The sequence below is a fragment of the Janthinobacterium sp. GW822-FHT07H10 genome, assembly GCF_058798675.1.
On sequence record NZ_JBXAKS010000002.1, the window covers coordinates 1 to 55832 of the forward strand.

55 protein-coding genes (1 of these 55 running past the window's edge) are annotated in these 55832 nt (G+C 65.7%); 30 read left to right on the top strand and 25 right to left on the bottom strand.

Features of this window, described 5'->3' with window-relative positions:
• From AC1RDJ_RS04090 to AC1RDJ_RS04105, 4 genes are all read left to right on the top strand, one after another.
• A partial coding sequence (locus tag AC1RDJ_RS04090) for a thioesterase domain-containing protein (protein ID WP_493026565.1) occupies window positions 1-1037 on the top strand: 1037 nt, incomplete at its 5' end.
• Window positions 1034-1306, top strand: coding sequence for a hypothetical protein (locus AC1RDJ_RS04095; protein WP_493026566.1), 273 nt, complete (start codon window positions 1034-1036; stop codon window positions 1304-1306). The genes AC1RDJ_RS04090 and AC1RDJ_RS04095, both read left to right, overlap by 4 nt.
• A 5-nt stretch (window positions 1307-1311) precedes the next feature.
• Window positions 1312-2874 carry a PepSY-associated TM helix domain-containing protein gene (locus AC1RDJ_RS04100; protein ID WP_493026567.1) on the top strand — a complete coding sequence of 521 codons (1563 nt, stop codon included), beginning with the start codon at window positions 1312-1314 and terminating at the stop codon, window positions 2872-2874.
• Window positions 2867-3178: a DUF3325 domain-containing protein gene (locus tag AC1RDJ_RS04105; RefSeq protein WP_493026568.1), complete on the top strand. Its 312-nt coding sequence runs from the start codon at window positions 2867-2869 to the stop codon at window positions 3176-3178. Before AC1RDJ_RS04100 ends, AC1RDJ_RS04105 begins: the two co-directional genes overlap by 8 nt.
• 15 nt (window positions 3179-3193) lie before the next feature.
• Here AC1RDJ_RS04105 and AC1RDJ_RS04110 read toward each other — a convergent pair whose 3' ends face one another.
• The 17 genes from AC1RDJ_RS04110 to AC1RDJ_RS04190 form a co-directional block, all read right to left on the bottom strand.
• Window positions 3194-4117, bottom strand: coding sequence for a diguanylate cyclase domain-containing protein (locus tag AC1RDJ_RS04110; RefSeq protein WP_289886148.1), 924 nt, complete (start codon window positions 4115-4117; stop codon window positions 3194-3196).
• Window positions 4114-8652 (bottom strand): PAS domain-containing protein, encoded by a 4539-nt coding sequence (locus tag AC1RDJ_RS04115; RefSeq protein WP_493026569.1) that lies wholly within the window; start codon window positions 8650-8652, stop codon window positions 4114-4116. The genes AC1RDJ_RS04110 and AC1RDJ_RS04115 overlap by 4 nt, the downstream gene beginning before the upstream one ends.
• A gap of 216 nt (window positions 8653-8868) precedes the next feature.
• A complete protein-coding gene (locus tag AC1RDJ_RS04120) occupies window positions 8869-9234 on the bottom strand; it encodes a YgiW/YdeI family stress tolerance OB fold protein (protein WP_071323169.1) in 366 nt (121 codons plus the stop codon).
• 93 nt (window positions 9235-9327) lie between these two features.
• A complete protein-coding gene (locus AC1RDJ_RS04125) occupies window positions 9328-9900 on the bottom strand; it encodes a prepilin-type N-terminal cleavage/methylation domain-containing protein (protein WP_289886150.1) in 573 nt (190 codons plus the stop codon).
• Between the two features lie 104 nt (window positions 9901-10004).
• Window positions 10005-10739, bottom strand: coding sequence for a hypothetical protein (locus AC1RDJ_RS04130; RefSeq protein ID WP_493026570.1), 735 nt, complete (start codon window positions 10737-10739; stop codon window positions 10005-10007).
• Window positions 10739-11512, bottom strand: a complete 774-nt coding sequence (locus tag AC1RDJ_RS04135; protein ID WP_493026571.1) for an ABC transporter permease subunit — start codon at window positions 11510-11512, stop codon at window positions 10739-10741. The genes AC1RDJ_RS04130 and AC1RDJ_RS04135 overlap by 1 nt, the downstream gene beginning before the upstream one ends.
• Entirely contained in the window at window positions 11512-12225 is a 714-nt protein-coding gene (locus AC1RDJ_RS04140; RefSeq protein WP_493026572.1) for a type II secretion system protein, read from the bottom strand. The genes AC1RDJ_RS04135 and AC1RDJ_RS04140 overlap by 1 nt, the downstream gene beginning before the upstream one ends.
• Complete coding sequence (locus AC1RDJ_RS04145) at window positions 12222-12947, bottom strand: hypothetical protein (RefSeq protein ID WP_493026573.1); 726 nt, start codon at window positions 12945-12947, stop codon at window positions 12222-12224. The genes AC1RDJ_RS04140 and AC1RDJ_RS04145 overlap by 4 nt, the downstream gene beginning before the upstream one ends.
• Complete coding sequence (locus tag AC1RDJ_RS04150) at window positions 12944-13366, bottom strand: hypothetical protein (protein ID WP_493026574.1); 423 nt, start codon at window positions 13364-13366, stop codon at window positions 12944-12946. Before AC1RDJ_RS04150 ends, AC1RDJ_RS04145 begins: the two co-directional genes overlap by 4 nt.
• Entirely contained in the window at window positions 13363-14046 is a 684-nt protein-coding gene (locus tag AC1RDJ_RS04155; protein WP_493026575.1) for a hypothetical protein, read from the bottom strand. The genes AC1RDJ_RS04150 and AC1RDJ_RS04155 overlap by 4 nt, the downstream gene beginning before the upstream one ends.
• A complete protein-coding gene (locus tag AC1RDJ_RS04160) occupies window positions 14043-15611 on the bottom strand; it encodes a hypothetical protein (RefSeq protein ID WP_493026576.1) in 1569 nt (522 codons plus the stop codon). Before AC1RDJ_RS04160 ends, AC1RDJ_RS04155 begins: the two co-directional genes overlap by 4 nt.
• A 7-nt stretch (window positions 15612-15618) precedes the next feature.
• A complete protein-coding gene (locus AC1RDJ_RS04165) occupies window positions 15619-16824 on the bottom strand; it encodes a type II secretion system F family protein (protein WP_071323177.1) in 1206 nt (401 codons plus the stop codon).
• Window positions 16824-18527, bottom strand: coding sequence for a GspE/PulE family protein (locus AC1RDJ_RS04170; RefSeq protein WP_493026577.1), 1704 nt, complete (start codon window positions 18525-18527; stop codon window positions 16824-16826). Before AC1RDJ_RS04170 ends, AC1RDJ_RS04165 begins: the two co-directional genes overlap by 1 nt.
• Before the next feature lie 7 nt (window positions 18528-18534).
• Window positions 18535-20007, bottom strand: coding sequence for a tetratricopeptide repeat protein (locus tag AC1RDJ_RS04175; RefSeq protein WP_493026578.1), 1473 nt, complete (start codon window positions 20005-20007; stop codon window positions 18535-18537).
• The gene (locus tag AC1RDJ_RS04180) at window positions 20004-21971 is read right to left on the bottom strand and encodes a type II secretion system protein GspD (protein ID WP_493026579.1); all 1968 of its coding nucleotides are present in this window, start codon (window positions 21969-21971) and stop codon (window positions 20004-20006) included. Before AC1RDJ_RS04180 ends, AC1RDJ_RS04175 begins: the two co-directional genes overlap by 4 nt.
• A 122-nt stretch (window positions 21972-22093) precedes the next feature.
• On the bottom strand, window positions 22094-24013 hold the full coding sequence (locus tag AC1RDJ_RS04185; protein WP_493026580.1) for an ExeA family protein: 1920 nt from the start codon (window positions 24011-24013) through the stop codon (window positions 22094-22096).
• Window positions 24010-24738: an ABC transporter ATP-binding protein gene (locus AC1RDJ_RS04190; RefSeq protein ID WP_071323180.1), complete on the bottom strand. Its 729-nt coding sequence runs from the start codon at window positions 24736-24738 to the stop codon at window positions 24010-24012. The genes AC1RDJ_RS04185 and AC1RDJ_RS04190 overlap by 4 nt, the downstream gene beginning before the upstream one ends.
• 205 nt (window positions 24739-24943) lie before the next feature.
• Between AC1RDJ_RS04190 and AC1RDJ_RS04195 the strand changes: the two genes are divergently transcribed.
• The 16 genes from AC1RDJ_RS04195 (at window position 24944) to AC1RDJ_RS04270 (ending at window position 39083) form a co-directional block, all read left to right on the top strand.
• Window positions 24944-26647: a GspE/PulE family protein gene (locus tag AC1RDJ_RS04195; protein WP_071323181.1), complete on the top strand. Its 1704-nt coding sequence runs from the start codon at window positions 24944-24946 to the stop codon at window positions 26645-26647.
• A 1-nt stretch (window position 26648) separates the two neighbouring features.
• A complete protein-coding gene (locus tag AC1RDJ_RS04200; protein WP_071323182.1) occupies window positions 26649-27884 on the top strand; it encodes a type II secretion system F family protein in 1236 nt (411 codons plus the stop codon).
• Window positions 27884-28390 carry a type II secretion system protein gene (locus AC1RDJ_RS04205; RefSeq protein ID WP_493026581.1) on the top strand — a complete coding sequence of 169 codons (507 nt, stop codon included), beginning with the start codon at window positions 27884-27886 and terminating at the stop codon, window positions 28388-28390. The genes AC1RDJ_RS04200 and AC1RDJ_RS04205 overlap by 1 nt, the downstream gene beginning before the upstream one ends.
• A gap of 63 nt (window positions 28391-28453) precedes the next feature.
• The gene (locus tag AC1RDJ_RS04210; protein WP_493026582.1) at window positions 28454-28927 is read left to right on the top strand and encodes a prepilin-type N-terminal cleavage/methylation domain-containing protein; all 474 of its coding nucleotides are present in this window, start codon (window positions 28454-28456) and stop codon (window positions 28925-28927) included.
• 105 nt (window positions 28928-29032) lie between these two features.
• Entirely contained in the window at window positions 29033-29629 is a 597-nt protein-coding gene (locus AC1RDJ_RS04215; RefSeq protein WP_493026583.1) for a pilus assembly FimT family protein, read from the top strand.
• Window positions 29619-30182 (top strand): type II secretion system protein, encoded by a 564-nt coding sequence (locus AC1RDJ_RS04220; protein ID WP_071323185.1) that lies wholly within the window; start codon window positions 29619-29621, stop codon window positions 30180-30182. The genes AC1RDJ_RS04215 and AC1RDJ_RS04220 overlap by 11 nt, the downstream gene beginning before the upstream one ends.
• Complete coding sequence (locus AC1RDJ_RS04225; protein ID WP_493026584.1) at window positions 30179-31075, top strand: prepilin-type N-terminal cleavage/methylation domain-containing protein; 897 nt, start codon at window positions 30179-30181, stop codon at window positions 31073-31075. The genes AC1RDJ_RS04220 and AC1RDJ_RS04225 overlap by 4 nt, the downstream gene beginning before the upstream one ends.
• Window positions 31072-31536 (top strand): agglutinin biogenesis protein MshP, encoded by a 465-nt coding sequence (locus AC1RDJ_RS04230; protein WP_493026585.1) that lies wholly within the window; start codon window positions 31072-31074, stop codon window positions 31534-31536. Before AC1RDJ_RS04225 ends, AC1RDJ_RS04230 begins: the two co-directional genes overlap by 4 nt.
• Window positions 31537-31666: 130 nt before the next feature.
• Window positions 31667-32614 (top strand): agglutinin biogenesis protein MshI, encoded by a 948-nt coding sequence (locus tag AC1RDJ_RS04235; RefSeq protein WP_493026586.1) that lies wholly within the window; start codon window positions 31667-31669, stop codon window positions 32612-32614.
• Window positions 32611-33285 carry a PilN domain-containing protein gene (locus AC1RDJ_RS04240; protein ID WP_493026587.1) on the top strand — a complete coding sequence of 225 codons (675 nt, stop codon included), beginning with the start codon at window positions 32611-32613 and terminating at the stop codon, window positions 33283-33285. Before AC1RDJ_RS04235 ends, AC1RDJ_RS04240 begins: the two co-directional genes overlap by 4 nt.
• The gene (locus AC1RDJ_RS04245) at window positions 33285-33977 is read left to right on the top strand and encodes a type II secretion system protein M (RefSeq protein WP_071323190.1); all 693 of its coding nucleotides are present in this window, start codon (window positions 33285-33287) and stop codon (window positions 33975-33977) included. The genes AC1RDJ_RS04240 and AC1RDJ_RS04245 overlap by 1 nt, the downstream gene beginning before the upstream one ends.
• On the top strand, window positions 33962-34360 hold the full coding sequence (locus AC1RDJ_RS04250; RefSeq protein ID WP_071323191.1) for a hypothetical protein: 399 nt from the start codon (window positions 33962-33964) through the stop codon (window positions 34358-34360). Before AC1RDJ_RS04245 ends, AC1RDJ_RS04250 begins: the two co-directional genes overlap by 16 nt.
• 38 nt (window positions 34361-34398) lie before the next feature.
• The gene (gene mshL / locus AC1RDJ_RS04255) at window positions 34399-36162 is read left to right on the top strand and encodes a pilus (MSHA type) biogenesis protein MshL (protein ID WP_289886172.1); all 1764 of its coding nucleotides are present in this window, start codon (window positions 34399-34401) and stop codon (window positions 36160-36162) included.
• Window positions 36163-37065: an ExeA family protein gene (locus AC1RDJ_RS04260; protein ID WP_071323192.1), complete on the top strand. Its 903-nt coding sequence runs from the start codon at window positions 36163-36165 to the stop codon at window positions 37063-37065.
• A gap of 17 nt (window positions 37066-37082) precedes the next feature.
• Window positions 37083-38132, top strand: coding sequence for a tetratricopeptide repeat protein (locus tag AC1RDJ_RS04265; RefSeq protein ID WP_493026588.1), 1050 nt, complete (start codon window positions 37083-37085; stop codon window positions 38130-38132).
• Between the two features lie 48 nt (window positions 38133-38180).
• Window positions 38181-39083, top strand: a complete 903-nt coding sequence (locus AC1RDJ_RS04270) for an alpha/beta hydrolase (RefSeq protein WP_232251224.1) — start codon at window positions 38181-38183, stop codon at window positions 39081-39083.
• Between the two features lie 7 nt (window positions 39084-39090).
• On the opposite strand, the gene AC1RDJ_RS04275 is transcribed toward AC1RDJ_RS04270, so the two are convergent.
• Together AC1RDJ_RS04275 and AC1RDJ_RS04280 are read right to left on the bottom strand one after the other, a co-directional pair.
• Window positions 39091-40125, bottom strand: a complete 1035-nt coding sequence (locus AC1RDJ_RS04275) for a serine hydrolase domain-containing protein (protein WP_493026589.1) — start codon at window positions 40123-40125, stop codon at window positions 39091-39093.
• Between the two features lie 30 nt (window positions 40126-40155).
• Window positions 40156-41007, bottom strand: coding sequence for a helix-turn-helix transcriptional regulator (locus AC1RDJ_RS04280; protein WP_493026590.1), 852 nt, complete (start codon window positions 41005-41007; stop codon window positions 40156-40158).
• Window positions 41008-41327: 320 nt separating this feature from the next.
• Between AC1RDJ_RS04280 and AC1RDJ_RS04285 the strand changes: the two genes are divergently transcribed.
• Both AC1RDJ_RS04285 and AC1RDJ_RS04290 read left to right on the top strand, forming a co-directional pair.
• Window positions 41328-41990, top strand: a complete 663-nt coding sequence (locus AC1RDJ_RS04285; RefSeq protein ID WP_493026591.1) for a DUF2625 family protein — start codon at window positions 41328-41330, stop codon at window positions 41988-41990.
• A 255-nt stretch (window positions 41991-42245) separates the two neighbouring features.
• Window positions 42246-42704, top strand: coding sequence for a nuclear transport factor 2 family protein (locus AC1RDJ_RS04290; protein WP_493026592.1), 459 nt, complete (start codon window positions 42246-42248; stop codon window positions 42702-42704).
• Between the two features lie 57 nt (window positions 42705-42761).
• Here the strand turns inward: AC1RDJ_RS04290 and AC1RDJ_RS04295 are convergent, their stop codons facing one another.
• From AC1RDJ_RS04295 to AC1RDJ_RS04305, 3 genes are all read right to left on the bottom strand, one after another.
• A complete protein-coding gene (locus tag AC1RDJ_RS04295) occupies window positions 42762-43865 on the bottom strand; it encodes an HD-GYP domain-containing protein (RefSeq protein WP_071323197.1) in 1104 nt (367 codons plus the stop codon).
• A gap of 44 nt (window positions 43866-43909) precedes the next feature.
• On the bottom strand, window positions 43910-45088 hold the full coding sequence (locus AC1RDJ_RS04300; protein WP_493026593.1) for a pyridoxal phosphate-dependent aminotransferase: 1179 nt from the start codon (window positions 45086-45088) through the stop codon (window positions 43910-43912).
• An 83-nt stretch (window positions 45089-45171) separates the two neighbouring features.
• Window positions 45172-45606, bottom strand: coding sequence for a putative toxin-antitoxin system toxin component, PIN family (locus tag AC1RDJ_RS04305; protein ID WP_071323199.1), 435 nt, complete (start codon window positions 45604-45606; stop codon window positions 45172-45174).
• 30 nt (window positions 45607-45636) lie between these two features.
• Between AC1RDJ_RS04305 and yaaA the strand changes: the two genes are divergently transcribed.
• Window positions 45637-46407, top strand: coding sequence for a peroxide stress protein YaaA (yaaA, locus tag AC1RDJ_RS04310; protein WP_493026594.1), 771 nt, complete (start codon window positions 45637-45639; stop codon window positions 46405-46407).
• Between the two features lie 41 nt (window positions 46408-46448).
• Here the strand turns inward: yaaA and AC1RDJ_RS04315 are convergent, their stop codons facing one another.
• Window positions 46449-47252: an outer membrane protein assembly factor BamD gene (locus tag AC1RDJ_RS04315; protein WP_071323201.1), complete on the bottom strand. Its 804-nt coding sequence runs from the start codon at window positions 47250-47252 to the stop codon at window positions 46449-46451.
• An 89-nt stretch (window positions 47253-47341) separates the two neighbouring features.
• On the opposite strand from AC1RDJ_RS04315, the gene AC1RDJ_RS04320 reads away from it, so the two are divergent.
• Together AC1RDJ_RS04320 and pgeF are read left to right on the top strand one after the other, a co-directional pair.
• A complete protein-coding gene (locus AC1RDJ_RS04320; protein ID WP_071323202.1) occupies window positions 47342-48367 on the top strand; it encodes an RluA family pseudouridine synthase in 1026 nt (341 codons plus the stop codon).
• Window positions 48367-49152: a peptidoglycan editing factor PgeF gene (gene pgeF / locus AC1RDJ_RS04325; protein WP_493026595.1), complete on the top strand. Its 786-nt coding sequence runs from the start codon at window positions 48367-48369 to the stop codon at window positions 49150-49152. Before AC1RDJ_RS04320 ends, pgeF begins: the two co-directional genes overlap by 1 nt.
• Window positions 49153-49168: 16 nt before the next feature.
• Here pgeF and AC1RDJ_RS04330 read toward each other — a convergent pair whose 3' ends face one another.
• Entirely contained in the window at window positions 49169-49402 is a 234-nt protein-coding gene (locus tag AC1RDJ_RS04330) for a hypothetical protein (protein ID WP_335589265.1), read from the bottom strand.
• Window positions 49403-49640: 238 nt separating this feature from the next.
• On the opposite strand from AC1RDJ_RS04330, the gene phaC reads away from it, so the two are divergent.
• From phaC to AC1RDJ_RS04350, 4 genes are all read left to right on the top strand, one after another.
• Window positions 49641-51365 (top strand): class I poly(R)-hydroxyalkanoic acid synthase, encoded by a 1725-nt coding sequence (phaC, locus tag AC1RDJ_RS04335; protein ID WP_083411738.1) that lies wholly within the window; start codon window positions 49641-49643, stop codon window positions 51363-51365.
• A gap of 225 nt (window positions 51366-51590) precedes the next feature.
• The gene (phaR, locus tag AC1RDJ_RS04340; RefSeq protein WP_071323205.1) at window positions 51591-52154 is read left to right on the top strand and encodes a polyhydroxyalkanoate synthesis repressor PhaR; all 564 of its coding nucleotides are present in this window, start codon (window positions 51591-51593) and stop codon (window positions 52152-52154) included.
• A 216-nt stretch (window positions 52155-52370) separates the two neighbouring features.
• Window positions 52371-53726, top strand: coding sequence for a 30S ribosomal protein S12 methylthiotransferase RimO (gene rimO / locus AC1RDJ_RS04345; protein WP_493027139.1), 1356 nt, complete (start codon window positions 52371-52373; stop codon window positions 53724-53726).
• A 107-nt stretch (window positions 53727-53833) separates the two neighbouring features.
• Entirely contained in the window at window positions 53834-55000 is a 1167-nt protein-coding gene (locus AC1RDJ_RS04350) for a cystathionine beta-lyase (protein ID WP_493026596.1), read from the top strand.
• A 39-nt stretch (window positions 55001-55039) separates the two neighbouring features.
• On the opposite strand, the gene AC1RDJ_RS04355 is transcribed toward AC1RDJ_RS04350, so the two are convergent.
• On the bottom strand, window positions 55040-55402 hold the full coding sequence (locus tag AC1RDJ_RS04355) for a DUF4870 family protein (RefSeq protein WP_493026597.1): 363 nt from the start codon (window positions 55400-55402) through the stop codon (window positions 55040-55042).
• 89 nt (window positions 55403-55491) lie between these two features.
• Here AC1RDJ_RS04355 and AC1RDJ_RS04360 point away from each other — a divergent pair, with 89 nt between their 5' ends.
• On the top strand, window positions 55492-55832 hold the 5' end (the start) of the coding sequence (locus tag AC1RDJ_RS04360; protein ID WP_493026598.1) for a serine hydrolase domain-containing protein. The gene runs 1549 nt beyond the window's last position; only the first 341 of its 1890 coding nucleotides appear in the window; its start codon is at window positions 55492-55494; its stop codon lies beyond the right edge, outside the window.

The window sequence follows — 55832 nt, forward strand, 5'->3', positions numbered from 1 at the left end:
GGAGCGCGCTGCTGGGCGTGCCGCGCGTGGGGCGCGACGACAACTTCTTTGCGCTGGGCGGGCATTCGCTGCTGGCCGTGCGCTGCGTAACGCAGGTCAACCAGATGCTGCGCAGCCTGTACACGCAGGACGCCCATGCGCTGTCGCTGGCCGACCTGTTCGGCAGCCCGACCCTGGCCGCCTTGGCCGCCCGCTTCGGCGCCAGCGCGGCCGGTGCGAAGGTGGGCGAGACCTGGCACAGCCTGCGCGCGGCGGGCGACTTCCCCCCGTTGTTCTGCTGTCCCGGCCTGCTGGTGAACGCCTTCGAATTCCAGGGACTGGCGCAGGCGCTGGGGCCGCGCCAGCCCGTGCACGGCTTCGTCAGCCATGCGCTGGGGCGCGAGCGCTGGGCCGACATCAGCGTGACGGAACTGGCTTGCCGCTATGCGGACATCATCGTGGCCAACAGTCCGGGCGGCGAGTGCTCGCTGGCCGGCTGGTCGCTGGGCGCGGTGCTGGCGCAGGAGACGGCGCGCCAGTTGCAGGGCCGCGTCGCCGTGCGCCTCGTTGGCATGATCGATCCCGTGCTGGGCCAGTTCGATGATGCCGGGGCCGTGGCGCCGGCGCTGGATCCGCTGCGGGAGCGGGCGCTGCGCGAGCAGTGGCTGTCCCGTTCCGGCATGCGCGAGCGCTGGGAGCAGCTGTTCGAGCGCATGAGCGCAGACGAGTGGGCGTGGTTCGTGCACCTGCAGGGGCGCGACATCGGGGCGCTGCCGCTCGATGGCGACGCCGTGCATTGCAAGGAGTACCTGGCCTGGAGCATCGCCAGCCATGCGCTGATGCTGCGCCGCCACCGGCCGCTGCCCACCGCAGCCAGCGCCCGCGTCTGGGTCGCGGAACAGACGCGGGCCGCCGGCGTGGCGCTGTTCGACAGCCGGGCGCACTTCGCGCAGGTGCTGGGCGAGGAAGACGTGGCGGGCGCGGGCCACCTCGACATCATCCACGCGCCGGCGCTGTGGCAGGGCTTGCGCGCCAGCTTGCCGAAAGGCCCGGCATGAGCCGGCATGCGGCGTCGCGCGTCGCGCTGGGCGTGGCGGGCGCGTATCTGTTCGCCTGGAGCGTTGCCGGCGCCGGCGCGGTGCTGCTGTTCAAGCTGGGCGTGGTGCGCAGCGAGGCCGTGCTGATCGCCTCGATGGCGGCCTTCCCCGTCTATCTGGGCGCCGCCCTGTGGGCGTTCGTGGCGCGCCGCCTGTGGCCGGTGGCGCTGTTGCTGATCGGTGCCTGGCTGCTGTACTGCGGCGCCGGCTATTTTTTCGAGTGGAGTTGAGCCGCATGGCCTTACGTGAATTGCGGCAGTCGATGCTGCTTGTGCATACCTGGACCGGGGTGGTGACGGCCAGCGTGCTGATCGTCGTATTCTGGATGGGCAGCCTGTCCGTGTTTGACCGCGAAATCGACCGCTGGATGATGCCGGACACGCGCATCGCCGCCGCACCCGGTCCCGTCTCGGTGGAGCGGCAAATCTTGCCGGCCCTGGCGGCGCTGGCGCACGGCAAGGCGCTGGCCGAATGGTCGGTCTTCCTGCAGGGGCCGCGCAGCCCGGTGGCGCGGCTGCAGGTCGAGGTGCTCGATGGCGAGGAACTGTCGCGCCATGTCGATCCGCGCAGCGCCACCTTGCTGCCCGTGGCCGGCTCCTATGGCGCCACGTCCTTCTTCTTTCCCATGCATTACCGCCTGCACCTGTCGTTTGCCGGCATCGGCTACTGGGTCGTGGGCCTGGCCAGCATGGCGATGCTGGCGGCGCTGGTGTCGGGCGTGATCATCCACGCGCGCATTTTCAAGGATTTTTTCGTCTTTCGCCCGCGCAAGGCCTTGCAGCGCAGCGCGCTCGACCTGCATAACGTCAGCGGCGTGCTGGCCTTGCCCTTTCATTTCATGATCGTGCTGTCGGGACTGGTGATCCTGTTTTCGATTTACTTTCCGGCGGGCATGCACGCGCTGTATCCGGGCGACCGGCAGGGTTTCCTCAACGAAGCCTTGTCGCTATACGAACGCGAGCGCTCGCCCGAGCCCGGCGCCGTGGCCATGGCGCCCATCGACGCCATGCTCGACACGGCGCGCCGGGCCTGGGGCGAGGGCGAGCCCAGCTATGTGCGCGTGCGCCATCCGGGCAACCGCAACAGCTATGTGGAGGTGAGCCGGGCCACCGCCGACCGGGTCAGCCTGGACGAACAAACCATGTATTTCGACGGCGCCAGCGGGCGAGTGCTGAAATACGTGCCGCTCAAGCCGGCCGCGGCGCTGCAGCGCTACCTGTCGGGCATGCACTTCGCCCTGTTCGAGCACTGGCCCCTGCGCTGGCTGTATTGCGCGGCCGGACTGGCCGGCTGCGTCATGCTGGCCTCCGGATTGATACTCTGGAGCGGCAAGCGCGCGGCCCGCCATGCCAAGGCGGGCCAGCGCGGCGCGCGGCTGGTGCTGGCCGTGGCCTGCTTCAGCACGACGGGACTGCTGGCCGCGACCCTGGCCATGCTGGTGGCCAACCGCCTGCTGCCGGCCGCCATGCCGGACAAGGCGCTGTGCGAGGTGCTGCTGTTCCTGCTGGCGTGGCTCGCCAGCGGCATCTGGGCCGGCATCGCCCTGTTCCGGCGCCGGCGGCCCGATGCGCCGTGGCTGCCGCAAGCGTGCTGCATCGCCGTGCTGGCCTTTGCCGCGCCGCCGCTCAACTGGCTGGGCACGGGCGACTTCCCCTGGCACGCCGTGTCGCGCGGCCAGCCTGCGGTGGCCGTGTTCGACCTGGCCCTGTGGCTGACGGCGGCGCTGGCGGCATGGGCGGCGCTGCGCTTGCGCCAGCATCAGCGGCATGCGCGCCGACGCGAGGTGTCGCATGCCTGAGTTGCTCGCCTGGCTACTGTTGTTTGCCGGCAGCCATGCCTGTTTCGTCCTGCTGGCGCTGTCGCAGGAGCGGCATTGGCAGGCAGTTAGCTGTGCCGTCATGCCCGGCCATGCCGCCAGCCGTGGCCGCCTGTGCGGCTATGCGGGCCTGGCCCTGCTGTATGGCGTGGCCGTGGCGCGCGAGGGCGCCGGTTTCGGCAGCATCGCCTGGTGCATGCTGCTGTTTTTCGGCGCCATGACGGTGGCGCTGACCCTGAGCTGGGCGCCGCGGCGCCTGCGCTGGGCCGCGTGGCTGCTGCGCTAGCCACGCGCTGCCCACTTACTCCGCGTCGGAGGCGCAGTAGCGGTCGCGGCCCGTGTGCTTGGCGCGGTACAGCAGGGCGTCGGCGGCGCGGATCAGGGCGCTGGCGTCCATGCCATCCGTGGGCATGACGCTGGCCATGCCCAGGCTGACGGTGACGTGCGGGCCGACGCTGGACCTGGCGTGCGGGATTTGCAGCGCGCGCACTTCGTCGAGGATGCGCTGTGCCACCACTTCGGCGCCGCCGCGCGTTTCCTGCGGCAGCAGCACGATGAATTCCTCGCCGCCGTAGCGGGCCAGCAGGTCGGGCGGGCGCACGGCGCAGCGGCGCATGGCGGCGCTCACCTGCTGCAGGCACAGGTCGCCGGCCTGGTGGCCATAGGTATCGTTGTAATCCTTGAAGTGGTCGATGTCGGCCATGATCAGGGCCATGGCCACGCCGTCGCGGGCGCAGCGCCGCCATTCGCTTTCCATGGTGTCGTTGAAGCTGCGCCGGTTGGCCACGCCCGTCAGCGAATCCGTCAGCGACAGCTCGCGCATGGCGTCGGCCTGGCGCTTGATGGTCAGCTGGGTGCGCACGCGGGCACGCACGACGGCCGCGTTGAACGGTTTCGTGATGAAATCGACGGCGCCCGCTTCCAGCGCCCGCGTCTCGTCCTCGGGCTGGTTCAGGGCCGTGACGAAGATGACGGGAATGGCGCTGAGGATGGCCGATTCGCGCAGCGCGTTGCACACGGCATAGCCATCCATGCCGGGCATGACGGCGTCGAGCAGGATCAGGTCGGGTAGTTGTTTATGCGCAATCTCCAGCGCTTTTTCGCCGCTCAGGGCGAACAGCACGTCGTGCTCCTCGCGCAGCAACTGGTGCAGGATTTGGATATTTTCCATGGCGTCATCGACGATGAGGATGCGCCCATTCATGGCAAGGTTGGTCCAGCTCACTTGTTTTCCTCTCGTTTCAGCTGATCGAGCACGAGCTTTTCCGCATCGGAAAAATTCAGCGTCTCGATCGCATTTGCCATCGCCAGAGCGGCTTCTCGGTCTGACTGTTGTATGGCGGGGTGCAGGGCGTGGAAGCGGGCCAGCGCCTTCAGGTTGTTGTTGCGGATCAATACGAGCAGTTCGGCCAGGCCGGCGCGCAGGTCGACCTGCGCCACGCCGGCCAGGTCAGCCGCCGGCTGGCTGCGCGGCAGGGGCAGGGTGCGCGCCGCTTCGATGACTTCGGCCATCGCCTGTTCCAGCCGGGCCAGCGCAGTGGCCGTGGCGTGCGCATTGCCTGTCTTCAGCGCCTGTTCCGCTTCGGCGGCGAGGCGCGCGATGTCCGCCGCGCCTAGGTTGGCCGCCACGCCGCACACGCGGTGCAGCAGCTGCGCCGCCTGCCGGCTCTGCCCATCGGCCAGCAGGCGCCGCGTTTCCTCGACGGCGTCGCCTTGCGAATTCTCGAAGCGCTTGAGCAGGGCCAGGAAGGCGCCATAGTCGCCGCCGAAGCGGTGCAGCGCCGCTTCGAGGTCGATGCCGGGCACCGTGGCCGGCACTTCCAGCGCACCCGTGGCCGCGTCGTCCAGGGCAGCGCCAGCGCCGCCGGCGCTGCCTTGGCGGGCCGGCACGAGGCGCGTCAGGGTCTGGATCATCTCGTCGACATCGATGGGCTTGGCCACGTGCGCATTCATGCCGCTGGCGATGGCGCGCAAACGGTCCTCGTCCATGGCGTTGGCCGTCATGGCGACGATGGGCAGGTCCGGCAAACCGAGCGCGCGGATGGCCAGCGTCGCTTCATAGCCGTTCATGACGGGCATCTGCAAATCCATCAGCACCACGTCGAAGGCGTGCGGCGTGCGCGCGAGCACGTCGACGGCCAGCTGGCCGTTGGCGGCCACGGCCACGCGCGCGCCCGAGTGCAGCAGGATGTATTGCGCCACTTCCTGGTTGATTTCATTGTCTTCCACCAGCAGCACGCGCATGCCCGCCAGCAAGCCCGACAGGGGAGTGGAAACGGGCAGCACGGCCGGCGCGTTGCGGCCATTGCGCCCCTCGCGCACGGCCGCCACGGCCGCCAGCAGGCGCGCCGGCGTGGCCGGCTTGGCGACGATGCCGGCGAGCATCAGGCTGTCGGCCAGGCGTTCGAGGTTTTCGCTATCCTGGTCGGCCACCAGCATGATCACGGGCGGCAGCGCCAGCGCGCCGTCGCCGCGCGCCTCGGTCAGCATGGAAATGCCATCCATGCCGGGCATGGCCGCGTCGAGCAGCACGATGTCCGCCGCCGGCAGGCCGCCCGTGCCGCTGGCGTGGGCGCGCAGCAGGGCCAGGCCGGCGGCGCCGCTATCGGCGCTGCGGCTGTGCCAGCCCTGCGCCGCGCACCACGCTTCCAGCATGGCGCGCACGCTGGCATTGTCGTCGATGATCAGCAGCGACAGCGGCCTGGCGGCAGCCTTGCCCGGCGCCTCGGCCACGGCGGCCATGGCGGCGACGCGCTCGAAGCGGCAGCTGAAGCGGAAGTCCGAACCTTCGCCCAGCGTGCTCCTGACGCTGATCTGGCCGCCCATCAAGTCCACCATGCGCCGGCAGATGGCCAGTCCCAGCCCCGTGCCGCCATACTTGCGGCTGGTGCTGGTGTCGCCCTGCGAAAAGGCGTCGAAGATATGCTCCTGCTCGGCCGCGCCGATGCCGATGCCCGTGTCGCGCACGGAAAACTCGAGCGTGACGCTGGCCGCATCCTCGGCCACGGCGCGGATGGAGAGCACCACTTCGCCCTGCTTGGTGAACTTGACGGCGTTGCCGACGAGGTTGATGAGGATCTGTTCCACGCGCAAGGCGTCGCCGACCAGCTCGGCCGGCACGCCCGGGTCGAGCACGAACACGGGTTCCACGCCGCGCGCCCAGGCGCTGCTGGCCAGCAGCACGCCGACGCTGCCCAGCATGCGCTCGAGCTGGAAGCGGCGCTGCTCGAGCACCATCTGGCCCGCCTCGATCTTGGAAAAATCGAGCACGTCGTTGACGATATTGAGCAGCGACTGCGTGGCCATCTGGATCTTGCTGACGTAGCTGCGCTCGCGCCGTTCCAGCGGCGACTCTTCCAGCAGGCGCGCCAGGCCGATGATGGCGTTCATCGGCGTGCGGATTTCATGGCTCATGTTGGCGACGAACTCGCTCTTCGCGATGCTGGCCGCCTCGGCCTTGTCGCGCGCGCGCACCATCTGTTCGTTCAATTCGTGCAGGCGCAGTTCCGTGCGCTTGAGCTCGGACACGTCCGAAGCCAGCACGAAGAAGCCCCGCACGCCGCCGCTGTCGTCGAAATCGGGAATGTAATTGGTCCAGGTATGGCGCACCTGGCCCGTGGGGTCGAGCAGGTCGCGCTCGAAGCTTTGCGGCCGGCCCGCCAGCACGCCTTCCACGTGGGGCGCATACACGTCGAACAGCTCCTGTCCCAGCAGCTCGCTCATGTGGATGCCGGCCAGCTCGGCGCTGCTGCGGCCAAACCACTCGTTGTAGAACTTGTTGGCAAAGCGGCAGCGCAAGTCGTGGCCCCAGTACGACACCATGCCGGGCAGGTTGTCGGTGACGGTGCGGATGAAGCGCTCGCTCTGTTCCAGGCGCCAGGTGGTGGCGTGCAGCACTTCGCTGGCGCGCTTGCGCTCCGTGACATCGATGGACACGCCCAGCACGTGGCTGGCGCGCCCCGCGTCGTCGCGCAGCACCACCTTGCGCGTGGTGAAATGGCGCGTCGTGCCGTCGGCCGTGTTGATCGCTTCCTGTTCGATTTCCACCATCTGCCCCGTCGCCAGCAGCTTGCGGTCGGCGCTGATGAACGCGGCCGCCTGCTGCGGCGGGAAGAAATCGTGGTCGGACTTGCCCAGCAATTGCTCGCGCGAGCGGCCCAGGGTCAGTTCCGTATGGCGGTTCACCATTTCAAAGCTCAGCTTGTCGGCGCGCTTGACGAAGACCATGGCCGGGATGTTTTCGATGATGGTACCGAACAGGTGCTTGGAACGGCGGAATTCCGCTTCGCTGCGCTTGCGTTCGGTAATGTCGAGCCACAGGCCGGACACGCCCAGCAATTGCTGTTCCTGGCTGAAGATCGGATGGTAGGAAACGATCCAGTGGCTGGCCTGCTCGCGTTGCTGTCCGCTATGGCCTTTCAGTTCGACATCGACGATGGCTTGCCCCGTTTCCAGCACCTGGCGCAGGCAGCGCTCGACTTCGACGCGCACGACGGGGTCGAACAGCATGGCGCCCACGGGACGGCCGATGTGCTGCGCCACGCTGGCCGCGTTGATGGCGGCCAGGTACTGGTTGATCATGACGATGTGCAGTTCGCGGTCGACAAACAGCATGCCGATGGGCGCCGTCGCATACACGGTCTCGAGCAGGCGCGTGGATTTCTCGAGCGCCAGCGTGCGTTCGGCCACCAGGCTTTCCAGTTGCGTGCGGTGGCGCCGCAAGTCGCGTTCGAGCGCGCCCAGGGCGCCCGCCATGTCGACTGATTCGCGGTCCGTATGTTTGCCCAGTAGCAAAGGTTTGCCTTGCGCCAGCGTCTGTATCTGCTGCGTCAGTTCCTGCAAGGTGCGCGCCAGGCGTCCGCCCATGCGCCACGCCAGGGCGAAGGCGGCGCCCAGCAGCAAGGCCAGGATCGCCGAACCCGTGACCACCGAGCGCAGCAGGGCTTCGGCCACCGTGCTGGTGCGCATGGTGACGGCCACCGTCCAGGCGTCGTCGCGCGCGCGGCGGAAGCCGGAATAGACATCGATGCCATCGAGCGTGACATGGCGCAGCACGCCTTCGCGCGCCTGGCGTATCTGCTCGAGCAACGGTGCCGCGCTGCGCTGGCCCACATAGCGTTGCGGCGCCAGCGTGCGGGCCACGTTGATGCCGTCGGCGTTGATGATGGCCGCGCCCAGGTAGGCCGGCAAGTTCAGTTCGCGCAGCAGCATGGGCAGGTAGTCGGCCGGGTACAGCGCCGTGAGCACGTAGGCGCCGCCGCGCGCGCGCGGCAGCGGCAGGTTCAGGGCCAGTTGCGGCACGGCGCCGGGAGCGTCGAGCAAGCTGGTCAGGCGTGGCTTGCCGTAATCGCGCGCGCGCTGCATGCTGGCGGTCCATTTTGGCGGCAAGGGCGGCGGCGTTTGCGCGGCCGGCAGCGCGGTATTGACCAGCGGGCGTCCCGCCGCGTCGGAAATGATGAAGGTACTGACGGCCACGCCCGGCTGCAGCAGGCTGGCCGCCAGCGCGCGCAGGGCGCCGGTGTCACCGTCCTGCAGGGCGGACGAGCTGGCCAGGATGCGCGCGGCCATCTGCGCGCCGCCCAGGTCGCGTTCGACGGCGGCGGCCACGGCGCGCGCCGCCTGCGCCGTCTCGCTGACCACATGGTCGCGTTCGCGCGTATAGCTTTGCGCCACAAGCAGGATAAATACCAGGGCCGTCGGCATGCCCCAGGCGAGCACCAGCCATGAAATTCTTGAGCGTATCGAAGGCAAATCTTGCACCCGGAAGGCTCCCAGAATGGATGAGTCGACAGGCCGGCTCACGCTGGCGCTGGCTGACGTAGAATGAAAAGATGCTAGACGAAATTGATTGTTCTGACAAGCCTAGTTTCTGGCAGTAAAAAAAGGTTGCGCGGGGCACACAGAAGCGGGGGCGGGCGGAGGAGGCGATGGCGGGGAAAGCGTCCCGCCGCAGGAGCGGCGGGAGGATAAACTGGCTTATTGCACGACGGTCAGCACGTCGACGTCGATTTCCGGGCTTTCCAGGAAGTCCTTTTCCACTTCGCCGCGGATTTCCACCTGGGTCTTGGCGTCGATCTTGCGGTTCATGAAGACCTTGTCATCGATTTCCACGCGGATTTCCGCCGTGCCGTCGGAGAAGCTGTATTTCTCATTGCCGACCTTGCGCAGCAGGTAGCCGCGCAGTACGACGGCCTGGTCGTCGACGGGATTTTTCAGGATGGCGGCCACGTTCTTCGGCGCTTCGGGACCGCTCGACGGACCCACGTATTGCGCTTGCGCGCCGCCGGCCAGCAAGGCAGCGGCGGCGGCCAGGGAAATGATCAAGGTGCGGTGCAGTGGCATGGTGTTCCTTTCAGTGATGCGCGACGGGCGCGGAGCATGCGGCGGGATGGCGCTGCGCTTGCGCAGGCTCCCGGCATGATAGTGACTGCCTGCTCAGAAAAACACGGCGGTGCGGGGAATGATAGCACCGGTATTGCCATATGGCATGTTCGCCCGGACGGAACCCGTGCTGGCCACGCCATCGTCGAGTTTGCTGTCGATCTGCTCCGCGTAGCCTTCGGGCAGGTTGTCGAAACGGATGCCGTTGCCGGCCCGTCCGCCCACTTCGTCGTTGTACAGGTAGACGGCGCCGCCCTGGGCGCTGGTCATGAATTGCGAGGTGCCGTTGTAGGAACCCGTGATGAAGCCGCCCAGCGCCAGGTGCTGCGGCGCCAGGGTGAATTCGCGCGGCTGGCCGTCGCCGATCTGGCCGTCGCCATTGCCGTTGCCGGCCGAATTGGGCACGTGCACGGTGCCCTGGATATCGTCGCCGGGCAGGGCGCGGAACTTGTCCTGGTAGGCGTTGACGGCGGCCGTCAGCGAATTCGATTGCTGGATGATGTTCTTCACCTTGGCGCTGTCGATCAAGCCTTGTCCCTTCAGCACGCCGCCGAGCAGCAGCCCGATGATGACCAGGACGATGGCGATTTCGACGAGGGTAAAGCCTTGCTGGCGGCGTGGAGTCATGGGATTTCCTTATCAAGAGCATGGACCTGCGGGGCAGGTCATCGGCAGTTTACTGCAAATGGCCACGCGCGGGGGGCGCTCCCGTCGCGTTGCCGGTGGCTGTGTCAGTGCGTCGAGTGTGCTTTCTTTGCGCTAATTTGGCCGGCAAGTTCGTCGAGGCGGCGCGCGAGGAAGGCCAGCTCGTGCGGGTCGGTGATCTGGCCGCTCTGGATCAGGCCGCCGATCACGAGGCGCGCGCTGTCGAGCTGGTCCATGTCTTCCAGGATGAACGCTTCCATCTCGCGCACCCACGGCGGCACGCGCGGCCCCGTCGCCAGCAGGCGCAGCTGGCGCGCATAGGTCAGGGCCAGCGGCAAGTCGCGCAGCTGGTGCTTCGCCGCCAGCACGGCTTGCGCCATGGCGGGCCAGCGGCGCGCCGGATCGGCCGCGAAACTGGCGGCGACAAACGCCAGCATGATGCGCGCGCGCCGCGGGTCGGCCACGCCCGCATACACGGCGCTGGCGGCCACCAGCGCGTACTGGCTGCGCGGGTCGAGCGCCTGCGCCGTCTCCAGCCAGGCCGCCAGGCGGTCGTAGTCGAGTTCGCGCCACGCCAGGCTGACGCCGGGCTGGTCCTCGAACGCCTGCAGGTACAGCAGCATCGCTTTCGACATGGCCAGCGGTTCGCCCAGGCTGGCCAGGCGCGCCACGGCCGCCGGCGGCGGCGCGGGCAAGGGACGCGCCTGTGGCGGCTCCGCCTGCCGCGCCAGCTGCCAGCCCAGCTGCAGCAGCAGGCTGGCCGCCAGCAGCCAGCGCAGGGCGCGCGGCACGCCGGACCAGGGGCGCAGGGCAATTCTCATCAGATATTCCGGCGGTAAAAGTCGCACAGGGCGCAGCTGGCCAGCAGGGTGACATAGATGGCCGTCTGCGCCGCGATGTGCGCCGCCGCGTGCCAGCTTCCCGTGGCGTACAGCAGCCACTCCGTGCGCGTGAAATCGTCGAGGCGCGGCAGCAGCAGGGCCAGCACGTCGACGGCGCCCGCCATCGTTTGCCGCGGCCAGGACGGACCCGCTTGCGGGCCGTGCGCCAGCAATTGCAGGCTGCCCACCGTGCGCGCCAGGACATAAAAGCCGCCCGTCGCGGCCAGCGCCGGCAGCGCCTGCTGCAGGCTGGCCGCGCACAGCAGGCTGAAGGCGGCCACGATCCACAATTCTCCCAGCAGGGAGGCGGCCCACAGGGCGCTGGCGGCGGGCGCGGCGAACGCGCTCATCAGCGCGCCGAACAGCACGGCCGGCACGGCCGCCAGCGCCGCGTAGCCCAGCAGCTTGCCCAGCAGGTAGGCCCAGCGGGGCATGGGCAGGGCCAGCAGCAGTTCCAGGCCCTTGTCGGCCGCTTCGCGCGCCATGCTGGTGACGATGAAGGCGGCCAGCAGGAAGGCGCTGGCCAGGCGCAGCACGGCCGCCAGCAGGGCCGCCTGCACGGCGCCGCTTTCCGTCAGCGCCAGTTGCTGCAAAAAGCCGGCCAGGCCGGCGCCGGCGCAGGCGGCCAGCACGAATAGCCACAGCAGGCGGCTGCGCAGCGCTTCGAGCACGGTGTAGCGGGCGATGGTGAGGGCGGGGGCGAGCATGGCCATCAGCGGGGCAGCCTTTGCGCCGCCACCATGCGGTTGAACAGGATGTTCGGCGACAGCCAGACGACGAGGTCGTCGAACTCGCCGCCCGCCTGCGCTTCGCCGCTGGCGGCGCGGCTGATGAAGATGTTGGCGCTGGCGGCGTTGCTGCGCTCGTCGATGTGCCGGCCCGCGGGCTGCGCCTGGCGCTGGCCCTGCTCGCTGGTGGCGCCCAGGCCGTTCTTGCCGTGGGACATGATCATGGCGGGAATGTCGTTCAGCGCCGTCGCCTGCACCAGCGCGCCGCCATTGCGCGTGACGATGCTGATGTCGCGCGGCGTGCCCAGGCTGAACTGCTGCTCGCTGTCGCTGAAGGCGGGCGTCACGCTGTAGCGGAACAGGTGGTTCCAGCTGTCGCTCTGGCGCAGTCCCAGGGTGGCCCAGGGCAGGAAGCCGACGCGCTTTTCGCCCGTGCAGCGGGCGCCGCGCCGGTCTTCCAGGCCATTCATGGCGGAAATGGCGGGGCAGGGCAGGTAGCCGTAGCGCAGCGCATGGCCCGTCAGTGCTTCCTTCGCCTCGTCCAGCGCCTTTTGCGTCTCGGCCACCTTGCGCTGTTCCAGCTGCACCGTCAGCGGCGTGACGAGGCCGCCTATCATCAGGCCGACGATGACCAGCACGATGGCGATCTCGATCAGGGAAAATCCCCGCTGGCGGGCGTGTTTGGCGGGGCCGTTCATGGCAGGTTGCGCGCGGCGCGCATGCGTTGGTAGAGGGCGGGCACGGTAATCCAGGTCAATTGGTCGTCGAAGGCGCCGCCTGGCATGGCGTCATTGCCGCTGGCGGGGCGCGAGATGAAGCTGCGGCTGGCGCCGTCATTGGCGGCCGCGTCGATGGCGCCGCGTGCCGCAGGGCGTTGCGCGACGCCGGCGCCGGAGGTGCCATGGCCGTCCTTGCCTTGCGAGAACAGCACGGCGGGCAGGCACTGGGCGCTGACATCGCACTGCTCCTGTCCCGCCACGTAAATGAATTGGCCGCCGCCGTCGCGCCCCAGCACGACGCGGTTGGCGACGGCGGAAAACGAGACGATGGGCGCGCGCGCCATTTCCGGCGTGACGCTGTAGCGCAGCAGCTTGCCCCAGGCGTCGACACCGGCCACGCCCAGCGCCACCCACGGCAGGAAACCGCTGCAATCGGCGTCGCCGGCGCAGTCGGCCGGGCGTTCGCGGCCATCGAGGGCGGAGGCGGCCGGACGCGGCAGGCGGCCATGCGTGGCGGCAAAGCCCAGCAGGGCCTCGCGCGCCTGCGCCAGGGTGGACAGGGTGCGCAGCTGGCGTTCCGCTTCGGCCGTGTTGCGGCCGAAGGCGCCGATCAGCAGGCTGGCCGCGCCCAGACCCAGCACGGCCACCAGCAGCAGCAATGCCGCGCCGCGCTGGCGGCCGTATGGCGGCAGGGGCTTCATGGCTGTGCCTCGGGTGCTTCCGTGACGCTGCCGCTGGCCGGATCGTAGCGCTGGCCCGGTTTCAGCACCACCAGCTGGCCATTCGACAGGCGCAGGGTCAGGCTGCCCGGCGCTCCCGCCCTGCCGGGCGTCAACTGGTTATGCGGCTCCTGCTGCGGCGTCTGGTTTAACCAGATGGTGGAGCGCCCGCTGCTGCGCTGCACCACCCCGTTCAGTTCCACGGGCGGGGCGGGCGGCGGCGGTGGGGGAGGTGGCGGCGGGGCCAGGACGGGCGCGCCGGGCGGCGGCCCGTAACGTTGGGCATCGAGCTGCGCCCGCTGTTCGGGCGAGGAAAACAACCGTCCCAGCGGCTGTCCCTGGGCGTGGACGGCGCTTGCCGCGCCGAGCAGCAGCGTCCACAGCATGGCGCGGCCCTTCATGGCCGCCCCTGCGCGGGCACGGGGGCGCTGCCCAGGGTCAGCCACAGCAGGCTGCAATCGGCGCTCAGCGTGGGCGCCATGGCTGCCGCGCCGCCGCCCGCGCCATGGCGCTTGAGCATGCAGTCGTGCACGGCAAAATAGCCGGCCTGGCGCAAGTCGCCCAGGAAATTCAGCAGATCGAGCTCATGCAATAAATCCATATGCAGCTGCATCTTGCTGGCGCGCAATTGATACTGGCCCGCGGCCACGGACGACGGCAATTGCAGCAGCTGCTGCGCGCCGATGTCGTAGCTGATCGGCAGCAGCTTGCGCTGTTCCTGGCTCAGGCGGATGGCATCGATCCAGGCCAGGCGGTTTTCCTCGCCGATCAGGCCGCGCTGGCGCAGGGCGAGGAATTGCGGTTCATAGGCGCGGATTTCCTGCTTTTCCGCCTCCACGTGGTTGAACAGGCTGGCCGCCGCCGAGCGCGCGTGGCGCGCCGTTTCCAATTCGTCGGCCTGCCGTTCGCGGTAGCCGATGCTCAGGCTGAGCAGCGCCAGGCTGGCCAGCATGGTCGCGGTAAAGCACAGCAGGGCGCGGCGTATCAGCGCCAGTTCGCCCAGCCACAGGGGCAGGGTGCGCGTGGGTGCGGCGGCTTTTTTCATGCCGGGCAGCGGCGGCTGCTTGAGGGGGCCGCTCATGGCTGCCACACGAGCAAGAGGGTGAAACGGGCCTGGCTGTCGGGCGCCGGCGTGGCGCTCTTGCCCGACAGGGCCACGCTGGAGCGCAGGTCCAGCGGCGCTTCCTCGATCGCCACCTGCAGGCCCGGCTGGCGCGCCAGCGTCTGCGCGAAGGCCGTGATGGCGGCCAGCGCGGCGCGGTAGTCGTTGTTCGGCATGTCGACATCCGCTTCCAGGCGCAGGGCCTGCGGCGGCGCGACGGGAATACCGGCCAGTATGCCGCCGAGCGGCGCGGCGCCGGCGCCATGCTGGGGTGGCGGCTGCTGGCTGGCGGCCGTGCGCAGCGGCGCCGCGCCCGCATTCCATTGCAGCTGGCCCAGCTTGACCTGCGGCGCCTGGTCCAGCGCCGCGCTCAGCATGCCCAGCAGCCTGCCCGGTTCGGGTGCCTGGCCGGCGATCATGCGCCCCAGGGTCACGGCTACCTTCATGTTCTGCGTCTGCGCCGGCGCCGGCGGCAGGTTGGCCATGGTGCTGCGGTAGCGTTCCTGGTAGGACGCCGTTTCCTGCTGCAGCCGCTGCGTGCCGGCCGCATCGTTGATGCCGCCGAGCAGATTGATCACGCACCACAGGGCCGCCGACGTGCCGATCAGGGCGCTGGCGCCATACAGCGTCTTGCGCGCGCGCTGGAAGTGGTAGTAGCGGGCCAGCGAACCCGGCGGATAGTGGCTGGGCGGCGGGTGCTTGCCCAGCAAGGTCAGCATTAACTGGTCGGCCAGCACCGGCGTCTGCCGCAGGCCCACGCGCTCGCTGGCCAGCTGCAGGTCGATGAAGTGGTAGGCCACTTCGACGCCGTTGTCGCACAGCAATTCGAGCTTGGCGATCTGCGCGGCGGGCGCCAGGATGACGGTATTGAGCACGTCGCCGCGCGCCAGCATGCGCGTGCTGGTGAGAAATTGCCGCGTTTTTTCCGTTTCCAGCACGATGTTCACGGCCACGCCGTCGAGTGCGATGGTCGCCGTCTGGCGCGAAAAGCGCAACTGGCCCTTCTCGTAATAGCTTTGCCGCAAGCCGCCCGATTGCTGCGTCACGAGCAGCAGGTGTTCGTGCGTGAGCGCCAGTTTTTTTACCAGGGCAATACTCAGCAGGCTGGTCGAATACAGGCCGGCCACGGGGATGCGCAAGTGTTCGAGCGCTTCCGTCCACGGCTGCAGCAGCGAGGGATTGGTCAGCGCAAAGAACAGCACCTGGTCGTCGTGGCGGCCCGTGCTTTCGCGGCCCAGCAGGGCGCTGCCCCGGTAGGGCGTGTCGCGGTGCAGCTGTTGCTTGCGCCGTTCGAGCAGGGCGCGGCCCGCCTTGCCGCGCACGTGGGGCAGCAGCTGGCGCTGGAAGTCTTCCTCGATCAGGTCCGTCAGCAGGTAGGCGGGCACGTCCAGTCGTTGCTCGCGCGGGTCTTCCAGCCAGGCGGCAAAGCCGTCCAGCCCGGCCGCGCTGGCGGGAAAGCACTGGCCCGTGCCCAGCGCGCCGTTGCGCCAGTCGTAGGCGCACAGGGCTTCGCTGGTCAGGTAGAGCAATTGTTTGCGGAACACGGCGGCCTCAGGTTTTGATAGTGCTGATGGTGTCGTAGATGGGACCGAGCACCGAGAGCATGATCCAGCCCAGCAGCAGTCCCAGGATCACCGTCATCGTCGGCTCGATCATGGCTTGCACTTTTTCTATCAATTCCTTCACTTCGCGGTTGTAGAAATAACTGACATTGCGCAAGGCCGTGTCGAGCGAACCCGTCGCTTCACCGACCTTCAGCATGCGGATCACCAGCGGCGGGAAGATGCCCGTGTGCTGGAAGGCGGCCGTCACGCCATGGCCTTCGCTGATCAGCCGGGCGGCGCGGCGCAGGCCGGCGGCCACCACCTGGTTGCCGGCGATGCCTTCGGACAAACGGATGCATTCGAGGATGGTGATGCCGGACGCATACATCAGCGCGAAAAACGTGGCGAAACGGGCCAGGATGATCTTGTGCAGCACGGGGCCGACCAGCCACAGCCGCAGTTTCAAGCCGTCCCACGCATAGCGGGCCGCCTCGCTGCGGCGGATCGCCGCGCGCAGGCCGAAGAACAGCAGCAGGGGCAAGGCCAGCAGCACATACCAGTAATCGATGAACACATTCGACACGGCAATGAGCACGCGCGTGTGCAGCGGCAGTTCGCCGCCCATGTTGCGGATGAAGGCCGTCAGCTGGGGCACCAGGTAAATCATCAGGAAAAACGTCACGGCGCACACGACCACGGCGACGACGACCGGATACATGACGATCTTGCGCGTCTGCGAAGCCAGCTCATCCTGCCACTTCAGGCTTTCCGACAGGTTCTTGAAGACGTCGGCGATCTTGCCGCTTTGCTCTCCCGCAAGGATCAGGCTGGTAAACGTGGCGTCGAAGATGTCGCCATGCTGGGCCAGCGCCCCCGACAGGGGCAGGCCGCCTTCGATGCTCTCGATCAGGTCCGTGACGACTTCGCGCAGGCGCGGGTGATCCGTGCTTTCGCGCAAGTCGTTCAAGCCCTCGAGGATGGGCACGCCCGCGCCCGTCAACTGTTCCATGTGGAAACAGAAATTGATCAGGTCGCGGCGGTGGATGACCCGCTTGCCCAGCAACACCAGATACTGGCCCGTGATCTTGCAGTCGATCAAGTCGAGCTGCATGCGGTGCAGGCGCGCCTCCAGGTCCGGCACATTGGCCGCCTCCATGCTGCCGGGAATCATCTCGCCGGCGGCATCCATGGCGCGGTAGACATATTGCGCCATCAGCTGAGCCTATCCGTCAGGTCGACGACGCGGGCGACTTCCTCGAGCGTCGTCACGCCTTCGCGCACGCGGCGTATGCCATCGTCGACGAGGGCCTTGAAGCCGGCCGCGCGCGCGGCGGCCTTGAGTTCGCGCAAGCTGGCGCGGCGCGCCGTCAATTCATCGAGGTCGGCCGTCATCTTGAGGATTTCCATGATGGCCAGCCGTCCCTTGTAGCCCTGGTGCGCGCAGCGCTCGCAGCCGGCGGCGCGGCAGATGCTCACCGGCGGCGCTTCGGACGCCAGGCCCAGCAGGCGGCGCTCGACGTCGTCGGCGATCGCCGTTTCCTTGCAATGCGGACACAAGCGGCGCACCAGGCGCTGCGCCACGATGCCGATGATGTTGCCGGCCATGATGTCGGGCAGGATGCCGATGTCGAGCAGGCGCGAGACGGAGCCGATGGCCGAGCTCGTATGCAGGGTGGAATACACCTGGTGCCCCGTCATGGCGGCGGCAAAGGCCATTTCCGCCGTTTCGCGGTCGCGGATCTCGCCGACCAGGATGATGTCCGGGTCTTGCCGCATCATCGAGCGGATGCCGTCGGCAAAGCCCAGCTTGACGGAATCGTTGACCGAGGTCTGGCGTATCATGTTCATCGGATACTCGACCGGGTCTTCCAGGGTCATGATGTTGACGCTTTCCGTATTGATATGGTTGAGTATCGAATACAGGGTGGTGGTCTTGCCGCTGCCCGTCGGCCCCGTCACGAGGATGACGCCGTCGGGGCGGGCGATCATCAGTTTGAGCAGGTTCAGTTCCGTTTCGGCCAGGCCCAGCGCGTCGAGCGGGACGATGCCTTTTTGCCGGTCCAGCACGCGCAGCACGAAGTTTTCGCCATGCGTGGTCGGTTGCGCCGAGGCACGGAAATCGATTTGCCGGCCGGAAAACTTGATGCTGATGCGCCCGTCCTGCGGCGCGCGCGCCTCGGCGATATTCATGTTCGACATCACCTTCAGGCGCACGGCCATGGCCGGCCAGTACGATTTGTGCAGGCTGCGGATTTGCCGCAGGATGCCGTCGATGCGGTAGCGGATGCGCAGGAACGACTGTTCCGGCTCGAAATGGATGTCGGACGCGCTGTTTTGCACGGCATCGGCCAGCAGCGCGTCGATCAGGCGCACCATGGGCTGGCTGTACTCGTCCGAAGGCGAGGCCATGCTCTGGTAATTGACTTCGCCCGTCTCGATCTCGTGCAGGATGCCGTCGATCGACAGCTCGAAACCGTAATACTGGTCGATGGCGCGCGAAATGTCCGATTCGTTGACCAGCACCGTGGAAATCGTGATGCCCTTGACCAGCATGGCGCTGATCTGGTCGAGCGCAACGATGTTGCTGGTGTCGGCCATGGCCAGTATCAGATTGTCGGCTTGCCGCTCGTAGACGATGGGAAAGACGCGGTAGCGTTTGGCCACGTCCTTCGGGATCAGTTTCAGGGCGATGGCGTCGACCACCAGGCTGGACAGGTCGGCGCTGACTTGCTTGAGGTTTTCGCTGAGCGCTTCGCGCACCGTGGCTTCCGTGACGAAGCCCAGCATGATGAGCAGCTTGCCCAGCGGTTCGCTGCTGCGTTTCTGCTCGATCAGGGCGATGCGCAGCTGGTCTTCGCTGATCACGCCTTTCTGGATCAGCAGCTTGCCCAGTGGAAGTTTTGCTTGTTCTGCCATGTAATGCTTATTCCTGACGGATGATGACGATGGCCGGGTCGGCGGGCGCGGCGGAGGAGGCCGCCGTAGGTGCGCCGCCCAGTTCGCGCAAGCGCGTCTGCACGACGGCGCGGTCGAAGGCGGCCGGCGCCGTTTGCGCCAGGACCAGCGCGCGCTGGTAATAGGTGGCGGCCAGCTTCGGCTGGTTCAGCCGGTCCAGGCCGACGGCCAGGTTGAAGGCATAATCGGGATTGCCGGGCACGGCGCTGTAGGCGCGGAAGAATTGCTGCTGCGCCTCGGACCAGCGGCGCTGCTTGGCGTACACATTGCCCAGTGCAAACAAGACGGGGCCGCTGTCGGGCGAACGGGCCAGGATGGCTTTCAATTTCGCTTCGCTCTGCACGACGTCGCCCTGGCGCAAGCCGATCAGTCCCGCCAGCGCCACGCCATCGTCGGGATTGATTTCGAGCAAACGCACGTACAGCGCCGCCGCCTGCGCGCCCTGGTTTTCGCGCTGGGCCACGGCCGCCAGGCCCAGCAGCGCGTCGCGGTTGCTGTCGTCCTGCTGCAGCACGGCTTCATACTGCTGGCGGGCCGTGCCCAGCTGACCGCCGTTCAGCGCCTGATACGCCTGCTGCACGCCGGGATGGACCTGCGGCGCGGGCGCGTTGCGCAGCACCTGGATCTGGCTGTTGTCCGGCGCCATCACGGGCGGCAGGCTGGGCTGTGCAGGCGGAGGCTGCTGCGCCAGCTGCGCGGCCACGGCCGCCTGGGCCGCCGCCTGTATCATCGCCTGCTGTTCCGCCGCGGCTGACGGGCTGCGCGCCTCGTGGCGCGGCTCGGGTGGCGCATATTCCGGCGCGGTGGCCGCTGCGGTGGCTGGCGCTGCCGCACCTGGACCGGGCAAGACGAGGATGGGACCGGCGGCGCCGGCCGTGCCCGGGGCATCCGTCAGCGGCATGGGCACGCCGGGCAGGTTGGCGCCCGCGCCAGGACTGTTGCTGGCGCGCCAGTACCAGTAAGCCATGGAACCGGCCACCAGCAGCAGGATGGCCAGCAGCACGGCCAGGCGCACGGTGGCCGGATCGACGCTGATGGGGCCGCGCGGCGGCGTCTTGCTGCGGCTGGCGCCGGCCGCGGGGCGTGGCCGGGCCGGCGGCGCTTCACTGCGCGCGCGCGGCGCCTCGGGACGTGGTCCCGCGCCCGGCTGGGCCGCGCTGGGGTCAGCTTGGGGTGTGGCCGGCGGCGCGGGCGTCGGTGTCGGTGTCGGTGTCGGTCCCGCTGAAGGCGCCGGCGCCTCGGCCAGCGGTTCCAGGCTCAGGGTGCTTGACGGCGCCGCCGGTGGCGCGGCGGCTGGCGCCGGCCGCAATGGCGCGGCATCGGCTGGCGCCAGTGCCAGCACCTGGTCGTACGCTTCGGACGGTTTTTCCAGTTCGTCCTCGTGCAGGCTGTTCTGCTTGGCGCGTTCGGCTTTCTTCAGCGCCTGCATGAGCAAGCTCATGGGACATCTCCCTGCAGGCGGGCCTGCGGCTGGACGGCCGCAGCGGGCTGCCCATCCGAATACGGCTGGGTGTTCAGCGGCGCCTGGCCCGGCAGCAGATAGCGGTAGTCGCGGTAATCGCCGTCGATGCTGGCATCCTTGACCACCACGGGGCGCATGAAGATCACCAGCTCCGTCTTGCTGCTTGCTTCGTTACGATAGGTAAACAAGTTGCCCACCACGGGCAGGCTGGACAGGCCAGGTACGCCATCCTTGGCATTGTCGATGGAATCCTGCATGAGGCCGCCCATCACGGCGATCTGCCCATTGCCCACCTTCATGATCGATTCCAGCTCGCGCGCCTGGATCACGGGCACGCGGCTGACCACGCTGGCCGTGGCCAGGGCCGGATTCGGATCCTGCACATAGCCGACGATGCGCGTGATGGTGGGGCGCACGTTCAAGGTCACTTCATCGCTGTCGGAAATCTGCGGCGTGACGCTCATGACGAAGCCCACGGGCACGGTTTCCAGCTTCGATTCATAGGTGGCCGGCGTGGTGATGGTGCCGGTCGAACTGATCACGGCCGGCGTCACCTTGATGGTAAAGAAGACATTGTTGTCGACCACCTTCAGCATCGCCGTCTGGTTGTTGAGCACGCTGATCTTCGGGCTGGACAGCACTTTCACCTTGCCGAACGATTCCAGCAGCTGGATGGTGGTGGTAAAACTGTCTTTCAGGTAATTAATCACGAAGAGGCCGGGCGTGGTGCCGGGCACGACGCCGCTACTGAGCGGGGTAGTGCCCACTTGCTTCTGGGTCAGGCTCAGGCTGCCCGTCAGGCGCGACCAGTTGATGCCTTGCTGGTATTCATTGCTCAGGCGTACCTCGATGATGGTCGCCTCGATCAGTACTTGCCGCTTGGCGCTGTGCAGCACGACGTCGAGGAATTCGGCGATTTTCTCATGCTGGCGGCCCGTGGCCCGCACGGCGATCAAGCCGCCCTCGACATTGACCACCACCGACGACGGGCTGCCCTTGTTGGCCAGTTTTAACAGGGGCATGCCGTTCGCATCCGTGGGCTGGGCCTGGTTCGCGCCGGGGTTGGCCTGCTGCTGGCCCGGCGCTGCCTGGCCTTGCACATACTGGCCGCCATTCTGCTGCGGGAGCTGGTTGCCGTACTGGCCGCCATATTGCCCGCCATACTGGCCCGGCACAGGCTGGTTGCCGCCCTGGTTCTGGCCCTGTTGGCCCTGCTGGCCTTGCATCGTCGTCAGTTGCTGGTTCAGCTGCGCCAGCGGATCGACTTGCACATCGTTAAGCGTGGTTTCGCGCAGCAAGTCGCGGATATTCCTTTCCAGGCTGTACCAGAAATTATTCTCTGAACGATTCACCACCAGGGTAGTCGAATTGTTATTGCCGTTGCTGCCGCCCTGGTTGCCGCCATTCGGATTGTTTCCGCTATTCGTGCCGCCGCCGGCCGTGGAAATCTGTGTGGCGATATTGACGCTGCTGTTGGTGCTGCGCGCCATGTTGACATAATCGATCTTGTAGTTGCGCCAGACGGGCGCGTCGGGCAGCACCAGCAGGTTCTTGCCATCGATTTCGTAGCGCATATCGACTTGCTTGCTGATACGCGCGAGCAATTGCGGCAGGGTCTGGTTCAGCGCGTTGAGCGTCACGCTGCCGTCGATCTGCGGGTGGATGTCGATATTCATGCCGGCATCGCGCGCCAGCGCGAACAGCAGCGACTGCACGGGCACCTTGTGCACGGTGACGCTGTAGGTTTCGGCCTTGGCGGCCGGCAGTGGCGCGGCCAGCACGCTGCTCTGCTGCACGGGTTCGGGAATGGCGCCAGCGGGGCGCGGTGCTTCATTGATATGTCCGGGCGATACGGGCATTTGATGCGAAGCACAGCCGGCCAGCATGGCGCAGCATGCAACGGTGACGCAAGAGGCCAGCACAGGAATAGGGTGTTGAGTCATGAAAAGTTCGCCCTTGGAGTCGTGTTGTGCTTTTGCAATTTTAACCACCATGATCCTCTAAAAGCAATCGTGTGTGCAGGCCCGGGAGGGAATATGAACAAATAAAGTTGGTAACCACCACGTCAGGGTTTTTCCTGGGAAATGGATATCATTTCCTTGCGGATACTGTCGATGTTGCTGAGTAATGGTCTCTGTGGTGAGGTAGTCGTCAATCTCGCCCACACGGCCTGTGCGCTGGCGCGGTCGGCGAAGCTGCCATAGACGATGGCCAATCGCCAAGCGGCGCTTGCCGGCGTGTCCTTGACCGCGTTGGCGCGCGTATGGGCGCTGGTTTTGGCAGTGGCACGCGCACCGGCATGCAGATCTGCCTGTGCCGCGGCAAGCGTGGCGTCTGGCGCGTCGGGCACCTTGGCGCGCAGGCGAAAGACGTGGATGTCGCGCAAGCCGATGGCTTGTTGCGCTTGTTGCAGGAATGCTTCCGCCGTCGCCGCGTCGCTGGCGGGCATGCTGGCGACATGCAGCACCAGCTGCTGCGGTTCTTGCCGCGCCAGCCATGCGCGCGATGCGGCCAGGCTGCTGTCGAGCAGCGGCGTGGGTGCCGGCCGCTGTGCGGGCGCCGTTGGCCCGGGGCTGGCCTGGGCGCGTGCTTCGCTGCGTGACGGCCTGCTGCTGGCTGCTCCGGCCGGCGCACTGGCTGTTGCCAGCAGTGGCGCCGCCGATGCCGATATCGATGCTGGCGCGCTGGCTGACCTGACGGGCGGCGCCGATGACGGCATTGACGCCGGTGCTGATGCCGGTGCCGGTGCCGGTGCCGATGCTGCGGCGGTGGCCGGCGCCGATACGAATGCGAATGCGGCGCCTGGTGTATGTGCTGTATCCGATGTGCCTGGCGCCTTGCCCGCCCGTGTGCCTGGCATGCTGCCAGCCGGCACGTTTGCCGGCGCACCTGTCGGCGCCGGTGTTGCCAGCGGTGCGGGCGTCGGTGCGGGCGCTTGTCCATCCGTGCGCACTGCCGCCGTCGCCGGCGCGCCTGTGCCTGTAGCGCCTGTGCCTGTATCCGCTGCCGGCCGTGCCATCGACACAGGGGCAGGGGGGCTTGCCGCCAACGGCGCCAGCCATTGCCACAGCAGCGCTCCGGCCAGCAGCAGCATGACGGCGATCAAGGCGCGCGCCAGCAGCGTGCCGGCATGCCATGGCGCGGGGCCGAGCGTGCCGAACGGGCTGTCGGCGATCGCCAGGCGCAGGTGGCGCGCCGCCACTTGCTTCGCATCGTCGGCGTACGCGGCCAGCAAGGCCTTGTCGGCGAGGATGTTGATCCTGCGCACGATTCCCTGCGACGCGCGGGCCAGTCGCCGCAGCGCCTGCGGCGTGAAGACGAGCGGCGTGGCGCGGCCGGCGGCCGCCAGCCGGCATGCCAGGTAGTCGCCCAGCAGGGAGGGCGGCAGGCGCGGCACGGTAAAGCTGTGCGTGATGCGCTCCTTCAATTGCCGCAGCTGCGGCAGGGCCAGCGTGTGCTCCAGTTCCGGCTGGCCAAACAGCACGATTTGCAGCAGCTTGTGACTGGCTGTTTCCAGGTTCGTCAGCAGGCGCAGCGCTTCCAGCGTGGCCACCGGCATCGCTTGCGCCTCTTCGGCCAGCAGCACCACCTGGCGGCCCGCCGCATGCCTGGCGATCAGTTCGCCGTGCAGGGCGCGCAGCACGGCATCGGCGCCATGGCCGGCCGTGTCGAGCCCCAGCTCGGCGGCGATGGCGTGCATGACCTCGTCCGCTTCCAAGCTGGGGTTGAGCAGGTACAGCACATCGACCGGCGCCGGCAGCCGCTCGGCCAGCATGCGGCACAGCATGGTCTTGCCGCTGCCCACTTCGCCCGTCAGCTTGATGATGCCTTCGCCTTGCGTGACGGCGTACAGCAGCGCGGCCAGCAGCTCGCCCCGCGTATTGCCCGGATAAAAGAAGGCGGGATCGGGCGTTATGCCGAACGGGGCCGTGCGCAAGCCGAAATGGGCCAGGTACATGCCGTGCGGCGACCTTGCGGGCTTCATGCCGCGATGCAGTTCAGGAACGCCTGCTCGAGGCTGGCATCGGCCGCGCCGCCGTGGCGCGCGCGGCATTCGGCCGGCGTACCCGTAAACAACATGCGGCCTTCATGCAGGATGGCCATGCGGTCGCACAGTTCGTCGATATCGGCCAGCGCATGCGAGGTGAGTAGGGCGCCGCGGCCCTGTGCCCGCAGTTGCCGCAGCGCCTGCTTGAACAGGGCGCGCGCCTTCGGGTCGAGTCCGCTCATCGGTTCATCGAGCACCAGCTGCGGCTTGCCTGACAATAAACAGGCAGCCAGTCCCAGTTTCTGCATCATGCCTTTCGAATAGTCGCGCGCGGGCCGGCTCAGGGCGGACGGCGCCAGGTCGAGCGCGGCGATGGCCGCTTGCACGGCTCCCTCGTCGTAGCGCACTTTGTGCAAACGCAACAGGTAGCGCAGGAAATCGCCGCCCGTCAGGTAATGCGGCGCCTGGAAGCGTTCCGGCAGGAAGGAGATGGGCTGGCGCGCCGCGCTGTGCCGGTGCGGCTGGCCAAAGATGGCGATGCTGCCCAGGTCGGGCGTGCAGAAATCGAGCAGGCATTTGAGCAGGGTGGTCTTGCCCGCGCCATTCACGCCCACCAGGCCGAACAGCTCTCCGGCGCGTATGTCGAGGTCGACGCCGCGCAGGACGGCATTGCCGGCCAGCTGCTTGTGCACGTTGTGGTACTCGATGGCGCAGGCGTTCATAGGGGCAATGGTGGATGGGGACGGTGAACGACCGCCATTATTGCCATGCGTTCCGGCGCCCGGCAAGTGTTTCCTTGTCGTCTGCGGAAATGCGCAAATATCAAACGATGGAATGTATTTTCTTTAAGAAACAACAGGTTCTGGAATAAAATACCAGCGCACGCCGTTGGCGTGCATCGTCTGTCGAATCTGTCGAGGAGCAAGCATGGCAAGGCCAGAGAAAGTCCGGCTCGGTGAAATTTTGGTGCAGCAGAAATTGCTGACGGAACAACAGTTGGGCCAGGCCTTGACGGAACAGAAGCGCTCGGGGCGCAAGCTGGGGCGCGTCTTCGTCGAGCACGGCTTTGTCACGGAAGAGCAGATTTCGGGCGCGCTGGCGCGCCAGCTCGACATTCCCTACATCAATCTGAAGTTTTTCAACATCAATCCCGAACTGGTGCGGCTGTTGCCGGAAACCCAGGCGCGGCGCTTCCGCGCGCTGGTGCTGGAAGACCGCCGCGAGGGCTTGCTGGTCGGCATGTCCGATCCGACCGACCTGTTCGCGTACGACGAGATCGCGCGCCTGGTCAAGCGGCATATCGAACTGGCTGTGGTCAACGAGACGGAAGTGCTGGCCGCCATCGACCGCATTTACCGCCGCACCGAGGATATTTCCACCCTGACGCGCGAGCTGGAGCAGGACCTGGGCGACGTCTCCGTCGACTTTGGCGCGCTGGCCGTCAATCCGGGCCTGGAAGAGGCGCCCATCGTCAAGCTGCTGCAATCCGTGTTCGAGGATGCCACGCAGGTGCGCGCCTCGGACATCCATATCGAGCCGCAGGAGGGCCGGCTGCAGATCCGCTTCCGCATCGACGGCGTGCTGCATCTGCAGACGGAGGCCGACAGCAAGATCGCCAGTTCGCTGGCGCTGCGCCTGAAACTGATGTCGGACCTCGATATTTCCGAGAAACGCCTGCCGCAGGATGGCCGCTTCGCCATCCGCGTGAAGAACCAGCGCATCGACGTGCGTATCTCGACCATGCCGACCCAGTACGGCGAATCGGTGGTGATGCGGCTGCTGAACCAGGGCGGCACGACCCTGCGCCTGGACGCCATCGGCATGCCGCCCGCATTGGTGGACCGGTTCCGCGCCATCGTGCACCGGCCGAACGGCCTCGTGCTGGTGACGGGCCCCACCGGCAGCGGCAAGACGACGACCCTGTACTGCGCGCTGGCCGAACTCAATTCGGTGGAAAAAAAGCTGATCACGGTGGAAGACCCCGTCGAATACCGCTTGCCCGGCATTAACCAGGTGCAAGTGAACGACAAGATCGAGCTGAACTTCGCCCGCGTGCTGCGCTCGGCCCTGCGGCAGGATCCCGACATCGTGCTCGTCGGCGAGATGCGCGACCAGGAAACGGCGCAAATCGGCTTGCGCGCCGCCATGACGGGCCACTTGGTGCTGTCGACCCTGCATACGAACGACGCCATCAGCACGCCGCTGCGCCTGATGGACATGGGCGTGCCCCGCTACATGGTGGGCAGTTCGCTGCAAGCCGTGCTGGCGCAGCGCCTGGTGCGCGTGATCTGCGAAAGCTGCAGCACGCCGTACGCGCCCACGCCCAACGAATACGAATGGCTGCGCCTGGAACTGGGCGAGCTGGTCGAGCGCAACCAGTATTTCCACGGCAAGGGCTGCTCGCATTGCAATGGCATGGGTTACCGGGGCCGCACGGGCGTCTACGAATTGCTGGAAATCACGCGCGCCGTGGCCGACGCGGCCAACCATGCCGATCCGTCGCATTTCATGAAGGTGGCATCGGCGCAGATGGCGGGCGAGACCCTGCGCCGCCACGCCGTGCAGCTGGTGGTGCAGGGCCGCACGACGGTGCTTGAAGCGATGCGCATCAGCAACCAGAGCGAGGATTGACGTGCCGTTCTTTGCCTACAAGGCGCGCAATGCCAGCGGCGAGCTGCTGACCGGCGTGATGGAAGGCGCCGACAGCGGCGCCGTGGCCGACCAGCTGATGGCGGGCGGCATCACGCCCGTCGACATCAGCGCCACCAAACAGACGGTGACGGGCGCCGGCGCCAACCAGCTGGGCTGGTGGGCCAGGCTGACCGAGAAAAAAGTCACGCCCATGGACGTGCAGCTGTTCAGCCGCCAGCTGTACACCCTGCTCAAGGCGGGCGTGCCCATCATGCGCGGCCTGGCCGGCTTGCAGGAATCGGCCATCAGTCCCGCGTTCGGCCGCATCATCAAGGATGTGCGCGAATCGCTGGACGCGGGGCGCGAGCTGTCGGCCGCCATGGCGCGCCACCCGGCGGTCTTCACGCCGTTCTACCTGTCGATGGTGCGCGTGGGCGAAATGACGGGGCGCCTGGACGAAGTCTTCCTGCGCCTGTTCGACCACCTGGAATTCGACCGCGACATGCGCGCGCGCGTGAAGACGGCGACGCGCTACCCGACCTTCGTCGTGTTTGCCATGATCGCGGCCATGGTGGTGGTGAATATCTTCGTCATTCCCCAGTTCGAGAAGGTGTTCGCCAGCTTCCACGCCGAGCTGCCGCTGATGACGCGCATCCTGATCGGCGCCTCGCGCTTTACCGTCACCTACTGGCCCCTGCTGCTGATGGCGGCGCTGGGCGGCTTCTTCGGCTGGCGCGCCTGGCTGCGCACGAAGGATGGCCTGTACAAGTGGGACCGCGCCAAGCTGCGCCTGCCGATCGCCGGCAAGATCATCCTGAAGGGCACCATGGCCCGCTTCGCGCGCAGCTTCGCCCTGTCGAGCACGAGCGGCGTGCCCATCGTGCAGGCGCTGACGGTGGTGTCGCAAACCGTCGACAACACCTACCTGAGCGCGCGCGTGGAACAGATGCGCGACGGCGTCGAGCGGGGCGAAAGCATCTTGCGCACCTCGGTGGCGGCCGGTGTCTTCACGCCGGTGGTGCTGCAGATGATCGCCGTGGGCGAGGAGTCCGGTTCGCTGGACGACCTGATGGACGAGATCGCGGACATGTACGAGCGCGAAGTCGATTACGAGCTGAAAACCCTGTCGGCGCAGATCGAGCCCATCCTGATCGTCTTCCTCGGCGCCATGGTGCTGGTGCTGGCGCTGGGCATCTTCCTGCCGATCTGGGACCTGGGCAGGGCGGCCCTGCACTGATGGCCGCGCCCGCCCGCCAGCGCGGTTTTACCCTGTTCGAACTGGCCGTCGTGGCGGCCGTGTTCGCCCTGCTGGTGACGGTCTTCCTCAGCCGCGTGGCCTACTACCAGCAGCAGGCGCAGCAGACGTCCGTGGCGCAGATGCTGGGCGTCTTGCGCACCAGTCTGCGGGTGCAGGTGCTGCAGCTGTACCTGGCGGACCGGCGCGACCAGCTGCCGGCGCTGGCGCGGCAAAACCCGTTCGACTGGCTGGCCGAGAAGCCTGCCAATTACCTGGGCGAGTTTGAGCAGCCGGCGCTCGATAAATTGCCGGGAGGGAATTGGCTGTACGATAAAAAAGAACAAAAAATCATCTATTTGTTAAGTAATGGCAATATTTTTTCCCCCACAAGTGTTGATCCAGTGAAATTTAAGGTAACCTTGCCGGGTGCAGACGCCGATATTGAAAAGCTCGCCCAGGAACCCGATATTGTGGTGTGGAAATTGCCGGACCCGGTGGCACACTGAGTCCCGTGCAGCGACAGTTTCATGTTTAGTTTGATGTTTTTAAATTGATTTTGGAGAGCAGGTATGAATAAATCCTTACGTAGTTTCAAAAGCGGCGCCCAGGCAGGTTTCACCCTGATCGAACTGGTGGTCGTCATCGTCATCCTGGGCATCCTGGCGGCGACGGCGATTCCTAAATTCGTCGACATGTCGACCGATGCGCGCGTGGCCAAGATGCAGGCGGCCGCCGGCGCCATCAAGGCCGGTTCCGCGCTGTACCACGCGCAATGGCTGGTCAAGGGCGGCGTCGATACGCCGAAAGTGCAAATGGAAGGCAAGGACATCGACGGTGCGTTTGGCTACCCTGCGGCAACCGCGGCAGGCATCGGCGAGGCTGCGGGCATCAGCAATAAAGACTACGTGATCGCCACCACGGCAGGCTTCGTCGTGACCCCGGATGCCACGCGTAGCACCTGCACGGTGACCTACACGGCGCCAACCGCTGCAGGCGGCGCACCGGTCATTGATATCGCGGCAGACAAAAATACCTGCAAGTAATATTTGAGCAATCTGCAAGGAACGCCAGGCCCCGCGCCGGCCTTCCTTGCGCACCACCAGCCCAACCCCAGGCTTGGCCAGTTGGGCTTTTTTACGGGCCATCCCTTGCGACCAGCACCACAGTTCACGGCATTTCCTGAAGCACGGCGGCAACAGTTGCCGCGGCAGGCGCGCGCGCACGGCTTCACGCTGATCGAACTGGTGGCCGTGCTGGTAATGGTGGGCCTGATCACCACCTTTGCTGCTTCCCGCTTCTTCCAGCGCGACACCTTCGATGCGCGCGGCTTTGCCGACCAGGCGACGAATATCGTGCGCTATGGACAAAAGCTGGCGGTGGCGCAAAACCGCGCCGTCTTCGTGCGCATCGACGCCAACAGCGTGGCCCTGTGCTTCGACGCGGCCTGCAGCGCCGCCAACCGGGTGCTGCCGGCCACGGGCAGCAACAGCGGCAGCAATGAAACCCTGCAATATTGCGACGGGCAGCGCAACTGGCTGTGCGAAGGCCGTCCGGCCAGCGTGGCCCTGTCCACCGTGCCCGCCAATACGCCCGGCTTCTATTTCGATGCGCTGGGCCGGCCCTACGCGCTGGCGAACGTCTTCCCCGCGCCATCGACTTTCCCCGCCCGGCTGGCCCTGCGCATCGCGGGCGATGGCGCGGCGCGCAACATCATGGTGGAAGGGGAGACCGGCTATGTGTATTGACATGCCGCGCCCCGGCCGGCGCCAGCGCGGCTTCACCCTGATCGAGCTGGCGCTGTTCATCGTCATCGTCGGCGTGGCCGCGGCCGCCATCCTGGGCGTGATGACCGTGACGACGCGGCACAGCGCCGATCCGCAGCTGCGCAAGCAGGCGCTGGCCATTGCCGAAGGCATGCTGGAAGAGATCCAGCTGGCGCGCTTCACGTACTGCGATCCGCAGGACTCCAATGCGGAAACAGCCACTGGCCCGGCCGGCTGCACCATCCCGGAAGCGGTCGGACAGGAGGCGGGCGGCGTGCCGCGGCCGTTCGACAATGTCAACGATTATGTGGCCGCGTACGGTACGGCCACGGCTTACACGACGGATGCGCAGGGCACTGCCTGGGTGCCCGGCGCCGGCCAGCCGTATACGGCCTGGGTGACGATCACGCCGGCGGCCCTGAACGGCATCGCCGCCACCGAGAGCCTGCGCATCGAGGTCAGGGTGCCGTATGCCGACCAGCAGATCGTGCTCGACGGCTATCGCGTGCGTTATGCGCCGAACAGCATCCCATGAGACATTTTCCGCTTCCCTTCCGCCGCGCGCGCGGCTTTACCCTGGTGGAGATGGTCATCGTGATCGTCATCATGGGCATCATCGGCGCCATGGTGGCCGTCTTCATCCGCGTGCCCGTGCAAGGCTATGTGGATGCCACGGCCCGCGCGGCCCTGGCCGATACGGCCGATACGGCGGCGCGCCGCCTCACGCGCGACGTGCGCCTGGCGCTGCCCAACAGCGTGCGCGTGTCGGCCGATGGCCAGTTCCTGGAATTGCTGCTGACCAAGACGGGCGGGCGCTACCTGAGCGACGGCGATCCGCCGGGCCTGGGCGACGTGCTGGGCTTCGACCCGGACAGGACGTATACGGGCAGCTTCACCATCATCGGCGCCGCGCCGGCCGATGCGCTGGGCACGCGCCAGGCCATCGCCGTGGGCGACCATATCGTCGTGTATAACCTGGGCCAGCTGTACGGGCCGAACAATGCCTATGCGTGCAGCGCCGCGAATGGCTGCAACCGGGCGCAGGTCACGGCCGTGGCGGGCACCCTCGTCACGCTCGGCAGCTATCCGTTCGCCACCAGCCCGGCGCCGCAGCCCTCGCCATCGAACCGCTTCCAGGTGGTGACGACGCCCGTCACCTACGCCTGCGACACGCAGCGGGGCACGCTGACGCGCTACGCCGGCTATGCCATCGCGGCAACCCAGCCGCTCAGCGAGACGGCCGCGCCATTGGCGGGCGCGCAGGCGGCCCTGCTGGCGCGCCAGGTGGCCGGCTGCAGTTTCAGTTACACCGTGCTGGCGAATGTGCAGCGGGGCCTGGTGAATGTCAGCCTGAGCCTGGGCGCGGCGAACAGCAACACGGGCGTCGTGCGCCTGGTGCAGCAGGTACAAGCGAGGAATACGCCATGAAGCACGTGTCCGCTCCGGGCTTGCACGCGCACCGCATGCGCGGCTTCAGCCTCGTCACGGCCATTTTCCTGCTGGTCGTGCTGGCCGGTCTGGCGGCCGTGATGGTGAATGTCTCGACCTTCCAGCAGACGGAGTCGGCCATGGACGTGCAGGGCGTGCGCGCCGAGCAGGCTGCGCGCGCGGGCCTCGAGTGGGGCTTGCAGCGGCAGCTGGCCGCCGGCCTGGCGCCCGGTGCGGCCTGCATCGCGCCCGCCGCGTTTACCTTACCGACGGGCACGACACTGTCCGCGTTTACCGTCAGCGTGCAATGCACCACGGCCACGGGGCCCGGCACGCTGGCCAACTGGACCATCACAGCCACGGCGTGCAACCAGCCGGCCGCGGCCGCGCCGCGCTGCCCGAACCCGGGCAATAACGCCGATTACGTGCAGCGCCGCCTGCAAGCCGTGCTGTCGCTGTGAGGATTCGCTGACAAAAAAAGATCGCTAATTTGTTGTTTTTACACAATAAAGTTGGTTTCATGAATTAAAATTGGTTTGCTGCATTATCTGCGCGACAAGATCGGGCAGGCACTTACACTGGATAGTACGCATGGGTTTATTCGCTAGAGCAAAAAAATACGATGGATGGCTGGCGACGGCGTTTGGCCGTGAAGGCGTCAGCGCCGTCGTCGTCGAGCGTCCCGCCGGCGCCATGCCGCGCGTGCTGGGCGCCAGCTACCAGGCGGCCGAGCGTCCCGCCCCTGCCGAGGCGCTGGAAAAACTGGGCAAAGACTTGCAGGCGGCCACGCGCCACTGCACCACCGTGCTGGCCGGCGGCGAATACCAGTTGCTGTCGCTGGAAGCGCCAGCCGTGCCGCGCGAGGAATTGAAGACGGCCGTGGGCTGGCGCCTGAAGGACATGCTGGACTTTCCCCTGGCCGAGGCCACCATCGACGTGTTCGATATCCCAGGCGACCCGAACGGCGTGCAGCGCGGCAGCAGCGTGTTTGCCGTCGCCGCGCGCAACGCTGCCGTGTCGCGGCGCCAGGCGTTGTATGCGCAATGCAAGCTCGGCCTGTCCGTGATCGATATCCCGGAAATGGCCCAGCGCAATATCGCCACCTTGCTGGAAACGCCGGGCCGCGGCATCGCCGTGCTGTCCTTCGACGGCGATGGCGGCTTGCTGACGATGAGCTTCAATGGCGAGCTGTACCAGGCACGCCGCATCGACGTGAACCTGGCGCAATTGCAGGCGCCCGAGGCCAGCCAGTACTACGACCGCGTCACCCTGGAACTGCAGCGCTCGTTCGACCATTTCGACCGCCAGTTTCACTTCATTTCCCTCTCGCGCCTGATGCTGATGACGGGCGCCAGCGAGGGCTTGCACGGCTACCTGGCCGACAATCTCTACATGCCGGTCGAACGGCTGGACCTGGCCAGCGTGCTGGACCTGAGCCAGGTTGCCGAACTGCGCGACCCGGCCATGCAGGCGCGCTACTTCCTGGCGCTGGGCGCCGCCTTGCGCGAGCAGGGCAAGAGCGAAGGGAAGGGCGCATGAGCCAGCAGATCAATCTGTTCAACCCCCAGTTCGAACAGAAAAAACACCAGATGTCGGCGCGCGCGGCGGGCCAGATCCTCGGCGTCATGACGCTGGGCTTGCTGGGCTTGAGCGTGCTGGGCCAGCGTTCGCTGGCGGACCTGGAACAGCGCGAAGCGGGCGTCAAGACGGCGCTGGCGCAAGCGGAGGCAAAGCGCGACCAGGCCTTGCGTGATTTTCCTCCGCGCAAGAAAGACCCGGCGCTGGCGCAGCAGGTGGAAGCGGCCGAGGCGCAGCGCCAGTTGCTGCAGGATGCCTCCGCCGTGCTGGCCAGCGGCGAACTGGGTAATACCTTGGGCTATGCCGGCTATTTCCGCGCGCTGGCACAAGCGAGGGTGGAAGGCGTGTGGCTGACGGGCATCGACATCGCCGGCGCCGGCAATGCCATCGGCTTGCAGGGCCGCGCCTTGCACGCGGCGCTGTTGCCCGCGTACATCACGCGCCTGGGCCAGCAGGAAATGCTGAAGGGCAAGACCTTTGCCAGCCTCGATATCGGCCCGCCGGACGAGCCGGCGCCCACGCAGGGCAAGGCGCCGGCACAGCCGTATGTGGCGTTCAGCCTGCAATCGGCGGCCAGCGCTCCAGGTCCGGCTCCGGCCGTGGCCGCCCCGCCAGCGGGAGGGGTGCGCTGATGCTGCCGCTGCTGAAGAAATGGGCTGCGGCCTTCGATGCGCTGAGCCTGCGCGAACGGGTGATGGTCTTTGGCGCGGGCGCCGCCGCCGTGCTGTTCGTGTTTTATTTCATGTCCTTCAGTCCCTTGCTCGCCCAGCGGGCGGCGCTCGACGCGAGCATGGCGCAAAAGCAAAGTCTGCTGACCGCCGTGGACAAGGAAATCGAACTCACCATGCTGGCCCACGCCACCGATCCCGACCGGGATGCGCGCGCCCGCCTGACGGCCGTGCTGGCGGAAACGGACACCTTGAAGGATGGTCTGCGCCAGAAACAGCATGGCCTGGTGGCGCCCGAACGCATGGTCACCTTGCTCGAGCATTTGTTGCGCCAGCATGCGCGGCTGCGCGTCGTGTCGCTGAAAACCTTGCCTGGCGACAGCGTGGGCACGCCTGCGGCAGCGGCGCAGCCGGCCGATGCGGCCGCCAAGGCGGACGCGGCCAAGGCACCAGCGGCCTTGCTGCACCGGCATGGCGTGGAAGTGGTGTTGCAAGGCAGCTATGCGGACATGCTGCAATACATGCAGGCGCTGCAAGCGATGCCGACCCGCGTGTTCTGGGGCAAGGCCCACCTGGCGGCGGAAAGCTATCCCGACGCCACCCTGACCCTGACTTTATATACCCTCAGCATGGATGACACATGGATCGCACTCTGACGACAGCGACCACTGGCCGCGCGCTGCTGGCGTCGCTGTTGGTGCTGAGCCTGGCCTGGGGCGGCGCGCAGGCGCAGGCTCTGGACGACCCCACGCGTCCGCCCGCGGCCCTGTGGGCGCCCGCGGGCGCCGCAGCCGTGGCTCCGGCGCGGCCGCAGCTGCAGTCGGTGCTCATTTCCAGCAAGCCGGGCGGGCGCCGCGTGGCCGTCATCGATGGCCAGGTGGTGCGCGTCGGCAGCAAGGTGGGCGACGCCGTGGTGACGGATATCCGCGACACGGCCGTGCTGCTGCGGCGCGGCAAATCGCTGGAAACCTTCAAGCTGTATCCGGACAGCAAGACCGACAAGATGACCGACCGCAAGACCGACCGCAAGCAGGAGTAGACGAAGTGGCCAAGCAATTCAATCAACACAAGGCGAGCATGTTCAAGATCAGCACGATGGCGGCAGTAATCAGTGTCAGCCTGGGCCTGGGCGGCTGCAATGTCGCACCCGTCAAACGCGATACCTACAACGCGATTAACGATGCTGTGAAAGGCGCGGCGGCCACCACCACGCCGGCGGCCCAGCCGGACGCCGTGGAAGCGGCGCTGCTGCCGCCCGTCGCGGCCCTGGCCCAGCAATTGCCGAAGGCCCGCGCGGCACTCGACGAGCGCTTCAACGTGGCCTTCAACAATGTGCCGGCGCGCCAGTTCTTTACCTCCATCGTGGCCGGCACGCGCTACAACATGCTGGTCCATCCCGAGATCGGCGGCACGATTTCCGCCAACCTGAAGGACGTGACCCTGTTCCAGGCGCTCGACGCCGTGCGCGAACTGTATGGCTACGACTACAAGGTCGAGGGCACGCAGATCTACATCAAGCCGCTGACCATGCAGACGCGTTTGTTCCACGTGAATTACCTGACGGGCGCGCGCAAGGGCAGCTCCAACCTGCGCGTCTCGTCGACGTCGGTCTCGTCCGTGGGCGCGACGACGTCGGGCGGTTCGGGCAGCACGGGCAATAACGGCAACAACAACACCGTGCAAAATCCGGGCGGCCTCGTACCAGGCGAGGACAGCAGCAACCTGACCACCACCTCGAACGCGGATTTCTGGCGCGAGCTGAAGATGTCGCTGGAAGCCATCGTCGGCAGCGCCGAAGGCGGCCGGCAAGTGGTGCTCAGCCCGCAGTCGGGCGTGATCGTCATCCGCGCCATGCCGGAAGAGCTGCGCAATGTCGACATGTACCTGAAGGCCACGCAGCTGTCCGTCGACCGCCAGGTGATCCTGGAAGCGAAAATTCTCGAAGTGCAGCTCAATAGCGACTTCCAGACGGGCATCAACTGGGCCTCGTTCGCCTCGATCAAGAGCGGCCACACGAACCGCATCTCGACCGGTTTCATCCAGCCGGGCGGCACCCTGGCGCCACTGCCGTTCAATGGCGGCAAGCCGCCCAACATGACCACCGGCAACGGCTTGACGGCCAGCAGCGGCTTTGGCCTCAGCTCGGCGGCGACGGCGGCCGGCTCCATGTTCGGCCTGGCGTTTCAGACGGCCAACTTTGCCGCCATGATTTCCTTCCTGGAGTCGCAAGGCACGGTGCACGTGTTGTCGAGCCCCCGCATCGCCACCATGAACAACCAGAAGGCCGTGCTGAAGATAGGCACGGACGAGTTCTACGTGACGGGCGTGTCGACCACCACGAATACGACGGCCAGCGGCGCCACCACCAGCCCCAACGTAACCCTGCAGCCGTTCTTTTCCGGCGTCGTGCTCGACGTGACGCCGCAGATCGATGCGGATGGCAACATCATCCTGCACGTGCACCCGTCCGTCAGCCAGGTGACGACCATCAACAAGGAAATCGACCTGGGCAGCGCCGGTTCGCTGAAGCTGCCGCTGGCCGCCTCCAGCACGTCCGAGATGGACAGCATGGTGCGCAGCCAGGACGGGCGCATCGTCGCCATCGGCGGCCTGATGCGCCAGGCGACGACGGCGGACCGCTCGCAAGTGCCGGGCGCGGGCGACATTCCCGTGCTCGGCGCGCTGTTCCGCAACACGGGGCAGGTGATCCAGAAGCGCGAACTGGTGGTGCTGATCAAGCCGACCATCGTCGATGGCGCCAACAGCTGGAACGAGGACTTGCTCGAATCGGGCAAGCGCATCGAGGCGCTCGATCCGCGCAGCCTCGGGGAGCGGCGCTAAATGTACGAGGCCCATTTCGGCTTGCGCGAGGCGCCGTTCGGCCTCACGCCCGATACCAGTTTCTTTTTCAATGGCCCGCAGTCGCAAAAGGCGCTCAACACCCTGCTGGTGGCGGCGCGCAATGGCGAGGGCTTCATCAAGATCACTGGCGAAGTGGGCACCGGCAAGACTTTCCTGTGCCGCAAGTTCATGCAGTCGCTGGGAGCGGATTTCGTCACGGCCTACATCCCGAATCCGAATTTGCCGCCCCGTTCGCTGATCCTTGCCCTGGCCGACGACCTCGACGTGTTGCTGGAGAAAGATGCTGATCAGCATCAACTGCTTAAATCCATTAACTTGCGCCTGCTCAACCTGGCGGCGCAAGGCAAGCGCGTACTGCTGTGCCTGGACGAGGCGCAGGCGATTCCCGTCGACAGCCTGGAAGCGCTGCGCCTGCTGACGAACCTGGAAACGGAAAAGCGCAAGCTGCTGCAAATCGTGCTGTTCGGCCAGCCGGAACTCGACGTCAAGCTGGCCCTGCCGGAAATCCGCCAGCTGGCGCAGCGCATCACCTTCCACTACCACCTGGGGCCGCTCTCGCGCGACGACGTGGATTTCTATGTGGCGCACCGCCTGCGCGTGGCCGGATTCGACGGCGCGCGCCTGTTCAGCCGCGGCGGCGTGGCCCGGCTGTACAAGGCTTCCGGCGGCATCCCCCGCCTGATCAACATCATGGCGCACAAGGCGCTGATGGTGGCATATGGCGAAGGCCGGCAGCAGGTCAGCGGCCGCCACGTGGCGCTGGCGGCCAGCGACACGCTGTCCAGCAAGCCCCGCTACTGGCAGCGGCCCTGGCCGTGGCTGGCCGGCGCCGGCGTGCTGGCCGCCGCCTGTGGCGTGAGCTGGACTTTATTGAACCGATGATGGAAATGAGCCTGTAGATGAGTCTGATTAACAAGATGTTGCAAGACCTCGATGCGCGCGGCACGCCGGATGGACGCGCTGACGCGGGCGGCATCCGCCCCGTGCCGGAACGCGAGCGCGGCGTGTCGCGCGCGCTGGTCTTCGGCGGCGCGGCCGGCTTGACGGCCGCTGCCATCGCCCTGGGCTGGGTCTACCTGAAACGCCCGGCCGTGCCGCCCATGCTGGTCAATGTGGCCAGCACGCCGGTGCCCGCAGCTGTGCCTGCTTCTGTGCCTGTTGCGCCTGCGCCTGTTGCGGCCGTTGTGGCGGAACCGGTTGTACTGGCCGAACCGGAACCCGTGATGGAAGTGGCGGTGCTGGCGCCCGCCAAGGCGCGTCGCGTGATGGAAACCGTCGCCAAACCTGCCGCCGTGCTGCCTGCCAGGACGCTAGCGCCCGCCGCCAGCGAACGCATCATCGACGGCAAACAGGTCACTGCGCAGCAGCGCGTGGAAAACGAATACCGGCGCGCCCTAGGGCAGTTGCAGGATGGCCGCGTTTCCGAGGCGCTGGCCGGCTTGCAGCAGACCCTGCAGCTCGACCCGCGCCACCAGGGCGCGCGCGAAACGCTGGTGCGCCTGCTGCTCGAAGCGCAGCGCCCCGACGAGGCGGCGCGCCAGTTGCAGCTGAGCCTGACGCTGGACCCGAAACAGCCGGCGCAGGCGATGATGCTGGCCCGTTTGCAGCTGGATAAGCCCAACGGCGGCGCGGCCGCCCTCGACACCCTGACGCGCAGCTTGCCGTACGCCAGCGACAACGGCGACTACCGCGCCTTCCTGGCCGGCGTGCTGCAGCGCGAACAGCGCTACCGCGACGCGGCGGAGCAATACCAGCTGGCCTTGCAGACGGCGCCCGACAACAGCGTCTGGTGGATGGGCCTGGGCATCGCCTTGCAAGCCGACAACCATCCCACGCAGGCGCGCCAGGCGTTTGAGCGCGCCAGGGGCTTGCAAACCCTGACGCCGCAGCTGCAGGCGTTTGTCGAGCGCAAGCTGGTGCAGTTGACGGCGGCGACGGCGACGAAGTAGTCGGACACCGAACCAGCCATAAGCAATTCGTTCATGAAGGAAACCCACTTGAAACTTCCCAGCCTGCTGATTGCGTGCTGCTGCCTGCTCAACAGCGCCCTTGCCGCCCCCGCCAGCGCGCCTGCCGGCTACGTTCTTGAGAATACGGAAGTGCGCGACATCCGTGCCCAGGCCTTGAAGCGCGACTACCAGCTGTACGTGGCCTTGCCCGATTCCTATCGGCAAGGGAGCAAGCGCTATCCGGTGCTGTTCGTCGTCGACGCCAATTATGCATTTCCCGTCGTGCGCAATATCGCGCAGCGCCTGAGCAAGCATGCGGGGATGGAAGAAGTGGTGGTGGTCGGCCTGTCGTACGCCAACGGCGATGGCGGCGTGTACAGCCGCCGCCGCGATTACACGCCGACCACGCCGCGCAAGCACGACTACCGTTCGGACATGCCGGGACGGCAACCGGCGTTCGGCGAAGCGAAGGCGTATGGCCAGTTCGTCTCGGGCGAGGTGTTTCCCTTCATCGCACAGCATTATCGCGTGAACATGCAGCGCAAGGTCTTCATCGGCCACTCGTATGGCAGCCTGCTGGGCCTGCAATTCCTGCTGACGGAACCGCGCACCTTCGAGCATTACATCCTCGGCAGTCCGTCGCTGTGGTACGACGCCGGCGTGATGTTCGACCGCGAACAGGCGTATGCGGCCAGCCACAAGGACTTGCCCGCCTCCGTATTCTTCGGCATCGGCGGCCTGGAAAAGCTGGCGGCAGGCAAGAAGCGTTCGCGTTCGGAGGAAGATGCCGACATGGTGGCGGACTTGCGCGAATTCGATGGAAAGTTGACATCGCGCAAGTTCCCCGGCCTGAAGACGCGCGTGCGCGTCTTTGCGGATGAAGACCATGCGAGCGTGTTTCCATTCGTGCTCACGCATGGGCTGCGGGCGTATTTGACGTCCGCAAAATGAAGGGCGCTTACGGGCGCATCAATGCCGGCAGGATCAGCTTGGTCAGCAGTTTTTCGCTGAGGCCATGGGCGTCGCGCACCTGGAAGTTGGTCGTGGTGATGACGACCACTGCATCGAGTTCCGGCAGGACGAGCACTTTATTGCCGCCAGAACCCGCCATCCCGTAGCTCTGCACCGTGCGGCCATTGGCCGTGAACGGTTGCAGCCACCACAGGTAACCGTAGTCCATGCCTTCGCGCGCGTTGGCGTGGGGCGCGATCGAGTGCTTGACCCATTCGGCCGGCATCACCTGCTTGCCATGCCAGCGCCCGCCGTCGAGGTAGAGCTGGCCAAGCTTCATCAGATCCACGCTGCGCAGCTGCAAGCCGCCGCCCGTCATGGCGCTGCCCTTGGGCTGGAATTGCCATTTCACCTTGTCGATGCCCAGCGGCTTGAACAGGTTGGCGGCGGCGAAGTCCGGCACGCCCTGGCCGCTCGCCTTTTCAAGCAGCGGTCCCAGCAGGGTTACGCCGGCCGTGCAATAGCTCCAGGCGCGGCCATACGGCGATTGCTCGGGGCGGGGCTGCCATTCGGGAAAGCCGCGGATCGGCAGGTCCGCTACGAAGCGGCTCCAGTCTTCCACCAGATACATGCGCTCTTCGTTGCCGCGCGAATGCTGGTTGTCGTCGTCGCATTCAAGCAGCGAGCTCATGGTCAGGAAATCCTCGACCGTGATCTTGTCCTTGCGCGGGTCCGCATGGGCCAACGGGCGCAGTTCCGGAAAGTAGGGCAGGACGGGGGTGTCGGCACGCAAGAGCTTGCGCTCGATGGCCAGGCCGACCAGCATGCCGGCCACCGTCTTGCCCACCGAGCGCGTGTTGCGCAGGCTTTCGGCGCCTTCCTTGTCGAAGTAATGTTCGTAGAGCAGCTTGCCATGCTGCGCCACCACGACGCTGGTGACCTGCTTGAAGTCGCCCGCTTCGATGGCGGTGGTGACGCCGTCCAGTTCGCCCGCGTGGACGCTGCTGCCGAAGGCCAGAAGGAGGGGGAGGTATCGTAACATGGGTGTACTCCGGGGTTGGAAAAGTTCAGTCTAGTCTTGCAATCTGGGCATTGTCTTGGACGTTTGAAACATTTGGCGGCGATAGTTGCTGGGCGTCATGCCGTAGCGGGCCTGGAAGGCGCGGCTCATGTGACTCTGGTCGGCAAAGCCCACGCTGAGCGCCACGTCGGCCATGCTCAGTTCCGGGCGGCGTAGCAGGCCGCAGGCCTGGTCGACGCGGCGCCAGCGCAGCAGGTCGCCCGGCGAGCAGCCCCAGGCCTGGCGGAACACGCGGGCCAGGTGCACGGGATGCACGTCCAGGGCGGCGGCCACGTCGGCGATGCGCAGATGCGTGTCATTGGCCAGGTCCATCACGGCTTCATAGGCCTGGTGGGCCCAGCCGGGCAGGGCGGGGCGCGCCTGCCGGGGCGCCTTGTGCAGGCTGGCCAGCATCTCCCACGCGCCCGCTTCGAGCAAGGCGCCATCGCCGCCGCGGCCGACTTCGCGCGCGAGCCGGAAGGCGGCGGCCGCGCTGGCCGTATCGCGCAATATGGTGGCGCACTCCTGGGCCGCATGCAATTCCTCGGCGCCCGACAGCAGGGCGGGGTCGAGCGATACCGTCATGAAACTGCCCTTGCCATCGACGAAGCGGTCGCGGTGCGTCGTGCCGGCAGGATTGAAGACGAGGGTGGGCGAAGGCGCGCGCGGCGGGGCGTGCAGGGCGCTGGAAATATACGTGCCGGACAGGACGAAGACGAAATGGGCATCGTCATGCCGGTGCGTTTCGACTTCATCCTCGCTACGCGTGGCCTTCAGGCGGCGGATATCGAACATGCTGCCGCGCGCGCCGTGATGCACGTCGCCATAGAATTGGCCGGACTTGAACTGGATTGGAATGGTCATAGCGGCATGGTAGGTGCGGCCGCCCCGCCGGGCGAGCGCGGGACGACGAATGGCGCCAGGCGCAGGATGAACGGTCGATACGGGGGAATGCACGGCATGCCGGATGGCGGCATCCGGCCGGCTTGGCGTGGCCGTTGGCAGGCGTGCAAGGGTGCCGGGGGGTGTATGTGTAAAATTTGCGCAGCGTTCCGGCGTCGTCATCGATACCGGCTCGCGCCAGGGGCGAGCCGCTGGAATGCCGGGCGCTGCCCGCCAGACCGTGCCAGCTTCGCCATGGACTCTCCGACCGCCGGAAGCGGTCATCGACAAGGTCAGGTGCAATGCGTACATTGAATGAATTATTGAATAGTGACGACCCGGCGTTTCCGCTGATACGGCAATGGGCCAGCGAGGCCGACATCCCGGTGGAATTGCTGCCGCCCTCGGCCGGCAGGGAAGATGTGCTGCTGAGACTGCAGGTCACCACGCGCTCCCCCCTTGGCGCGATCGCCTATGAAACCGGAGGCATCCTGGTGGATGATGGCTGGCTCCGCATATTGGGTTCGGGACATGGCAAGCTCGGCCGTAACATTGCCACGTGGAACGAAGGAAAGGCCGAAGGTTTTCTGCTGGTGGCCGACGACGTGCTCGGCGGCTTCTTTGCCATCAACGGCGGCGTACTCGGGGCCGACCAGGGCAATATGTATTACCTCGCGCCCGAGACACTGGCGTGGGAAGCGCTGGAGATCGGTTTCACGGCGTTTGTCGAATGGGCTTTTACCAGCCGGTTGCGGCAGTTCTACGGCCGGCAGCCCGGCGCTGTGGCGGAATTTGACGAATTGCCCTTGTCCGGCGACCTGTGCCTGAATTTTTATCCATTTCTGTGGACGCAAGAAGGTTCCCTCAAGACCAGTTCGCGGCGCGCCATTCCGGTGGAAGAGCAGTGGGCGCTCAACCTTGATCTGCAACAGACGTTGCTGGAGGCTCCTGTGGGCGCGGGCTGAGGCATGGCTTGCGGGCGTATCTGAAGGCATCGCAATGCGCATCCCGATGCGGCCATGGCGGGCGTGCAATCGAGCCGGCGAAATGGCGTTTCAATCCCCGATTCAAGCGGTTTGTCGCAATGGCATGCGCGAGAACAGGGCAAGGGGATAGCATGCAGTGGGCTTTCTCGCCATGCACGGCCCGCAAGCGAGTGTCCGATCCTGCCGCAGCAGGCAACGGACACTTTTCAATGACCTCGACCAGGATGAATACGCATGAAATTGACCCTTTCACATGTCCTCACCACCGGCCTGCTGGGCGCCTTGGGCGCGATCGGCAGCGCGCACGCGGCTCCCGCCGATGCCGAACTGCTCGCCTTGGTGCAGCGCCATGCGCAAGCCCAGAACAGCTTCGATCTAGCGGCCTTGAAAGCCACCACGGCCGAGAATTATGTGGAAATATCACCAGTCGGCGCGGTGGACGAACGTGAAAAAATGCTCTCCTTCTATGCGCCAGAGCAGAAGCGGCCGAGTCCTCAGCTCCAGGTCGATGAGCCGGCGGTTCGCGTCTTTGGCGAGACGGCGCTCATCTCGGCACGACTGTCTTACCGTCTCGATCAGGAGGGCGCTGCTCGCACCTTCGCCATGCGCGCAGGATATGTCGCCCGGCTTGTCGATAATCAATGGCTGCTGGTCAGCGCACAATATACCGGCATCCGTCCGCCGAAGCACTAATCCGGCATTCCTCAGGGGGCGAGTCTGGCGCGTGCGCCGGGGAGCAAGCTTGCCGGCCTACAAGCGCGCCTCATCGCCCCACACATGCCGCATGCTGAAGTGCAGGCCCGCATCGTCTTCATGCAGTGAGGAAACGATGGCAAAGCGGCTGTCGGCCGTGTCGCGCGGGGGCAGTTGCGCCAGCTCGGCGGCGGCCAGCGGCGCGCCCAGCGGGTCGCTGAGCGGGTGCACGTGGCTGGCGCCCCGTTGCGTGACGACGCCCAGTTCGCCGCTGCGCAGGCGCACCAGGGTGCCCGGTGGATATTTTCCCAGCAGCTGGACGAATTGTTCGCCCAGCAGCGGGTCGACGGGTACATCCTGGTCGAGGAAGATGTGCTGCAGCGCCTGGTCGGGGACGATGGAGCGCCGGTAGTTGCGTGCCGAGACGCGGGCGCAATAGCGGTCGGCCAGGCCGATCAGCTTGGCGTTTTGCAGGATTTCATCGGCCGTGCGGCCCTGCGGATAGCCGCTGCCGTCGTCGTTTTCATGGTGCAGCAGCACGCAACTGAGCCATTCTTCGTCGTCGATGCCGGCGCAGCGCAACAGTTCCGTGCTTTCCTGCGGATGCTGGCGCACGATGCGCATTTCCTCGTCGTTCAGGGGGCCGCGGCGGTCCTGGAAGCTGTCGTGGTGGCGCAGCATGCCCACGTTCATGGTCAGCGCGGCGGCGCCGACCAGCAACAGCTCATCGTGGGATTTATGCATGCCGCGCCCCACCAGCATGGCCAGCAGCGCCGTTTCGATGCAGTGGCGCACGGCGTAGCTGCCGGCGATCTGGTTGAGCAGGATGCTGGCCAGGGCGATGTCGGCGTCGTGTTCGAGCGCGCGCAGCAGTTCGCGGGCAATGTCGCGCACGTCGCGCTCGGCATTGTTTTCGCTGCGCAAGTCCAGCAGCAGCCGTTCCAGGCGCTGCGCCGCCTCGTTCAACAGGCGCAGCACGGACGGCTGGTCCGGCGCGCCCACGTACAGGCCCAGCTGCAGCAAGCGGCCCAGCTGCGTGCCGTCCGTGATGATCTGCCCCTTGCGCAGTTGCGGGCCGGCACTATGATCAGCCAGAAACAAATCCCAGGGCAGGGGTTCGCCGGGAACCAGGTCGGCCGGGCCGATGCGACGCTGTACCATGCTGTTGTTCCTCACTCATTGCCCTGCGTCGGCAGGGCGCTGCATCAAATCGTGCGCAGGCGCTCCAGCGCCAGGCGCAAGGTGTCGTCCTTCTTGGCAAAGCAGAAACGCACGATGCCCGATTCCTTGCCCTGCGCGTAAAACGCGGACACGGGTATGGCCGCCACCTTGATTTCCGCCGTCAGCCATTCGGCGAACTGCGCTTCGCTGTCCTGCGAAATGGCATCGTAGCGCACGCACTGGAAATACGTGCCGTCGGCCGGCAGCAGGGTAAAGCGGCTGCCCGCCAGGCCGTCGCGGAACAGGTCGCGCTTGCGCTGGTAGAAGGCGGGCAAGTCCAGATAAGGCTGCGGATTCGCCATGTAGCCGGCGATGCCGTGTTGCATCGGTGTATTGACGGTAAACACGTTGTACTGGTGCACCTTGCGAAATTCCGCCGTCATGGCGGCCGGGGCCGCCACATAGCCGACCTTCCAGCCCGTGACGTGATAGGTCTTGCCGAAGCTCGAGACGATGAAGCTGCGCGCGGCCAGTTCCGTATTGCGGCTCAATGAAGCGTGCGGCACGCCGTCGTACACCATGTGCTCGTAGACTTCGTCGGACAGGATCAAAATTTGCGTGCCGCGCACGATGTCGGCCAGGGTGGCCACGTCGGCCGGGCGCAAGATCGTGCCGGTCGGATTGTGCGGCGTATTGATGATGATCAAGCGTGTCTTGCTGCTGACGGCGGCGGCCAGCTTGTCCCACGGCACGCTGTAGCCCTGTTCGCCCACTTCCATGGACACCAGCACGGGCACGCCGCCGGCCAGCGCGATGGCCGGCAAATAGCTGTCATAGGCCGGTTCGATGACGATGACTTCGTCGCCCGGGTGCACGCAGCACAAGATCGCCGTCGTCAGCGCCTGCGTGGCGCCGGCCGTGACGGTGATCTCCGTGGCCGCATCATAGGCGTGGCCGTACAGGCTGGCGACCTTCGCGGCGATGGCCTCGCGCAGGGGCGCGGCGCCCGTCATCATCGGATACTGGTTGTGGCCGGCGCGCATGGCGTCGCCGACCAGCTCGACCAGGGCCGGGTCGCAGTCGAAATCGGGAAAGCCCTGGCCCAGGTTGACGGCGCCGTGCTGGGCCGCCAGGCTGGACATGCGTGTAAACACGGTGGTACCGACGGCAGGCAAACGGGTGGTCAGGATGGGCGTGGCGTGGGGCAGGGACGGGCTGTTCATGAACGGTAGGGTCGCAGTGCGGAAAATAGGATCGTTGCCTATTCTAGCGCAGCGCGCCCCGTTGCGGGGGCGTCCGATCCGGCTCAGCTCGCTGGCGCCCAGCCTTCCGGCACCATGATCTTGAACATGCCGGCCTTGGCCGTCTTGCGGGCCAGTTTCAGCAGGGCCTTGTCCTTGGTGATGAGGATGTCGGCGTTGGCGTCGCGCGCCAGTTCGAGGAATTTCTGGTCATCCCTGTCCGTGCAGACGGGCAGGCGCACGCCGGAGACGGGTGGCGCCACCACGGTGATCAGCGCATCGAAGCGGGCGGCGGCGACGGGGCGGCTCGCTTCATCGAGCGGCAAATGCTTGTAGTGCAGCACGACAAGATATTCCGCGCGGCAATCCTCACGCGTGATGGCTTGCACGGCGCCACTTTCCATGGCGGCCAGCAGGGGCGCCCAGCGCGGGTCGTTGAAGACGAACAGGTCGAGGCAAACGTTGGTGTCGAGGACGAGTTTTTGTGGAGCAGGTATCATGTCGGCAATTCTATTCTGTAGTGATAATTTATGTTGATCGTGCTTTCGCCCGCCAAGAGTCTCGACCTGGAGACGCCGCCAACAACCTCGTTGCACAGCACCCCCGATTTCCTCGACCATTCCGCCCAGCTGATAGACCGCATGCGCCAGTTTTCGCCGGCCGAAGTGGGCAGCCTGATGGGCATTTCCGACGCCCTGTCCGCCCTCAACGTGGCCCGCTACGCGTCCTGGACGCCCAAGCTGGCCGAGGCGCGCCAGGCCATCATGGCCTTCAATGGCGACGTGTATGCCGGTTTCGAGGCGCGCAGCCTGCAGCCGGCCCAGCTCGACTACGCCCAGTCGCGCGTGCGCATCCTGTCGGGCCTGTACGGCTTGCTGCGCCCGCTGGACCTGATCCACCCGCACCGCCTGGAAATGGGCACGCGGCTGTCGACGGCGCGCGGCAAGGACCTGTATGCGTTCTGGGGCGATACCATCACCAACGGCTTGAACCGCACGGCCAAGGAGCAGGGCGCGAAAGTGCTGGTCAATCTTGCTTCCGAGGAATATTTCAAATCCGTCAAGCCACGCCAGCTGGACGTGCCCGTCATCGCGCCCGTGTTCGAGGACTGGAAGAACGGCAAGTATAAGATCATTTCGTTCTACGCCAAGCGCGCGCGCGGCATGCTGGCCCGCTATGCGGCCGTGAATGCCATCCGCGACCCGGAACAGCTGAAGCGGTTCGACGTGGACGGCTATGCTTTCGTGCCGGAAGCGTCGAATGACAATAACTGGGTATTCCGCCGCCGCGTGGGGGACTAGTTGGCAAGAAAAAAACCGGGCAAGCCCGGTTTTTTCTTATCTTACTGCCAGAACTTCCACCACTTGCGTTCCTTGTTCACCCCTTCCGGGCTGAGGAATGCCGTGTTCGGGTAGTTCCTGGTCAGCACGCGCAAGGCGTCGTCGCGCAAGTCGGTCAAGCCCAGCTTGTCGTACGAGCGGTACATGATGAACAGCGCTTCCTCGATCGCCGGCGAGGCGGCGAAGTCGCTGATCGTCGTTTGCGCGCGGTTGGCGGCGGCCAGGTAGGCACCGCGGCGGTAGTAATAGCGCGCCACGTGCACTTCGTATTTCGCCATCGCATCGATCAGGTAATTCATGCGGGCCAGCGAATCGGGTGCGTACTTGCTGTTCGGGAACTTATCGACCAGTTGCTTGAAGGCCGCAAACGCTTCGCGCGTGGCTTTCGGGTCGCGCTCGGTCGGATCTTGCTCGTACAGGAAGTTCAGGAAGCTGATCTGGTCGTTAAAGCTGATCAGGCCCCGCAGGTAGTACATATAGTCCACATTGGCGTGGTTCGGATGCAACTTGATGAAGCGTTCGACGGCAGCTAACGCCTGAGCCTGGTCTCCCGACTTATAATACGCGTAAGCGATCTCCATCTGCGCTTGCAGAGCATAGTTGCCGAAAGGATAGTTAGCCTCCAGCTTCTGAAACAGACCGATTGCAGCTTCATAGTGCTGCCCGGACATTTCTTCACGCGCCTCCGAGTATAATTTCGTAACGGACCAGTTTTTGGTCTCATCCACTTTTTCAGGCAACAAGCTGCAAGCGGACATGCCGAGCAGAACGACTGAAGCGACTACCAACGATAATTTTTTTTGCATGACGTTTTGCAAGAAGGTTTTAACCAAGATTTTACAATAGGCTGATTATAGCCGATGGGAATGCTGTGATATTAACTCCGAAGCCTAATTTGGCTGACCCCGCGTTTGACTCCCTTTCTGACCATGGTAGCGAAGAGGCGTTTGACGGCGATTTTGCCGCCGACGACGTCTTCGAGGAAATGGCCCCGATTACACTGGAACTGACGCCGGACGCCTGCGGCCACCGCCTCGATAAAGTCATTTCCAAGCTGGTGCCGCAATATTCGCGCAGCCGCTTGCAATTGTGGCTGGAAGCCGGTTTCGTGACCGTGGACGGAAAAGTTGCCAAACGCAACATGACCGCCTATGGCGATGAAAAGATCGTCATTCTGCCGCAAAGCGCGCCGGAAGACGAGGCTTTTAAGCCGGAAGCGATGGAATTGAACATCGTGCACGAGGATGAGCATATCATCGTGATCAACAAACCGGCCGGACTGGTCGTGCATCCGGGCCCCGGCAACTGGTCGGGCACCCTGCTCAACGGCCTGCTGCACCACTGCCCGCAGCTGGCGGGCGTGCCGCGCGCCGGCATCGTGCACCGCCTGGACAAGGATACGAGCGGCCTGATGGTGGTCGGCAAGACGCTTGCCTCGCAGACGGACCTCGTGCGCCAGTTGCAGGCGCGCACCGTCAAGCGCGAGTATTTCGCGCTGGTGTGGGGCACGCCGAAGGCGGCGGGCACCATCGACGCCTCCATCGCGCGCCACCCGCGCGACCGCGTCAAGATGGCCGTGTCGGAAAATTTTACGGCCAAGCCTGCCATCACGCACTATGAATTGATCGGCAGCGGCGAACTCGACCGCCGTCCCGTGAGCCTGATGCAGTGCCGCCTGGAAACAGGCCGCACCCACCAGATCCGCGTGCACATGCAGCACCTGGGCTTTGCGCTGGTCGGTGACTATGTGTACGGCAAGCAGCACCTGGTGTCCGTGTTCTCGCGCCAGGCGCTGCAGGCGCGCCGCCTGGGCCTCGTGCATCCGGGCACGCTGGAAGCGTGCGAGTGGATCGTGCCGCTGGCCGATGACTTCGCGGAACTGATCGCCACCGCCGGCATTCCCGAGCCGGAACAGGTCTGATGACGGCACCGTTGTCTTGCCTGATTCCCCATTGGCCCGGCTTGCCCGCGAACGTGGGCGCGCTGGTGACCGTGCGCGCGGGCGGCGTCAGCCTGGGGCCATACGGTGACGGGCAGGGCGGCGGTGGCTTGAACCTGGGCACGCACGTGGGCGATGAGCCCGCGCACGTGGCGGCCAACCGCGCGCGGCTGGCCGCCATGCTGCCGTCACAACCGGCCTGGCTGTCGCAGGTGCATGGCGTGGCCGTGGCCGATGCCGGCAAGCTCGACGGTTGCGTGCCCGATGCCGATGCCAGCATCGCCACGCAGGCGGGTGCCGTATGCGTGGTGATGACGGCCGATTGCCTGCCGGTGTTGTTCAGCTCAAGCGATGGCCTCGTCGTCGGCGCGGCCCATGCGGGCTGGCGCGGCCTGGCCAACGGCGTCTTGCAGCGCACGGTGGAGCGCATGCGCGCGCAGGGCGCGACGGACATCCTCGCCTGGCTGGGGCCGGCCATTGGCCCCCAGCAATTCGAGGTGGGGCACGACGTGCTGCAGGCGTTTCGCGACGGCGCGCGCGACGCTGCCGAGCGACAAGTGCTGTCCGATGCGTTCAGCGCCATCGCTGGCAAGCCGGGCAAGTACCTGGCCGATATCTATGGCCTGGCGCGCACCATGCTGCTGCGCGATGGCGTGGCGCAGGTGGCGGGAGGGGAATACTGCACCGTCAGCGATGCGGCGCAGTTTTATTCGTACCGGCGCGATGGTGTCACGGGAAGACAGGCCAGCTTGATCTGGCGCAAATAATCTGCACGGCAGACACTTATGTGTCTGCCGTTTTTGTTTTATCGTCTGCTGAGGCAAGGGCGCGCGCGTGCTGTTCGGCGATGCGCGCCGCCTTGCGTTTGCGTCGCCGCGAGCCCGTCAGATAGAATAGGATGGACAGGGGGATGGCGCAGTACAGCACGAAGGTCATCACCCCGGCGACGATGGACGGTTCCGTCAGCGCCATGAGGCCGACGACGTAGATCCAGGCAACAGCGGTCATGAGCATCATGAGTATTGACAGTCGGTAAGAGTTTGCATGCAGTTGATCCAAAAAGTATTTATTCTTCGACGACGTTTTCACGCCTGATAAAACCGTAGCGAGCGGAAGGGAGAGGTTGCCAAGACGCGCAACCGTACGACTGTACGGTGAGCATCGCAGCCCGCCCATGCCGACGCACAGTCGGTTTTGTTCGGCGTTCTCAATTCTTGAATGGACTTATATAGCTATGAATATGCCCGATCCTCAAATGATGACCAAAGAATGGATGGCGCAGATCAGCAATCCTGAGCAGTGGAAGACGTGGTTCAACATGGTACCGCAGCCTTCCAGCAATCCGATTGCCGGCATTTTGCAAGATGCGGGCGCCAGCATCAAGCCGGAAGCGATCGAGCAACTGAAAAACGCCTACGTGGCCAAGCTGACGGGCTTGTGGGCTGACTTTATGGCCGGCAAGACGCCGGAACTGAAAGACCGCCGCTTTGCCGCGCCCGCCTGGCATGCGAGCCCCTTGTCGGCCTTCAATGCGGCCGCGTATTTGCTGAACGCCGAATTCCTCACCGCCATGGCCGAGGCCGTGGAAGCGACGCCGCATCAGAAGCAAAAGATTGCATTCGCCGTGCAGCAAATCGTCGACGCCATGTCGCCCGCCAATTTCCTCGCCACCAATCCTGACGCCCAGCAAACCCTGATCGAGACCAAGGGCGAGAGCCTGGCCAAGGGCTTGAGCAACATGCTGGCCGACATGCAGAAGGGCCGCATCTCGCAATCCGACGAATCGGCGTTCGAGGTGGGCCGCAACGTGGCCACCACGCCGGGCACGGTGGTGTTTGAAAATGCGCTGTTCCAGCTGATCCAGTATACGCCGACGACCGCCACGGTACACCAGCGGCCCCTGTTGATGGTGCCGCCGTGCATCAATAAATTCTATATCCTTGACTTGCAGCCGGAAAACTCGCTCGTGCGCTACGCGGTGGAGCAGGGCAACACCGTGTTCCTCATGTCGTGGCGCAATCCGGACCTGAGCATGCAGCACCTGACGTGGGACGATTACGTGGAGCAGGGCGTGATCGCCGCCATACGGGTGGCGCAGGAGGTGTCGGGCCAGGACAAGCTGAATATGTTCGGCTTTTGCGTGGGCGGCACCATCGTCTCGACGGCGCTGGCCGTGCTCAAGGCGCGCGGCGAGAATCCGGCCGCCAGCCTGACGCTGCTGACGACCTTCCTCGACTTCTGCGACACGGGCGCGCTCGATGTCTTTATCGACGAGCCGCAAGTGGCGTTGCGCGAGCAGACGCTGGCCAAGGGCGGCCTGATGTCGGGCCGCGACCTGGGCAGCACGTTCTCCAGCCTGCGGCCGAACGACCTCGTGTGGAACTACGTGCAGTCGAATTACCTGAAGGGCAAGGAGCCGCCCGCGTTTGATTTGCTGTACTGGAATGGCGACGGCACGGGCTTGCCGGGCCCCATGTTCTGCTGGTATTTGCGCAACACTTACCTGGAAAACAGCTTGAAAGTGCCGGGCAAGCTGACCGTGGCCGGCGAGAAAATCGACCTCAGCAGCATCGATGCACCCGCCTTCATCTACGGCTCGCGCGAAGACCATATCGTGCCCTGGGGCGCGGCCTATGCCAGCACGGCCTTGCTGAACCCGAAGAAGCCGAAGGCCAACCGTTTTATTCTGGGCGCTTCGGGCCATATCGCCGGCGTGATCAATCCCGCCTCGAAGAAAAAACGCAGTTACTGGAGCAATGACGCAGGCAAAGGCGCCCGCACGGCGAAGGCCAAGCCCCTGAGTGCCGAGCAATGGCTGCAAGGCGCCACCGAGCACGTGGGCAGTTGGTGGCCGGAATGGGCGGCCTTCCTGGCGGAACACGGCGGCGCCCAGGTGAAGGCGCCAGGCAAGCCCGGTAATAAACGCCACGCGGCAATCGAGCCGGCGCCGGGGCGGTATGTTAAAGTCAGGGCGGACTAGGATTGCAAGTCCTGCCGGCAGGCAAGGCCGCAGTGAACTGTGGTCTTGTCAAGAACCTACTTTTAGTTGCGTTGCAATAAATGTGGGAATCTTCGCTCCGAATGTGCAATGTAGCCATTTTCCACTCTATAATGGAAAACGTAGGCAGGTGCGAAAGCGGACCCACGTTCGCTTTTTTTTCGGATTAACTCAGTATGCGCTGCGGCGCAATAAGTGGAACTTGTGATGAGTAGTGCAAAAAAAAGTATAGACCGCCTGATTAAAAAATACCCCAACCGCCGTCTGTACGACACGCAAACCAGTTCCTACATCACCTTGACGGACGTCAAGCAGCTGGTGTTGGACAATGAGGAATTCACGGTGGTCGATGCCAAGTCCAGTGAAGACTTGACGCGTAGCATCTTGCTGCAGATCATTTTGGAAGAGGAGGCCAGCGGCGTGCCGATGTTCTCCAGCGGCGTGTTGTCGCAGATCATCCGCTACTATGGCCACGCCATGCAGGGCATGATGGGGTCCTACCTGGAAAAGAACGTGCAAGCGTTCACCGATATCCAGCACAAGTTCACGGGCACCTCGGCCGGCAGCTTCGAAGGCAAGCCATTCAGCCCGGAAATGTGGACCCAGTTCATGAATGTCCAGGGTCCAATGATGCAAGGCATGATGAACAACTATATCGACCAGAGCAAGAGCCTGTTCGTGCAGATGCAGGAGCAGATGCAGAGCCAGAGCAAGAACCTGTTCGGTACTTTCCCGTTCGTGCCGCCAGTCCCGCCAACAGACAAGAAATAATCATCAGATGCTGGCGTATGGGGGGTGTTGCTGCCCATACGCCTCATTTGAATGTCTTTTTGATATCAAATCAGCGTCATTCACAGCATAGTTCTGCCAGCAAGGGGCGGCTCGGGGTACAATAGCCGATTCGCCTCACCATTTTACTAGCTGCCAACTATGTCTGAAATTCACCGTATTCCCGTTCCTTCCGCCCAGCCCGAGGCCATGCTGGCCATGCCAGGTGCGGCACCGAAAGTGGGCTTTGTCTCGCTCGGCTGCCCGAAAGCGCTGGTCGATTCCGAACAAATCCTGACCCAACTGCGCGCCGAAGGTTACGAAACGGCGAAATCCTACGCTGGCGCCGATCTGGTGATCGTCAATACCTGCGGTTTCATCGATGCTGCCGTGCAAGAGTCGCTCGACGCCATCGGCGAAGCGCTGGCCGAGAACGGCAAGGTCATCGTGACCGGTTGCCTGGGCGCCAAGAAAGATGCTGCCGGCGACGACATCATCATGAAGGTGCACCCGAAAGTGCTGTCCGTCACGGGCCCGCACGCGCTGGCCGAAGTGATGGATTCCGTGCATTTTCACTTGCCGAAACCGCATGCGCCATTCCTCGACCTGGTGCCGCCGCAAGGCGTCAAGCTGACGCCGAAGCACTATGCCTACCTGAAAATTTCCGAGGGCTGCAACCACCGCTGCAGCTTCTGCATCATCCCATCGATGCGCGGCGACCTGGTCTCGCGCCCGATCGGCGAATTGATGATCGAAGCGGAAAACCTGTTCAAGGCCGGCGTCAAGGAATTGCTGGTCATTTCGCAAGACACCTCGGCGTATGGCGTGGATGTGAAATTCCGCTCCGGCTTCTGGAATGGCCGTCCCATCAAGACCCACATGACGCAGCTGACGGAAGCGCTGGGCGAGCTGGCCAAGACCTACGGCGCCTGGGTGCGCTTGCACTACGTGTATCCGTACCCGCACGTGGACCAGATCATCCCGATGATGAGCGGCGGCCACATCCTGCCATACCTCGACATCCCGATGCAGCATGCGCATCCTGACGTGCTGAAACGCATGAAGCGCCCGGCCAGCGGCGAGAAAAACCTGGACCGCATCCAGGCCTGGCGCGCCATCAACCCGGATCTCACCATCCGCTCGACCTTCATCGCTGGTTTCCCAGGCGAAACGGAAGCGGAATTCGAGTACTTGCTCGACTTCCTCAAGGAAGCGCAGATCGACCGCCTGGGCTGCTTCGCGTATTCGCCTGTCGAAGGCGCGACGGCCAACGCCATCGCCAACCCCGTGCCGGAAGAATTGCGCGAAGAGCGCCGCGGCCGCGTCATGCTGCTGCAGGAAGAAATCTCGAAAAAACGCCTGCAAGCCAAGGTCGGCAAGACCGTGCGCGTGCTCATCGATGAAGTCACCCGCTCGGGCGGCGTGGGCCGCTCGTCCGCCGACGCGCCGGAAATCGATGGCGTCGTCTACGTCAAGCCGCCGTTCGAGCCGCACCGCAAGCTGGCGGTGGGCCAGTTCGTCGACGTGACCATCACCTCGGCCGACGCGCACGACCTGTGGGGCGCCGCCGAGTAAGCAGGTGTAACAGTCGTACGGCGTACAGGGCGCAAAGCCCTTACAATCAAGGCGGACCAGCAATTGCTGGCCCGCCTTTTTATTTGCCCACGCACGTAGCCGACGCCATGACCACACCAAAATCCCCGCAGACCGCGCTGATCCACAGCGATTACCAGGCGCCGCAAGGCTTTGCCGCGTTTCCGAATGCCATCCATCACGCGTCGACCGTGCTGTTCAAGGACGTGGCGGCCATGCGCTCGGGCGACTGGAAAGAGAAGAACGCCTACACCTACGGCCTGCACGGCACGCCCACCACGTTCACCCTGGAAGCGCGGCTGGCCGAGATCGAAGGCGGCACGCACTGCCTGCTGGCGCCGTCGGGCCTGGCGGCCATCGCCATGGCGGACTTTGCCTTGCTGAAGACGGGCGATGATGTATTGCTGCCGGAAAACATCTACAACCCGAACCGCGAGCTGGGGCGCTGGCTGGCGCACGATTTCGGCATCACGGCCCGCTATTACGATCCGCTCATCGGCGCCGGCATCGCCGCCCTGATCCAGGACAATACCAAGCTCATCTGGACGGAAGCGCCGGGTTCCGTGACCATGGAAGTGCCGGATCTGCCCGCCATCTGCGCGGCCGCCCATGCACGCGGCGTGCTGGTCGCCCTCGACAACACCTGGTCGGCGGGCCTGGCCCTGCGCGGTTTCGACCTGGGCGTGGACATCATCATGCAGGCGCTGACGAAATACCAGTCGGGCGGCTCGGATGTGCTGATGGGGGCCCTGATCACGCGCGAGCGCGCGCTGCACGAGCGCCTGGCGCAGGCGCACATGCGTCTGGGCATGGGCGTGGGCGCGGATGACGCCTACCTGGTGCTGCGCGGCCTGCCCACCATGAAGCTGCGCTTCGACGCCCACGACGCGGGAGCGCGCACGGTGGCGGCCTGGCTCAAGGGCAGGGGCGAGATCGCCACGGTGCTGCATCCGGCGTTCGCCGATTGTCCGGGCCACGTCATCTGGCAGCGCGACTTCACGGGCGCGGGCGGCCTGTTTTCCGTGCTGTTCGATCCCCGCTACACGGAGGCGCAGACGGACCGCTTCGTCGATGCCTTGCAGTTGTTCAAGATCGGCTACAGCTGGGGCGGCGCCAACAGCCTGGTGATGCCCTACCGTATCGCCGCCATGCGCAAGGGCTGGCAGCTGCCGGGCCAGCTGGTGCGGCTGAACGTGGGACTGGAAGATCCGCAGGACTTGATCGCCGATATCGAACGGGCGTTCGCGGCGATGTAGTGGAAGGGCGGCAGGCAGGGCGCCTGCCGCGAACGCGCCTTACATGGGCACGGGGGTATTGTTGTTCAGGTCGAGGAAGCCGCGCAGCAGGCGGTAGGCTTTCCACAGCCATGCCACGCCCCAGACGACGAAGGCCAGCGGAATGCCGATGATGGTGATCCACAGCACGGCGCCGATGACGATCCAGGCCACATACCACCAGAAGGAACGGATCATCCAGCTGTGATGGCTGTATACAAAGGTCCCGGCCGCTTCATCGCGCTTCACGTAATTGATGATGAGCGGAATGAAGGAAAAGGCGCCCAGCGAAAACACGAAGCTGGCGCCATGTATCAGGTACAACCACCAGGCCAAATTCTTGGTCTGCTGGAGTTTGCTATCGAGAATAATCTCTTGTGACATGGAGTCTCCCTTGCTTGGTCAGGTTTTTATTGTAGCAAGCAATGTTGGCACGGGGGGCGATCCATGCATGGAAAAGGCGGAATGAATTGGTGAAATCAGATACGACGACGATGGCCGCGCGCGCGCGCCGGTGGCTGCGGCGCGCCTTGCCGGCGCTGCTGCTGTGCGGCGCCGCGCAGGCGGGCATGCTTTCCGCTGCCCATGCCGCCGGCGGCACGCTGCAGGCCGATATGGCGGCCGGCTTGCAGGACGAGGCGCTGGCCGGCGCCGTGTGGAGTGAAATCCTGCCCGACGGGAGCGTGCGCATGGGCGCGGCCGGCTTGCGCGATGCGGCCAGCAAGGCGCCCATGCAGGCGGACACGCGCGTGCAGGTGGGCTCCGTGGCCAAGGTGGCGCTGGCGCTCGGCGTGTTGCGCCTGATCAGCGAAGA

Excerpts from the sequence above, each read along its gene's own strand:
- AC1RDJ_RS04095 (WP_493026566.1), top strand. The coding sequence starts at position 1,034 with ATGAGCCGGCATGCGGCGTCGCGCGTCGCGCTGGGCGTGGCGGGCGCG.
- AC1RDJ_RS04100 (WP_493026567.1), top strand. The coding sequence starts at position 1,312 with ATGGCCTTACGTGAATTGCGGCAGTCGATGCTGCTTGTGCATACCTGG.
- AC1RDJ_RS04105 (WP_493026568.1), top strand. The coding sequence starts at position 2,867 with ATGCCTGAGTTGCTCGCCTGGCTACTGTTGTTTGCCGGCAGCCATGCC.
- AC1RDJ_RS04120 (WP_071323169.1), bottom strand. The coding sequence starts at position 9,234 with ATGCCACTGCACCGCACCTTGATCATTTCCCTGGCCGCCGCCGCTGCC.
- AC1RDJ_RS04125 (WP_289886150.1), bottom strand. The coding sequence starts at position 9,900 with ATGACTCCACGCCGCCAGCAAGGCTTTACCCTCGTCGAAATCGCCATC.
- AC1RDJ_RS04130 (WP_493026570.1), bottom strand. The coding sequence starts at position 10,739 with ATGAGAATTGCCCTGCGCCCCTGGTCCGGCGTGCCGCGCGCCCTGCGC.
- AC1RDJ_RS04135 (WP_493026571.1), bottom strand. The coding sequence starts at position 11,512 with ATGGCCATGCTCGCCCCCGCCCTCACCATCGCCCGCTACACCGTGCTC.
- AC1RDJ_RS04140 (WP_493026572.1), bottom strand. The coding sequence starts at position 12,225 with ATGAACGGCCCCGCCAAACACGCCCGCCAGCGGGGATTTTCCCTGATC.
- AC1RDJ_RS04145 (WP_493026573.1), bottom strand. The coding sequence starts at position 12,947 with ATGAAGCCCCTGCCGCCATACGGCCGCCAGCGCGGCGCGGCATTGCTG.
- AC1RDJ_RS04150 (WP_493026574.1), bottom strand. The coding sequence starts at position 13,366 with ATGAAGGGCCGCGCCATGCTGTGGACGCTGCTGCTCGGCGCGGCAAGC.
- AC1RDJ_RS04155 (WP_493026575.1), bottom strand. The coding sequence starts at position 14,046 with ATGAGCGGCCCCCTCAAGCAGCCGCCGCTGCCCGGCATGAAAAAAGCC.
- AC1RDJ_RS04165 (WP_071323177.1), bottom strand. The coding sequence starts at position 16,824 with ATGGCGCAATATGTCTACCGCGCCATGGATGCCGCCGGCGAGATGATT.
- AC1RDJ_RS04170 (WP_493026577.1), bottom strand. The coding sequence starts at position 18,527 with ATGGCAGAACAAGCAAAACTTCCACTGGGCAAGCTGCTGATCCAGAAA.
- AC1RDJ_RS04175 (WP_493026578.1), bottom strand. The coding sequence starts at position 20,007 with ATGAGCTTGCTCATGCAGGCGCTGAAGAAAGCCGAACGCGCCAAGCAG.
- AC1RDJ_RS04180 (WP_493026579.1), bottom strand. The coding sequence starts at position 21,971 with ATGACTCAACACCCTATTCCTGTGCTGGCCTCTTGCGTCACCGTTGCA.
- AC1RDJ_RS04185 (WP_493026580.1), bottom strand. The coding sequence starts at position 24,013 with ATGAAGCCCGCAAGGTCGCCGCACGGCATGTACCTGGCCCATTTCGGC.
- AC1RDJ_RS04190 (WP_071323180.1), bottom strand. The coding sequence starts at position 24,738 with ATGAACGCCTGCGCCATCGAGTACCACAACGTGCACAAGCAGCTGGCC.
- AC1RDJ_RS04195 (WP_071323181.1), top strand. The coding sequence starts at position 24,944 with ATGGCAAGGCCAGAGAAAGTCCGGCTCGGTGAAATTTTGGTGCAGCAG.
- AC1RDJ_RS04205 (WP_493026581.1), top strand. The coding sequence starts at position 27,884 with ATGGCCGCGCCCGCCCGCCAGCGCGGTTTTACCCTGTTCGAACTGGCC.
- AC1RDJ_RS04210 (WP_493026582.1), top strand. The coding sequence starts at position 28,454 with ATGAATAAATCCTTACGTAGTTTCAAAAGCGGCGCCCAGGCAGGTTTC.
- AC1RDJ_RS04220 (WP_071323185.1), top strand. The coding sequence starts at position 29,619 with ATGTGTATTGACATGCCGCGCCCCGGCCGGCGCCAGCGCGGCTTCACC.
- AC1RDJ_RS04225 (WP_493026584.1), top strand. The coding sequence starts at position 30,179 with ATGAGACATTTTCCGCTTCCCTTCCGCCGCGCGCGCGGCTTTACCCTG.
- AC1RDJ_RS04230 (WP_493026585.1), top strand. The coding sequence starts at position 31,072 with ATGAAGCACGTGTCCGCTCCGGGCTTGCACGCGCACCGCATGCGCGGC.
- AC1RDJ_RS04235 (WP_493026586.1), top strand. The coding sequence starts at position 31,667 with ATGGGTTTATTCGCTAGAGCAAAAAAATACGATGGATGGCTGGCGACG.
- AC1RDJ_RS04240 (WP_493026587.1), top strand. The coding sequence starts at position 32,611 with ATGAGCCAGCAGATCAATCTGTTCAACCCCCAGTTCGAACAGAAAAAA.
- AC1RDJ_RS04245 (WP_071323190.1), top strand. The coding sequence starts at position 33,285 with ATGCTGCCGCTGCTGAAGAAATGGGCTGCGGCCTTCGATGCGCTGAGC.
- AC1RDJ_RS04250 (WP_071323191.1), top strand. The coding sequence starts at position 33,962 with ATGGATCGCACTCTGACGACAGCGACCACTGGCCGCGCGCTGCTGGCG.
- mshL (WP_289886172.1), top strand. The coding sequence starts at position 34,399 with ATGTTCAAGATCAGCACGATGGCGGCAGTAATCAGTGTCAGCCTGGGC.
- AC1RDJ_RS04260 (WP_071323192.1), top strand. The coding sequence starts at position 36,163 with ATGTACGAGGCCCATTTCGGCTTGCGCGAGGCGCCGTTCGGCCTCACG.
- AC1RDJ_RS04265 (WP_493026588.1), top strand. The coding sequence starts at position 37,083 with ATGAGTCTGATTAACAAGATGTTGCAAGACCTCGATGCGCGCGGCACG.
- AC1RDJ_RS04275 (WP_493026589.1), bottom strand. The coding sequence starts at position 40,125 with ATGTTACGATACCTCCCCCTCCTTCTGGCCTTCGGCAGCAGCGTCCAC.
- AC1RDJ_RS04280 (WP_493026590.1), bottom strand. The coding sequence starts at position 41,007 with ATGACCATTCCAATCCAGTTCAAGTCCGGCCAATTCTATGGCGACGTG.
- AC1RDJ_RS04285 (WP_493026591.1), top strand. The coding sequence starts at position 41,328 with ATGCGTACATTGAATGAATTATTGAATAGTGACGACCCGGCGTTTCCG.
- AC1RDJ_RS04290 (WP_493026592.1), top strand. The coding sequence starts at position 42,246 with ATGAAATTGACCCTTTCACATGTCCTCACCACCGGCCTGCTGGGCGCC.
- AC1RDJ_RS04295 (WP_071323197.1), bottom strand. The coding sequence starts at position 43,865 with ATGGTACAGCGTCGCATCGGCCCGGCCGACCTGGTTCCCGGCGAACCC.
- AC1RDJ_RS04300 (WP_493026593.1), bottom strand. The coding sequence starts at position 45,088 with ATGAACAGCCCGTCCCTGCCCCACGCCACGCCCATCCTGACCACCCGT.
- AC1RDJ_RS04305 (WP_071323199.1), bottom strand. The coding sequence starts at position 45,606 with ATGATACCTGCTCCACAAAAACTCGTCCTCGACACCAACGTTTGCCTC.
- yaaA (WP_493026594.1), top strand. The coding sequence starts at position 45,637 with ATGTTGATCGTGCTTTCGCCCGCCAAGAGTCTCGACCTGGAGACGCCG.
- AC1RDJ_RS04315 (WP_071323201.1), bottom strand. The coding sequence starts at position 47,252 with ATGCAAAAAAAATTATCGTTGGTAGTCGCTTCAGTCGTTCTGCTCGGC.
- pgeF (WP_493026595.1), top strand. The coding sequence starts at position 48,367 with ATGACGGCACCGTTGTCTTGCCTGATTCCCCATTGGCCCGGCTTGCCC.
- AC1RDJ_RS04330 (WP_335589265.1), bottom strand. The coding sequence starts at position 49,402 with ATGATGCTCATGACCGCTGTTGCCTGGATCTACGTCGTCGGCCTCATG.
- phaC (WP_083411738.1), top strand. The coding sequence starts at position 49,641 with ATGATGACCAAAGAATGGATGGCGCAGATCAGCAATCCTGAGCAGTGG.
- phaR (WP_071323205.1), top strand. The coding sequence starts at position 51,591 with ATGAGTAGTGCAAAAAAAAGTATAGACCGCCTGATTAAAAAATACCCC.
- rimO (WP_493027139.1), top strand. The coding sequence starts at position 52,371 with ATGCCAGGTGCGGCACCGAAAGTGGGCTTTGTCTCGCTCGGCTGCCCG.
- AC1RDJ_RS04350 (WP_493026596.1), top strand. The coding sequence starts at position 53,834 with ATGACCACACCAAAATCCCCGCAGACCGCGCTGATCCACAGCGATTAC.
- AC1RDJ_RS04355 (WP_493026597.1), bottom strand. The coding sequence starts at position 55,402 with ATGTCACAAGAGATTATTCTCGATAGCAAACTCCAGCAGACCAAGAAT.